The organism is Pedobacter ginsengisoli, from assembly GCF_002736205.1.
Taxonomy (GTDB): Bacteria; Bacteroidota; Bacteroidia; order Sphingobacteriales; family Sphingobacteriaceae; genus Pedobacter; species Pedobacter ginsengisoli_A.
The window spans coordinates 1,672,473-1,730,143 of the sequence record NZ_CP024091.1 but is presented as its reverse complement, the minus strand read 5'-3'; the positions used below and the strand labels follow the sequence as shown (position 1 = coordinate 1,730,143).

Annotated in this window: 49 protein-coding genes (2 of these 49 cut by a window edge); 22 read left to right on the top strand and 27 right to left on the bottom strand. The window is 35.1% G+C overall.

Going from position 1 to position 57,671, the window contains the following annotated elements:
* From CPT03_RS07065 to CPT03_RS07050, 4 genes are all read left to right on the top strand, one after another.
* Window positions 1–182, top strand: the 3' end of a protein-coding gene (locus tag CPT03_RS07065; protein WP_099438188.1) for a hypothetical protein. The gene continues 688 nt to the left of window position 1, outside the view; 182 of the gene's 870 nt are visible here — the last part of the coding sequence; its start codon lies off the left edge, out of view; its stop codon occupies window positions 180–182.
* A 141-nt stretch (window positions 183–323) separates the two neighbouring features.
* Window positions 324–1,208 (top strand): sce7726 family protein, encoded by an 885-nt coding sequence (locus CPT03_RS07060; RefSeq protein ID WP_099438187.1) that lies wholly within the window; start codon window positions 324–326, stop codon window positions 1,206–1,208.
* 8 nt (window positions 1,209–1,216) lie between these two features.
* Complete coding sequence (locus tag CPT03_RS07055; protein ID WP_099438186.1) at window positions 1,217–2,155, top strand: sce7725 family protein; 939 nt, start codon at window positions 1,217–1,219, stop codon at window positions 2,153–2,155.
* A gap of 42 nt (window positions 2,156–2,197) precedes the next feature.
* Window positions 2,198–3,238 (top strand): RES family NAD+ phosphorylase, encoded by a 1,041-nt coding sequence (locus tag CPT03_RS07050; RefSeq protein ID WP_157766371.1) that lies wholly within the window; start codon window positions 2,198–2,200, stop codon window positions 3,236–3,238.
* A 21-nt stretch (window positions 3,239–3,259) separates the two neighbouring features.
* On the opposite strand, the gene CPT03_RS07045 is transcribed toward CPT03_RS07050, so the two are convergent.
* Window positions 3,260–4,165: a hypothetical protein gene (locus CPT03_RS07045; protein ID WP_099438184.1), complete on the bottom strand. Its 906-nt coding sequence runs from the start codon at window positions 4,163–4,165 to the stop codon at window positions 3,260–3,262.
* 128 nt (window positions 4,166–4,293) lie between these two features.
* Here CPT03_RS07045 and CPT03_RS07040 point away from each other — a divergent pair, with 128 nt between their 5' ends.
* The 5 genes from CPT03_RS07040 (at window position 4,294) to CPT03_RS07020 (ending at window position 8,706) form a co-directional block, all read left to right on the top strand.
* Window positions 4,294–4,506: a hypothetical protein gene (locus CPT03_RS07040; protein WP_099438183.1), complete on the top strand. Its 213-nt coding sequence runs from the start codon at window positions 4,294–4,296 to the stop codon at window positions 4,504–4,506.
* Between the two features lie 181 nt (window positions 4,507–4,687).
* A complete protein-coding gene (locus CPT03_RS07035) occupies window positions 4,688–5,632 on the top strand; it encodes an abortive infection system antitoxin AbiGi family protein (RefSeq protein ID WP_099438182.1) in 945 nt (314 codons plus the stop codon).
* A gap of 297 nt (window positions 5,633–5,929) precedes the next feature.
* Window positions 5,930–6,340, top strand: a complete 411-nt coding sequence (locus CPT03_RS07030; protein ID WP_099438181.1) for a plasmid mobilization protein — start codon at window positions 5,930–5,932, stop codon at window positions 6,338–6,340.
* A gap of 169 nt (window positions 6,341–6,509) precedes the next feature.
* On the top strand, window positions 6,510–7,421 hold the full coding sequence (locus CPT03_RS07025) for an SIR2 family protein (RefSeq protein WP_099438180.1): 912 nt from the start codon (window positions 6,510–6,512) through the stop codon (window positions 7,419–7,421).
* 103 nt (window positions 7,422–7,524) lie between these two features.
* Window positions 7,525–8,706, top strand: coding sequence for a relaxase/mobilization nuclease domain-containing protein (locus tag CPT03_RS07020; protein ID WP_099438179.1), 1,182 nt, complete (start codon window positions 7,525–7,527; stop codon window positions 8,704–8,706).
* Window positions 8,707–8,846: 140 nt separating this feature from the next.
* On the opposite strand, the gene CPT03_RS07015 is transcribed toward CPT03_RS07020, so the two are convergent.
* Window positions 8,847–9,566 carry a carboxypeptidase-like regulatory domain-containing protein gene (locus CPT03_RS07015; protein WP_099438178.1) on the bottom strand — a complete coding sequence of 240 codons (720 nt, stop codon included), beginning with the start codon at window positions 9,564–9,566 and terminating at the stop codon, window positions 8,847–8,849.
* 36 nt (window positions 9,567–9,602) lie between these two features.
* Between CPT03_RS07015 and CPT03_RS23055 the strand changes: the two genes are divergently transcribed.
* Window positions 9,603–9,746, top strand: coding sequence for a hypothetical protein (locus CPT03_RS23055; RefSeq protein WP_245869996.1), 144 nt, complete (start codon window positions 9,603–9,605; stop codon window positions 9,744–9,746).
* A gap of 63 nt (window positions 9,747–9,809) precedes the next feature.
* Here the strand turns inward: CPT03_RS23055 and CPT03_RS07010 are convergent, their stop codons facing one another.
* The 5 genes from CPT03_RS07010 to CPT03_RS06990 form a co-directional block, all read right to left on the bottom strand.
* Window positions 9,810–10,172, bottom strand: coding sequence for a hypothetical protein (locus CPT03_RS07010; protein WP_099438177.1), 363 nt, complete (start codon window positions 10,170–10,172; stop codon window positions 9,810–9,812).
* Between the two features lie 27 nt (window positions 10,173–10,199).
* The gene (locus CPT03_RS07005) at window positions 10,200–12,020 is read right to left on the bottom strand and encodes a UvrD-helicase domain-containing protein (protein ID WP_099438176.1); all 1,821 of its coding nucleotides are present in this window, start codon (window positions 12,018–12,020) and stop codon (window positions 10,200–10,202) included.
* Window position 12,021: 1 nt separating this feature from the next.
* Window positions 12,022–14,103: an ATP-dependent nuclease gene (locus CPT03_RS07000; RefSeq protein WP_099438175.1), complete on the bottom strand. Its 2,082-nt coding sequence runs from the start codon at window positions 14,101–14,103 to the stop codon at window positions 12,022–12,024.
* Window positions 14,104–14,153: 50 nt separating this feature from the next.
* A complete protein-coding gene (locus CPT03_RS06995; protein ID WP_099438174.1) occupies window positions 14,154–15,275 on the bottom strand; it encodes a DUF4268 domain-containing protein in 1,122 nt (373 codons plus the stop codon).
* A 62-nt stretch (window positions 15,276–15,337) separates the two neighbouring features.
* Complete coding sequence (locus CPT03_RS06990; RefSeq protein WP_099438173.1) at window positions 15,338–18,421, bottom strand: Eco57I restriction-modification methylase domain-containing protein; 3,084 nt, start codon at window positions 18,419–18,421, stop codon at window positions 15,338–15,340.
* Window positions 18,422–18,967: 546 nt separating this feature from the next.
* Between CPT03_RS06990 and CPT03_RS06985 the strand changes: the two genes are divergently transcribed.
* Window positions 18,968–19,714, top strand: a complete 747-nt coding sequence (locus tag CPT03_RS06985) for an NERD domain-containing protein (protein WP_099441036.1) — start codon at window positions 18,968–18,970, stop codon at window positions 19,712–19,714.
* A 65-nt stretch (window positions 19,715–19,779) separates the two neighbouring features.
* Here the strand turns inward: CPT03_RS06985 and CPT03_RS06980 are convergent, their stop codons facing one another.
* Window positions 19,780–19,995, bottom strand: a complete 216-nt coding sequence (locus CPT03_RS06980) for a hypothetical protein (RefSeq protein WP_099438172.1) — start codon at window positions 19,993–19,995, stop codon at window positions 19,780–19,782.
* Window positions 19,996–20,309: 314 nt separating this feature from the next.
* Here CPT03_RS06980 and CPT03_RS06970 point away from each other — a divergent pair, with 314 nt between their 5' ends.
* Entirely contained in the window at window positions 20,310–20,552 is a 243-nt protein-coding gene (locus tag CPT03_RS06970; RefSeq protein ID WP_099438170.1) for a helix-turn-helix transcriptional regulator, read from the top strand.
* Here the strand turns inward: CPT03_RS06970 and CPT03_RS06965 are convergent.
* The 7 genes from CPT03_RS06965 to mnmE form a co-directional block, all read right to left on the bottom strand.
* Complete coding sequence (locus CPT03_RS06965) at window positions 20,521–20,958, bottom strand: plasmid mobilization protein (protein WP_099438169.1); 438 nt, start codon at window positions 20,956–20,958, stop codon at window positions 20,521–20,523. The two genes, CPT03_RS06970 and CPT03_RS06965, sit on opposite strands and share 32 nt — an antisense overlap.
* A gap of 497 nt (window positions 20,959–21,455) precedes the next feature.
* A complete protein-coding gene (locus tag CPT03_RS06960; RefSeq protein ID WP_216641617.1) occupies window positions 21,456–22,580 on the bottom strand; it encodes a primase-helicase family protein in 1,125 nt (374 codons plus the stop codon).
* Window positions 22,581–22,725: 145 nt separating this feature from the next.
* Window positions 22,726–23,070, bottom strand: a complete 345-nt coding sequence (locus CPT03_RS06955) for a helix-turn-helix domain-containing protein (protein WP_216641616.1) — start codon at window positions 23,068–23,070, stop codon at window positions 22,726–22,728.
* A gap of 94 nt (window positions 23,071–23,164) precedes the next feature.
* Window positions 23,165–24,019, bottom strand: coding sequence for a hypothetical protein (locus CPT03_RS06950; protein WP_099438167.1), 855 nt, complete (start codon window positions 24,017–24,019; stop codon window positions 23,165–23,167).
* A 2-nt stretch (window positions 24,020–24,021) separates the two neighbouring features.
* On the bottom strand, window positions 24,022–25,149 hold the full coding sequence (locus CPT03_RS06945; RefSeq protein WP_099438166.1) for a site-specific integrase: 1,128 nt from the start codon (window positions 25,147–25,149) through the stop codon (window positions 24,022–24,024).
* Window positions 25,146–25,304, bottom strand: coding sequence for a helix-turn-helix domain-containing protein (locus CPT03_RS23355; protein ID WP_410522628.1), 159 nt, complete (start codon window positions 25,302–25,304; stop codon window positions 25,146–25,148). Before CPT03_RS23355 ends, CPT03_RS06945 begins: the two co-directional genes overlap by 4 nt.
* Window positions 25,305–25,747: 443 nt before the next feature.
* Entirely contained in the window at window positions 25,748–27,118 is a 1,371-nt protein-coding gene (mnmE, locus tag CPT03_RS06935; RefSeq protein WP_099438164.1) for a tRNA uridine-5-carboxymethylaminomethyl(34) synthesis GTPase MnmE, read from the bottom strand.
* Window positions 27,119–27,201: 83 nt separating this feature from the next.
* Here mnmE and CPT03_RS06930 point away from each other — a divergent pair, with 83 nt between their 5' ends.
* Both CPT03_RS06930 and CPT03_RS06925 read left to right on the top strand, forming a co-directional pair.
* Window positions 27,202–28,344: an AI-2E family transporter gene (locus CPT03_RS06930; RefSeq protein ID WP_317044340.1), complete on the top strand. Its 1,143-nt coding sequence runs from the start codon at window positions 27,202–27,204 to the stop codon at window positions 28,342–28,344.
* A gap of 63 nt (window positions 28,345–28,407) precedes the next feature.
* Window positions 28,408–30,177, top strand: a complete 1,770-nt coding sequence (locus CPT03_RS06925; RefSeq protein WP_099438162.1) for a CotH kinase family protein — start codon at window positions 28,408–28,410, stop codon at window positions 30,175–30,177.
* A 49-nt stretch (window positions 30,178–30,226) separates the two neighbouring features.
* On the opposite strand, the gene argS is transcribed toward CPT03_RS06925, so the two are convergent.
* Both argS and rocF read right to left on the bottom strand, forming a co-directional pair.
* Entirely contained in the window at window positions 30,227–32,002 is a 1,776-nt protein-coding gene (argS, locus tag CPT03_RS06920; protein ID WP_099438161.1) for an arginine--tRNA ligase, read from the bottom strand.
* 24 nt (window positions 32,003–32,026) lie between these two features.
* Entirely contained in the window at window positions 32,027–32,977 is a 951-nt protein-coding gene (gene rocF, locus CPT03_RS06915; protein ID WP_099438160.1) for an arginase, read from the bottom strand.
* 103 nt (window positions 32,978–33,080) lie between these two features.
* Between rocF and CPT03_RS06910 the strand changes: the two genes are divergently transcribed.
* Window positions 33,081–34,472: an arginine decarboxylase gene (locus CPT03_RS06910; RefSeq protein ID WP_099438159.1), complete on the top strand. Its 1,392-nt coding sequence runs from the start codon at window positions 33,081–33,083 to the stop codon at window positions 34,470–34,472.
* A gap of 258 nt (window positions 34,473–34,730) precedes the next feature.
* On the opposite strand, the gene CPT03_RS06905 is transcribed toward CPT03_RS06910, so the two are convergent.
* Window positions 34,731–35,162 carry an Hsp20/alpha crystallin family protein gene (locus CPT03_RS06905; RefSeq protein WP_099438158.1) on the bottom strand — a complete coding sequence of 144 codons (432 nt, stop codon included), beginning with the start codon at window positions 35,160–35,162 and terminating at the stop codon, window positions 34,731–34,733.
* Between the two features lie 76 nt (window positions 35,163–35,238).
* Between CPT03_RS06905 and CPT03_RS06900 the strand changes: the two genes are divergently transcribed.
* Window positions 35,239–35,730 carry an acyl-CoA thioesterase gene (locus tag CPT03_RS06900; protein ID WP_099438157.1) on the top strand — a complete coding sequence of 164 codons (492 nt, stop codon included), beginning with the start codon at window positions 35,239–35,241 and terminating at the stop codon, window positions 35,728–35,730.
* Between the two features lie 17 nt (window positions 35,731–35,747).
* Here the strand turns inward: CPT03_RS06900 and CPT03_RS06895 are convergent, their stop codons facing one another.
* Together CPT03_RS06895 and CPT03_RS06890 are read right to left on the bottom strand one after the other, a co-directional pair.
* Window positions 35,748–37,145: an FAD-binding oxidoreductase gene (locus tag CPT03_RS06895; protein WP_099438156.1), complete on the bottom strand. Its 1,398-nt coding sequence runs from the start codon at window positions 37,143–37,145 to the stop codon at window positions 35,748–35,750.
* A 35-nt stretch (window positions 37,146–37,180) separates the two neighbouring features.
* On the bottom strand, window positions 37,181–37,561 hold the full coding sequence (locus CPT03_RS06890; RefSeq protein WP_099438155.1) for a dihydroneopterin aldolase: 381 nt from the start codon (window positions 37,559–37,561) through the stop codon (window positions 37,181–37,183).
* Window positions 37,562–37,660: 99 nt separating this feature from the next.
* Here CPT03_RS06890 and CPT03_RS06885 point away from each other — a divergent pair, with 99 nt between their 5' ends.
* From CPT03_RS06885 to CPT03_RS06875, 3 genes are read left to right on the top strand one after another with little or no spacing between them, the layout of a single operon-like run.
* The gene (locus CPT03_RS06885) at window positions 37,661–38,851 is read left to right on the top strand and encodes an acyl-CoA dehydrogenase family protein (RefSeq protein WP_099438154.1); all 1,191 of its coding nucleotides are present in this window, start codon (window positions 37,661–37,663) and stop codon (window positions 38,849–38,851) included.
* Window positions 38,852–38,891: 40 nt separating this feature from the next.
* Window positions 38,892–41,606: a DUF3857 domain-containing protein gene (locus CPT03_RS06880; RefSeq protein ID WP_099438153.1), complete on the top strand. Its 2,715-nt coding sequence runs from the start codon at window positions 38,892–38,894 to the stop codon at window positions 41,604–41,606.
* Between the two features lie 2 nt (window positions 41,607–41,608).
* Complete coding sequence (locus CPT03_RS06875; RefSeq protein ID WP_099438152.1) at window positions 41,609–41,989, top strand: SRPBCC domain-containing protein; 381 nt, start codon at window positions 41,609–41,611, stop codon at window positions 41,987–41,989.
* Window positions 41,990–42,053: 64 nt separating this feature from the next.
* Here CPT03_RS06875 and lysA read toward each other — a convergent pair whose 3' ends face one another.
* A complete protein-coding gene (gene lysA, locus CPT03_RS06870) occupies window positions 42,054–43,211 on the bottom strand; it encodes a diaminopimelate decarboxylase (protein ID WP_099438151.1) in 1,158 nt (385 codons plus the stop codon).
* Between the two features lie 178 nt (window positions 43,212–43,389).
* Entirely contained in the window at window positions 43,390–44,703 is a 1,314-nt protein-coding gene (locus CPT03_RS06865) for an aspartate kinase (RefSeq protein WP_099438150.1), read from the bottom strand.
* A 268-nt stretch (window positions 44,704–44,971) separates the two neighbouring features.
* On the opposite strand from CPT03_RS06865, the gene CPT03_RS06860 reads away from it, so the two are divergent.
* Window positions 44,972–46,705, top strand: coding sequence for a phospho-sugar mutase (locus CPT03_RS06860; protein ID WP_099438149.1), 1,734 nt, complete (start codon window positions 44,972–44,974; stop codon window positions 46,703–46,705).
* Window positions 46,706–46,716: 11 nt separating this feature from the next.
* Here the strand turns inward: CPT03_RS06860 and CPT03_RS06855 are convergent, their stop codons facing one another.
* From CPT03_RS06855 to CPT03_RS06835, 5 genes are all read right to left on the bottom strand, one after another.
* Window positions 46,717–47,733, bottom strand: coding sequence for a LacI family DNA-binding transcriptional regulator (locus CPT03_RS06855; protein WP_099438148.1), 1,017 nt, complete (start codon window positions 47,731–47,733; stop codon window positions 46,717–46,719).
* Window positions 47,730–48,977 carry a glutamate-5-semialdehyde dehydrogenase gene (locus CPT03_RS06850; RefSeq protein WP_099441035.1) on the bottom strand — a complete coding sequence of 416 codons (1,248 nt, stop codon included), beginning with the start codon at window positions 48,975–48,977 and terminating at the stop codon, window positions 47,730–47,732. Before CPT03_RS06850 ends, CPT03_RS06855 begins: the two co-directional genes overlap by 4 nt.
* 7 nt (window positions 48,978–48,984) lie before the next feature.
* The gene (gene proB, locus CPT03_RS06845; RefSeq protein ID WP_099438147.1) at window positions 48,985–50,019 is read right to left on the bottom strand and encodes a glutamate 5-kinase; all 1,035 of its coding nucleotides are present in this window, start codon (window positions 50,017–50,019) and stop codon (window positions 48,985–48,987) included.
* Between the two features lie 142 nt (window positions 50,020–50,161).
* Window positions 50,162–50,572, bottom strand: a complete 411-nt coding sequence (locus CPT03_RS06840) for an OsmC family protein (RefSeq protein ID WP_099438146.1) — start codon at window positions 50,570–50,572, stop codon at window positions 50,162–50,164.
* Between the two features lie 31 nt (window positions 50,573–50,603).
* Entirely contained in the window at window positions 50,604–53,033 is a 2,430-nt protein-coding gene (locus CPT03_RS06835; RefSeq protein WP_099438145.1) for an AsmA-like C-terminal region-containing protein, read from the bottom strand.
* A 317-nt stretch (window positions 53,034–53,350) separates the two neighbouring features.
* Here CPT03_RS06835 and CPT03_RS06830 point away from each other — a divergent pair, with 317 nt between their 5' ends.
* On the top strand, window positions 53,351–54,538 hold the full coding sequence (locus tag CPT03_RS06830; protein WP_099438144.1) for an ROK family protein: 1,188 nt from the start codon (window positions 53,351–53,353) through the stop codon (window positions 54,536–54,538).
* Window positions 54,539–54,634: 96 nt separating this feature from the next.
* Window positions 54,635–57,671, top strand: the 5' portion of a protein-coding gene (locus tag CPT03_RS06825) for a SusC/RagA family TonB-linked outer membrane protein (RefSeq protein ID WP_099438143.1). 272 nt of this gene lie beyond the right edge of the window; only the first 3,037 of its 3,309 coding nucleotides appear in the window; it begins with the start codon at window positions 54,635–54,637; its stop codon lies beyond the right edge, outside the window.

Genomic DNA, 57,671 nt, shown 5'->3' with positions numbered 1-57,671 from the left:
TATATGAAAAATCTGTAACCTCACTTTGTACAGACTGCCAAAATGCGAACGAACAGTATCACGGACTTATCAATGGGAACAATAATCTGAGAGAAAGCGTGGAACAACTTAATATCACAATGCAGCATACCCTTACTGATTTTAAACAAAAGCTGAGCATGATGAAGGGAGCTCTTAAATAGTATCATAACATGTTTTGTTTGATAGAAAACATTCGATTAACGTTAGTTTTTGATACTGCTAAAGGGTTCATAGAAAATAATCATTTAAGATTTAGACAATACACTATTAACTTTATCTTTAATTCTTAGTATCTTTACACTATGTTATTAACTCACGTTAATTCCCAGGTGAATCTCAGTGCATTAGCGAAAATGGTGTCTAATGCGGGGCTACAACGCATGATGTTTGCTGATGATTTCAAAAAACAGGCGAAGCATCTCAAGCAGTTACTGCGTAAAAACGGTATCCAGGTTGAAAAGAAATCCTACGTTTCTGAGCTGATCGATATTTCCTATGATCATTTGTTGACTCATTACCGACATGAATATTTATATAAGGTTGCCTTGTTAAACAGCTATGTGTTTCATAACCATTGTCTTTCTGATACAATTTTACTAAACGAATTCAGGATAGGGAATTCCAAAGCGGACACTATAATAGTTAACGGAGCAAATAAGGTATTTGAAATTAAAACTGAATTGGATAGCCCTGAACGGCTTTGCACTCAGATTGATGACTATTACAAAGGTTTTTCAGAAGTGTATATTGTTATCCACCATTCTGAAATCGGCAAATACTTAAACTGTATTGACGAACATGTCGGCATCATGGTGTTTTCAAAAGACAATACTATTGAATTGTGTAAGGCTGCTCAAGTCTATAATGAGAAGTTGGACATTGTAGCAATGATAAAAGCTCTGCGAAAAGATGAATATTTGCAGTTGGTCTATAAAATGGCCGGAGAAATTCCAAAAGCAACTCCTGTACAGCTTTTTAAGGCCTGTATAAATATGCTCTCTAAATATCCAGTTCTGGAGGTACACGCTGAGTTTTTGAAAATCATCAAACAACGGATCAACCTGTGTACGAATGACTTGATACAGAAATCGGAATTACCGGCAGCACTTCGTTTATCCTGCTATTACTACAATCTGGATCAAAATGATTATATTAGCTTAGTGGATAAACTTAGTTACCAAATATAATTAACGCTATGTATTTACCGTATCTCAGAGGGAAGCAGTATGAACTGCTGGCTTTACGCGAGCTTTGTGCCTTACCGTTAGATAACACCAAAATTTTTCCGATTCTTGAGCCTATAAAAACGACTCTAAAAAGTATTGAGACAGCTTTAGTTGCCCTCAAACGAATCGGCATTCAAATGCAATTAATTGTCAACCCAGAGCACGGGGAGTTGAAAGGAAATGGGAATGTGGTTCTAGATTTTATCGATCATATACGATCTCTGGGCGTGGATAACGTGATCCCTACCTACATGATTTTAAGTGACCGGGACTTTGCTTATTTTGAATCCACAGCTACCGCCCGCGGCTATCTTGAATCTGGCTACTCTCTTGTGCATCTCAATCAGATCAGCAATGTAACTGCGCTTAAGGCATTGGTGAATAACAGTGCGATCAGATTTAATATCATTCATGTCACGCACCAAATGTCACTAAAACGTGGTTTTACAAATGGAGAACTGACACTGCTTAGCGACCCATTCAATAAACAGAAACGTAATTCTGATTATATCAGCGTTACTGATGAGTTTTTCTCCAACGACTACTTGTATTATGCTGATGAAAAATTTGCTGCCTTTTCAGATTACCTGACAATTGGCTCCGAATTTATTGAGGGTGGAATGCTTCCATATGCGGTGGCTATCCACCTTACTTATGTTCACAAAGACTCCGGAGAAATTTGGATCAGACATTTTATATCAGACAGCAACGAGGACTATAGTGATACTCCCGGCAAATTCGGTGAGGCTTTGGATAAACTCATTGAGTTTATCGATGCTGAAGGTTTACATACCATGGCCTGCGAGCAATTCCGAGATTATCATTCCCGTGGGGCCTTTCCAGGCCTCGGAGTAGTGAAAAAGCTCTCCATTATGCACCACATTCAGCTCATTCAGGAACTCATCTAATTTAGGATGGTTTGCTGTACGAACTGCTTTTCCGATCAAGGATTGAAAAAGCGAATTGAGGCATTGTCCACTAAAAAAGGCAATTGCAATTTCTGTGACTCCAAAGGAGTTATTGTGATTACCTGCGCCGAACTCAACACGGAGTTTGAACAACTGTTTGATATGTATATGCCTAACCCAAATGCTGAGAAATCACTGGGTCATGATAAGCCTGTATTGATTCATGAACATCTGGTAGAATACTGGCCAAGATTATTTAATGCAGCTAATCTGTCAACAAAAGATGTGTTGCACCTTGTAAATCAAATTGGACGTGGCTGGGATAATTATAGTGATGAGTTCTTCGAGACACCAATAGAATTCGGGACGCTCCTTGATTCTGCTGTAGGGGTTGGTGAAGATCTCCAGTTACAATGGGATATGTTTTCTGATGAAATTAAAACCCGTAATCGCTTTTTTATAGGTGAAAAGATTGATACTGATCGACTGGAAAGCGTTTTTGAACGCTTGGCCATCTACTATCCAGCCGACACTTATTTTTATAGGGCGCGGATTTCTGATCATCAATTACCTCCTTCTGAACTTGGTAAACCACCGCAAAACCATACCACCCCTGGCAGGGCAAATCCTATTGGAATACCTTATCTCTATATATCAGAAAGTAAAGAGACGACTCTTTATGAAACCCGGGTGGCTCTTCATGAGGGTATAACAGTAGGCAAATTCGTCACAACAGAAACCATAAATGTGGTCTCATTGAAAAACATAGCAGATTACGGCCCTTTTGAAATACTGGATCGTGGCTTTGACCTCGAAGAATTTATTCTTGTCAGGCCATATTTGATGCGATTGGAACATGAACTTTCCAAGCCTGTCAGAAAATTGGATGTACATTTGGACTATCTTCCGACACAATATCTCTGTGAATTTATCAAATCGCTAGGTTTTGACGGTGTGGAGTATAAAAGTGCGATGAACTCCCAAGGTTATAACCTAGCAATTTTTAAAGATAGGAAACTAGAGTGCATCGAATCAGCTTATCATCGTGTGACTAACTTAACTTACGACTGGGACCCTAAATAGGTGCATAGTAGTTTGTGATATTTACTGAATCCATGTGCGTTTCATAGAAAGCAGCTTCCAGGCATTATTCTCTAACTTCAGAAAGGCCTCACCTCCTTCATAGATCATGCCGTAATAGACTTTGACATACTTCAAGTCTTTATCAAAAACGATACTGCTAATGGTCGGATAAGAGGGGTATTGCCAGTAGCCTCCCCAATGCCCGTAAAAGATCTTAATATAATTTTGCAGGAACTTTTGCCTATCCGCACTTTCGTCTTTGGCTTGGGCAGTATTCATAATTCCTCCAGTGGCAAAAGGCACATGTTTATTACCTAGGAAATTATCCAGAAGTGCCTTATATTTATCACTGAGGTATAAGGGGGTACCTTTGGTACCAACGATATTAGGCCGAAAATCTGTTACCGAATCTATTAACGTTCTACCCTTATCGTCCCACTCCGGCCTGTTATTAGGCCCATATGCATTTACAAAATATTTATCACCGGATTCAATAGAAGCGATCCATTTTTCATGATATTTCCGTTCAACATTTTTCTTAATGCTATCAATCGCATATGCTTTGGCTTCTTCATCTGTATAAAACACCTTTTCTTTCTGGTAGATCTTAAATTTGTCCTGGATGATCAGATAATTAAACCCTTCATAGATCTTATTGCCAAATTCCGATCCTCCCCGACCGCCTAAGTCATGAGGGTTATAAAAAGCTTCAAAAACCTGGTAGGCCTGCTGAACCGGATTACTCATCTTCGATCGCTGTTCCGGAGTCGCTGGAGGAAGATCCTTAGCCCAGTCATCAAAAAATGCTTTGAGCTTTACAGTTGATTTTTTCTGATAGGCCTTTTCAAGCTGCTTAGCCGTCTGTGCCTTGGTTTGCCCAAGAAAAATTAAAAGCAATAGTGAGACAAGAGCGTATATCTTTTTCATGTATGTTATAATTTGGTCAGCAACAAATTACGAACTTAATCTCAAAACGCCTTAATACCACGTGGTACTATTTCACCACAATTCATTAATTTTGCTTAAATTCATACACGAATTAATCTTAATGCGCCATGCAAGAAATTCCTTTAGAAGAGTTAATTACAAAGGGTGAGATGTCTAAATTGCCCTTTGACATGACTTTAGCGGAGCGCATCAGATGGCAGTTAGAGTTGCAGGAGGACGCAAAAGAATACCTTTTCTCTATTGGCCAGCCTCTTGTTTATAAAAAAAACGGGCAGATGATTGCTGAACATGCAGACGGTCGCATCATAGTCATTCGCTAGTATCTTCCATATACAGGATTCCAAGGCTAGGTAACCGGTATCTCGTTTATAATAAGAATTCTGCATGAAGAGTATATATAATGGGACTATATATTATTGTCTTTGAAGTTTGTTTTTCAAATTATTCTTTCATTAATTTATGTAAGAATAACTGTAGCAGCTCTCCATTTATAATTTAAAAATGCAAACCTCAGAAAAATTTCTATATCACTCTTTCCCTCGGCCCCAAAATGGTCATTCTGATGATCAAAAGGCTTTGAAAATTCTTGAATCCATTTTCCAGTCGGGATTACTCTTAACACCAGAAATCTATAAATTCAGTGAAGAACTCAATGATGGCAGTGGTGGACCTGAAAAAATAGTAGTTCAAAATCGTTTATGCTTCACGCAGATTGGAGAAGATGAATTAAGTAATCATGCAAAATTTTTTGGTAATGTCTCTCTAGAATTTGAGGTGAGTCAATTACAACAAGCGCACGTTTGTCCCGTTTTCTATTTGCCTCAAGATTCAAAAGACCTAATTTGGAGGGGAGCGTTTGGATCGCTGCTTTCCAGACTTGCCGAGACACATCAACTTTTGGAAAGGCTTCAGAAGTTTTTCGAATACTCCAGTAATCACAGTAATTCTGAGGAATTTCTCATTCTTACTAATAAGGGAGACTCGTTTCCTACAGATATTAAAATAAAAGATCTACACTTCCTTCTCTCAATGTTAAATGATGGTAGCCAGCCATTCAGTGAACAGCTTGGAGCTATTAAGGGACTTTCAAATTTATTCTATCCTATTGAAAACACTAAATACACAGATAAGCTAGGATATTATATGCAGAGAGAATGGCGGATGATAAGTAATATAAAATACAGAAATAAGTCATTGGTTAATGACCTTACAACTGAAGAGAAAGATAGGCTACTTGAATTGGACAAGAAATACTTCGATAAAGAAGTTATTATTCCTACGGGAACATTCAAGAGAATCGATCTTTGCAGATTTCTACGAACGATCAACGGTAAACCAATAACAGAATTGATCAAACGGATCTTTGTACCTAATTCCATTCTTTCAGAAACTAGAGACCTGCTAAAAAAATACGATTTAGAAATAGAGCTTTGTACTTCTCATTAGCCTAACAGACCTAAATTATTAAGTAACCTAAATATATTTGAGATTAGTAACCGGAATTGGAAATTCATTTCATGAATTTATTCCAGCTGCGTCCCTTTGGAACCGTGCTGCAAAGTAAAAACAAACCGTTTGCTTATCAGCACGCTGCTTTGAATTTTACTTTGCAAGATGTCTTTTTGTCCGACAGAAATCCCTTCGGAATACTTGCCAGTCAAAAGTGATCTTGCCTTAAACAACTACCTCCTTGCAGTCGTCCCTGATTAAGGAGTTAAGTCTACTCGCAACTCCCAGACTTTTATGAAAGAGAAATATAAACTGCTCAAAGGTAGGCCGTCAATGAAAGTTGGTAAACGTACCCGAAAGATCGATGTGCGTTTTACGGAAGAAGAATTTGCGCTTATCCTGGAAATGGAAAAGATTTTAGGCCTTAAGCGTACTGATTTGATACGGACGCGGGTCTTGCAGTCCTCAAAGGTCATAATCAATGCAAGAGAATTCATTGTTCAACTCGATCAGCTCGGCACTGAGCTGGGGCGCATCGGAAACAACATCAACCAGCTTGCGCGATATGCCAATACTCTAAATAAACGGTCTTTGCTCTCTCCACAAATTATTGAGCGTTACAATGTGCTTCTGGCAGAGTTTATCAAGATTGAGCATCAATTAGAAATAACCTTACGCAAGGTCATTAGGTCAATGACTAAATAATTCATGAACTCAACTGTTCGTAAATTCAAGGAATCAATATTTCCTTCGCGAATTTATGTGAACCGATAACCCCGTTACTTCAAAAGTAATTAAATATTGAATTTATAGTGAAACAACACTTGGTTTTATCCATAATACTAGTTTAACTTAGGCGAACAAATTTAAAATTGTGGAAAACACTATCTTTTTCGGAAACGGTATCAATAGACTTATTCAAAGTAATATCTCTTGGGCTGGATTACTTGATAAAATCAAGGCTGGCAAAAAATTTGAAGATAATAATCTGCCAAATACGATGATCTATGAAAGGATCGTATTACAAAAGATTAACAAGCATGATAATATTCTTGATGATGAATATGAAGTTAAAGTTGAAATAGCCAATCTGTTGGAAAATATTGAAGCTAATGATATTTATAGAGACCTTTTTCTCCTCAATGTAGAGAATTATATCACCACTAATTATGACTATGGCTTTATAACTAGTATCAAGTCCCTTCCAGAGGTAACCCTTCCAATTGCTGAATACAGCACCGAAGATGTTTATAGCATAAGGCGTTTGAAAAAAATATCTAATACCATGGAGAAAAAAAAGCATTTTTGGCAAATCCACGGTGAAATCAGAAGGCCTGCTACCATTATGCTCGGATTGGATCAATATTGTGGAGCATTGGGTAAAACAGAATCATATGTAAAAGGCACATACTCTTATCAGGTAGATGGTGAGCCAGTTAAAGAACTTACTATTGAGCAAAAATTCGAAACCGGTGGATTTAATGGCTCATCATGGATAGAACTGATCTTTACAGCAAACATCCACATTATGGGATTTACTTTTGACTTTAGTGAAGTAGATCTTTGGTGGATATTAACACGTAGAGCACGAATGAAGAAAAGTCCCCACAGCAAATCTCTTATTAAAAACCGGATAGATTATTACTGTGATAAGATAGATGATCAAAAAAAATCTCTGCTGGAAAGTTTATTTGTAAACGTCCATATCAATCCCTTATCTGGTAACTCAGATCAATATATCTCACATTATAGGGAATTGATACAAGTAATCAAAAGGAAACTTTAGTTCGCCGTTTCTCAAATTTTATTGTTCACTTTTACGTTCATTAATACGTGGTTCTTGAACTTCCTAGGGCAATAATTCCTTTAATCAAAGCAAACGCTTTCTGATGATTGTGAAATTCCTGGCTAAAAGCAAAACCTTTAAGGGAATCCGTTACAATACCAACAAGGTGGACAAAAATAAAGGGGAACTCATGAAAATCTCAGGCTTTGGGCCGCTGCAAGGCATATCCAATCTGAAACCGCAGGATTATGTTAACTACCTGGCCTTGATCTCGGCCAGAAATAAACGGGTTCAATATCCGCAGTTACACACCATTATTTCCGCAAAAGGAAAAAGTGCCGGCAAGGAAGAATTAACCGCAATAGCTTCCGCCTGGCTCGAAAAAATGGGTTACGGCAAACAGCCTTACCTCATTGTTTTTCATGGCGACACCAATAACCACCATGTGCACATTGTCTCTACACGGATAGATAAGGCCTCAGGGAAAAAGATCAATAGTGCATTTGAGAAAATCAGAGCCATGACAGCAATCAGTCAGGTAATGCAACGGGACGAGAAACTGACTGCAAAAACTGATCTGGAGAAAGCATTGGCATTTAACTTTTCAACCAAACCTCAGTTCATGATGATCCTGGAAAGCAAAGGCTATACCCTTATCGAAGAGAAGGGTAAATTTGAGCTAATCAAATTCGGCCGGAAGCTACTCGAAATCGATGTATCGGAAATAAGGGAACGGATATCGAATTACCAATCTCCTGAAAAGCGGGCAAAACAGATCACGGCATTGCTGTATGAATACCGCTCAACTTATTCGGGTGTCCTACGGGCAGAATCATTACCCTTGCCTGGTGGCGGATTTAAAGAGAAGCCTGGCTATACCTCCGATCTCGCCATATTCATGAAACAAAAATTTGGGATCCAGCTGATATTTCATGGTGTGCAGGGCATGCCTGCTTATGGATACACTGTACTGGATTATTCGCAGGGTAATGCGTTTAAAGGTAGTGAACTGATGGACTTAGATGTGCTCACTCAAGACCTGAATTTAGCGCTCCAACAGCCATTACCACAAAGGTCAGATCTAACCAAAAACATACCTTTTAAGCCGCACGAGCAGATAGATGAATTCATGCCGCTTGCCTTCAATGGCTCATTCAGTCCACAGGAAACTTTCATTCCCTATGAAGCTCCTATTGATATAAATATATCAGACGACATTGACGATGAAGCAATCCACGGCCGGAATCGTCACCGTAAGCGACAGGCAAGAACAAATACGCGATGAGAATTACTGATTTTGCTACCTCGAGAGAAACACAAGCTGGGAAACTGAAAATATACATACGGAATTGAATATGATTTTCTCAGAGACTACCCATCGAATCAGGATGACCCTGTACTGGAAGAAATAATTAGCTAGAAGTATTAGAGGCTTTTTTTGATAGGTCGGAATATCCGTTTCAGTAGACTAGGCTTTTTGATGCAGACCTCACCCATTGGCGCTTCAACGAGCATTATTGCAATGAACTTGTCAGACACGATACGGACTTCCTGTTCAAAGTTCATATACCCAACATATGAGACCATCAACACAGGACTAACACCCTTATCCAAATTGATTTGGAAATTGCCTTTACTATCGGAGTACGATTTTATCTCGGTGCCCTTTATTCTTACTTCCGCTCCCGGTATTACTTCCTTTGTAGTCTTATCCAAAACAATACCGTTTATTGTTCGTATACTATCCACTAGCAGTCTTTGCTTTTCAAAGGCTTTAGTGGGTGATGTGCGCTTACTTACCGGGGCTGCTTCTATTGTTTGCTTTTGCGTTACAGAACTGGAGGAGGCTTTCAGCGTGAAAGGGAACAACAGAACTGAGGCGGTAAGGATCTTGATTCTCACCATATCCCATACGCTCACTTTCGGTTCCGCCTGTACAACCAGCTGACTCTTGAGAAACCTTCCGCATACTTTTTCATTCTGGTGCAGCAGAAACCACTCTTGTATCGCTTTCTCATTGAAATCAGTAAAATCAGTGACCTTTTTTTGGCAGGATGTACAGTATTTTCCTCCTGCTACTTGCGTCATGCCGGCCCAGTTCTCTGAGCAGCTTTTGGGTATACTGATTTCTAAGCGCTTATTCATCAAATGAATTTAAACTAATATTTCGACATTTTCACTATGATCATCTTAATCGGAAACCAGAAAGGTGGTGCAGGTAAAAGCACACTTAGCCTCTTACTGGCAAACTATTTACTTGTCATTAGTTGTCGTAATTATGCGGTAGTTTTCAGTGATTACTTCCCGATGCAGAAAGTAAATTGATACTGATTAATAGACAGTTAAGATGATTTAGGTACAAAAAAGGTACAAAACACATTAATGATATTACTTCATTCTATTAAAGTAATCGTTAAATGTTTCCATTGGCAGATTATTTATAGACTCATTTACGAATTCGAGTCCAACATGACTTAATTCTCCAATCTTTTTAAATGGCCCCCATTCTTCGGGTTTGATAAATCTTCCTAAAACAAGATAGCTGTTTTCAAATTTAAAATCGAATGTGGACTTAAAATGAGATTCGTCCATTAAAACATTAACATTATTGTAATCGCTATGGGTTATCATTGCACCGATGAAATCTTTATCAGAATTCCCATCAATAAATATAATTGGGTGAAACCCATTATTTCTATCGCAAATGTTAGCTTTTAATATATCTCCTGACTGAAATTGGCTTGAGTTCATAGGTTAATTGTCTTAAAAATTAATCGTTTAAAATTGTTCTATATCAACAACATTCTTATTCCCAAACCAACTTCTAACATTTGCTAAAGCATCATCTTCAATTTTAGATAACATTAAAACAACTAAATTTTCTTTGGCTCTTGAACACTCAACGTAAAAAAGATTACGAGTTCTTAACGACCTTTCAGGCTTTTCGTCACAATTATTAAAGAAATTATTAAAATTATATTCTTGCTTCCATTCAGTGTCATCAATCACAGTTAATACATTTCTATATTCATCTCCTTTTGTTCCATGTTTAGTTGAGAAAACTGTTTCATTTTGAATATGTTTCCAAAAGTTCATAATTTCACTATATGAAAGATTTATAAACGACTCATAAAAGGATTTGTCCTTTTCAATTTTTTCTTTGATTTCTGGATCAAAGCCTTCCAAATCTTGATAAATACGAGAAATAAATTCTTCATAATTTTTAGAATAAACAATCCCTTTTTGCAAAACAACATCCAATACTTCTTTCACTGTTTTATTGTTTCTATTATTGGATAAATCATCTAATATATCAGATATTTCTTTTTTCTTTGGATGCTGAAATTCATGTAAAGCAGTTCCATTTCTTCTTAAAAATCTAATCGCTTTATTATGATTATTTTCCAACCAGTAAGTCATCAGATGTTCTAAACCAATCTCCCTTTCTTGAGAAGTCTTTTTATCAATATATCCTGTAAACAACTTAATTAGAAAATGATTTCTATCTAAAAGTCGTTCTTTCGTTGATTGACCATATCGTTCAGAATAAATTTTATATAATTTCAAAAATCCAGCCCTATCTGCAATTCTACTGTTAGCTAACACTAAAATCTTATCTAAATTATTGCTACTGAAATCCCAGCCCAACCCAATCAATTTATGATTGACTTCCTCATAAAAATCATTTTTAAACTTTTTTAAGGAATCTTCAAACTCTCTAACCTTTTGTTTGGGTTCTTTTTCAGGATGATTTCCCCAATAAATAAATTTTATAGATCCGTCTACATCCCTTTTGGGTTCTTGTTTAATATTTGTTCTAAAGTTATTAAGTAGATCAACCACAGCTCTTGACGATCTATAATTTTCTTCTTTTTTGATTAACCTAAGTACTTTATTTTCTCCTTCATAATAATTTTCAAGACTTCCGATTCCAGTATCGTAAATTTTTTGATGAGAGTCGCCATAAAATCCAAGGATTATCTTGTCTTTATTACGCATTAATAAACAATCTATTAAAGCTTCAATTGTTTCTATTGAAGTATCCTGATACTCATCAATTAAAATATATGGAAATTTCTGAGCGATAATAGAGGTTAATAATGGATATTCTTTAAAAAGCATTTTTGACAACTCAATCACGTCGTCATGATGAAGTTCACCTTTTTCAAAATCACGAAAAGAAGAATCGTTGTAAAAAACTTCACTAACTAAATTAATCCGCTCATTCAGATTTTTAATGTATTTTGTTTCCTTACCTTTAGTTTCATCAATTTTTAATCTTATTTCATTAAGTTTACAAAGTTGAATTTTCAATTGCTTCTGAAACTGTTTGATAGACTGCCATAAGAACTCATGAATTGTAGAAACCTCAACTAAGTCATTATATTCAATCCGTTTAATGATTTCGTTTTTAGCAACATTCGTGTAAGTAATGCAAACTATATTTTGTTTTTTAGTATGTAATACCTCTCCTTTAGTTTCTATTAAATAATTCAGGGTTTGAATTAATGCATAAGTTTTTCCAGAACCTGCACCAGCCTCCACCACAAAGCTTGAATTAACTTCAATACATTGCTTTATTTGCTCAAATGCCTCCATCTTAATCAACTTTTACTGTTAATAAATGTTCGTTTTTTGACAACCATTCTAAACCTTCTTTTATGTACTTTGGCACTTTCCATTCAAGATTAGTTCCCTTTTCATCAAAAGTCATTAAATCAAATGTAAAATCTGTCTTTTGTTTTGAAGAAGGGTCTACATCAGATTGATCTCTACTTGTATCCATATAGATCAATTCATCTATGTTCTTCAACTTTTGAAAAGAAAAAGATTTATAAACCTCTTTTTCTATTTCATCTTCGAGTAAATATTTACTTTTAAAAAATGTTTGATTACAATTAATTATGGCATTCTCTAGACTTCTTGGCACAAAATCTCCATCATCTTCTTTAATTTGAAAAGCTACTCTAATAATTTTAGATTCATCTAGTTTTTCATCAAAAGTCAAGGCCAATAATTCAGAAATTTTTGTTTTTTGAGGTAACCAGGTTGACAATGTTGAATTACTTGTGTTTGCCATCTCTTTTAGTACGTGACAAGATTTATTCGTCATTGCGTCCACAGAATCAATGTCAGTTATTACCAAAACCTTTGTATTTAAAAACTTAAAAAATTCTTTAAATTTATGGGTATATGCTCCTCCAACTTCAATTATGGATACATATTCATTTTCAAGTTGTTTAGCTACTTTTCTAATAAATAATGGCATTAATATTTTTTCTGTGATTCCCTCAACCATAATAACTTTATCTGCAAAAAACAAATCGCATTTATGCAGATTTAAATATTGTTTTAAAAATCGAAAAGTATCTTTATCTGTTTCCTTATGCTTAAATTCATTAAAATCTTTTACCTCAACAATTGTTCTATCTTCTTTTTTATATTTATTGAAATATCGTATTCTTTCAAAGCTTCGTTTGACATTTAAACCTGCTTCGGCAATCATATGAGATGAATGAGTGCTAATAATTAATTGTACTTGAATACTATCCTCAATTAAAGCCTTAGAAATTGTTTCTCTTATTTGCTCTACAAAAACTTGTTGCATTTGGGGATGTAAATGCGCTTCAGGCTCTTCTATTAAAATTGTCAGAATTTCAGTTGCATTTTTTTCTTTGTTTTTTTTGAAATTTTCAATAAAGGCTACAATTTTTAAAACAAGAAATATTAGGTTGCTATAACCTAATCCATTGTAATTTTCTGGCAGTTCTATATCACCACTTTTGTAATAGTACTTTATGTTATTTCGAATAATTGATTCAGGATCAAATTTTGATTTCAGTATGATCTCAGGAATATTAATATCCTTATCAATACCAAAAGACTTCAATTTCTCAAGAATTTTTTCAAGAACCTTTTCATACTTGCCATCTAAAACAGTAGAAACACTTTTCAGCGTATCTTTCAAACTTTCTACATCTGCATTATTATCTCCATGAATGTTTTGATAGTAGTCAGAAAATCCAAGTGCCAAAGATCTGTTTTTATCCATTTTTGTATCATCAAGTTTTCTTGATGCTTGGATTGTCTCAAAATTTATTACAGAAAGTATTTTCGTTAAAACATGATCTTCTATTAAGTTTTCACCACCAAAAACATGGAGTGTGTAGAAAGATGATATATTCTCATTTAACCACTCTATTAGTTCAACGTCCTTATTGGGTCTATTATGGAATGACCTAAACAAATTAATTGTTTCTTTAGGTTCGTATTTAAAAAGAATTGTAGCATCTGATTTCGTATCATCTAAATCGGAAATAAAATCACTTATATTAATTAAAGAATCTTTCACCTTATCATATTCAACTTGAATACTTAAAGTGATCTTAGGTATATCATTAATCAAAGACTTTTCAATTTCATCTTTTTTATCATCCTCAATTTCAACTAACAATTCATTTTGAAATTTTGCATCGCATAATTTAAAAACATCATGACTATTTAAAGAGAAATCATGAAATGATATCCTATTCTTGGTGTCAAAAAATAGATTTATAACTTCAAATAATGACGTTTTACCTGTGTTATTTTTTCCTACTATTAAGGTTATGTCATCTTCTATGTTGATTGTAATATTTTCCAGCAATCTAAAATTGGTGACAGTGAGTTGCGTTATTTTCATATTCCTATTTAGTTAGGTTTTTGTTGAATTTATATAATATTAAAGCCAGTTTATTGATTTTTCAAAAAACTAGACAGTTTTGAAGAATACGGTCTAAAAATCTTTTCTAGTTTTTCGATATTTATAGACATATAGGTTATCATTTCATGCCAATTATCTTTTTCAAAAATACTTACCCCATTCAACTGACATTTAATTCTTGCCGAAACCCGATCATCCATTCTCTCCCAAATCAATTCCTGCCCAAAAAGACTTTCAATTTCTATCTTGTGTTTAAAATAGAAATCAAATACTTTCTTGTTTTCGTCCTTCTCTCCTCTATTTATATAAATTTCAACTCTTGCATAGTTTTTCGAGATTACACTATTTATTCCAACCCCAGTGATGCCTATGCCAATTCCTATCCAGTTATCCTTGCTTGGTGACGAGTTTTTAAATAATAAATTCCGTTCGTTATTATATTTTATATACTCACTCCAAAAATCTAGGCGTATATGATGCCTTGACTTTAAAACTTCTTGTGAACTAATATCCTCCTGGGTTTTTTCTGCCATTCCAATAGTAAAATCTTCCGTTCCTTGGATTGGAAGTATTTGTTCTACAGTTAAAAACCAGTGTTCGCCTAATACAAAAGGAGTTGCCTTAAAGCATTGAATTCTAATTTTATAGTTCATCAACCATAACACCGTTGATGTGACTTCTTTCCTGAATTTGCCTGCAACCATAATGATGCGCTGACCTGCACCCATATTTAAGCTAATTTCTTCGTATTCTTTTTCAAAAAATTCAGCTAGTTTTTCTTCGGCACTATCGGTACTCAATGACTTTTTCAAATATTCTTGAAAGATGTTCCTAATTTGTTCTTTTGTCAAGCTAGAACAATATGATGCGTACTTTAATGCTTGCCATGTAACATCTCTTCCACTATCATCTAGTTTATTTTCTATAACTACAATTATACCCTGTTTATCTAAAGCTAATAAATCAAGTCTTTCGTTAGTATCATTAAAACCATTGAATTCTTTTTGAATGATTAATAAATCTTCTCCCAGTGCTTGAGGATTAGAGGCTATCCATTCTTGTAAATGATTACGTTCTTTAACTCCTAATTGGCTTAGTTTCTTCTCTTCTAATTTTTTTATACTGGTTTTATCGGGATTTATTAGATACATTTTATGAGCGTATTTAAATATTATTTTCTAGGACAATTAACTTTTATATCAGCGTTTGAGGTTTAGTTATTCATACTATTCTCTACTATACCTATTTCTTCATCAGTTAAATCGTATAGTTTATAGACCATGGCATCTATTTCCTTGTCAGTTTGATTAATTTCGGCTTTAGTTGCTACCAATTTGTGAGCTTCTTTGGTAAAATAATCTTCCCACTCAGCTTCTTGTGAAAGTGTAAGTTTTATCTTTTGTTTGCCTAATTCCTTTATAAAATCAGCATAAGGTAACAAATACCAATCTTGTAATTTTTTAGGTAAAGCTTCTAGGTCAAACTTTCGTTGCAATATTCTTTGAAACTTTTGTGATTGTTCTTGTAGCTCTCTATTTAATAATAACATCAAATCAGCTTTTTCTGCTAAAGGAATATTATAAGATATTACATTTTTAGCAATAGGAAGATTACGAACATCACCCACCAATATTTTAGGTATAGATGTTTCCGCATTTGCTTTGGGATTCACTTTTAAATGAAACCAAGTCATTAGCCTCGAATTTATTAATGGTAGGATTGATTTTAAATCAAGAGAATTATCTCTACTAATAATATTGATAATTGAAGGTGTATTATAAAATTCTTTTTCCAAATAAACAGATGATAATTTGTACTTATTTCCTCTCGTAATCTCCATAATAATAATTCTAGAACTATTAAAAAATTTTGGATTTACATAAGACGCAATATGACTACCATATTTTACATATTGAAATGATTCTTTATATGTATATCTTCCAATATCTTGCCCTTGAATTTCTTGTTTCCATTCATCGCCTTTTTTTTCAAATGAGTGCCAAAGTCTACCATCTACAATTCTATTGCCCTCAAATTCTCCGAAATTCTTAATTAAATCACTTCTTCTATAAGGAATATAGCCTTGTGATATTTCACAAAAATCATTTAATGTGAAAGACAAATCCTTAATTTTATTTATTAGTGTAATATCAACAGATGAATTATTAAGATTAATTTGTAAATCTTGATTGTTTAAAATATCCGTCAAACCTATTTCATTAGAAATAACAACTTCCTGATTTTGTATTTTACCGCTTTTTATAATTTGAGTAGGTATGTTTTTTGTCATTAACAAAATTACAGTATCTAAGTCCGCTGATTCAAAAACCTTTGTTGGCAAATCAACCAATGTTTCAATATTAAAACCAAGTATGAATTCTCTTAATTTTCGATGTTGTTGGATGCTTAAAAAAGTATAAGGAATTATATAACCTAACTTACCATTCAATTTTGTTATACCAATTCCTTTTTCTATAAAAATCGCATAAGTATCTAATTTGTATGATGCTGTATTATAGTTTTTAGTGTAAAAATTTTGTTCTTTTTTAGTTATAAATGCGCCATAAGGCGGATTCCCAATAATAACATCAAAACCACCATTCGCGAATATTTTAGGAAAAGCAGTTTGCCAGTTAAATGCTTTTTCTCCAGCAATTGCAACATCATCAATTAAAGAGTTTCCACATTTAATATTATTGTTAAGATCATTTAATTTTCGATTAGGCTTTGCGGTGCGCAACCATAATGACAGTTTAGCAATTTCAACACTTTCTTCATTCAAATCAACGCCAAAAAGATTATTTTCCAAAATGCTTTTCTCTATATCACTTAAGACCAATGCCTCGCCAAGAAGTTTGGCTTGAAGTTCGTCTATGTAGCGGTGTTCCGCAATTAAAAAGTCTAAAGCTTCATTCAAAAAAGCCCCGCTACCACATGCTGGATCGCAAATAGTAACTTGAAGAAGCCAATTTCGGTAATTGGTTAGTTTTTCAAATAAAGGTTTTTTCGTTATTATGTTTCTTTTTTTGTCAGTAAAATAATCTTCTTCAATTATTTTAAATTCAGCTTTTTTACTAGTACACATTTTACCAATAGTATTGTCAACTATGTATTTGGTTATGTATTTAGGTGTGTAAAAAATACCGTCTTTTTTTCTTTTGGTGCTTGCTTTTTCAATTAATGTTCCTTCTAGCTGTGCTTTTATTTCATCTAATTCATTTAATGAATTTTCGAAAATGTGACCTAAAATATTTACATCTATTTCACTTGCAAAATCGTACTTTGATAGTTTTTGGGTATGACTAAATAGTAATTCATCATCAATATTAATTGCATCTAGTATATCATCAGGATGAAATAATCCACCATTATAGGCAAATATTTGATGTTCTTCTTTCTCATGAGCTGCTGTTTGTGAAAAAGCTGGAAGTACAACTTTGGCTCCCTGATTTAAGTCATGAAAATATGTTTTGTAGCGATCATAAAGCGAAATGTTCACTCGCATTTCTTGGAGTTGTCGCCATTCTTTATTAATTCTAAAGATTAAGTTTGTCGGCAATAAATTTCGGTCTTCTGCAAAGAAGATAAATAGAAATCTATCAAGTAGCTTTTGTGATTTTTGAAATAATTCTAAGGCATCAAAACTAGGATTCAAAGCCACTAGATTTTGATGTAATTCTCTTTTAAAAAGGGAATAATCCGTATATAAATATTTTGTAATATTTTTCTCTTCAGTAGCTGATTGTTCTTTTAGTTTCTTTGGGATATCTTTATTAATATTATCGTAGGCCAAACACAGATAGAGTAATTCAAATTCTTTCTCTGTAAGCCGAAATAAGTTGAACTCTAGGAATTCAGTTGCATTGTCTATATAAAATCTTAACTTTTCAAAGTTAGAGGTTATCACATAAACGCAGTCGGGCTGATTATTTTTATAGCCGAATGCTTGCACTTCTATTTTTCCTAAATCGGTGGTGTTAGTTCCTTTTAACTCGATAACAGCCCTTACTTTATCATTTACCAGTATAGCTCCATCTGCTTTTTTACTGTCTTTTACATTCTTATGCTCTGTTGTTAAAGTATAATTGGGATTAGGATTCTTTATATAGCCAAAAACATTTACAAATAAGTCGATTAGAAATTCTCCCTGGTATTGCTCTTCTTTACTATTACGGATATTGTTTTGGATATCAAGATTTTGAAAGTGGTTTTTAAACACTTTCCATTGCAAATTTAGTTTCGTTTTATCTTGATCTTGTAATTGTTTTCTAATTACCGAATTTTGAAATAATGGCATAAAGCGTTGCTACGGGATATTTTAGTTTTAACCTTTTAAAGTTAGATTAGTTGAATATGCTAAAAATAAGTATATAATACTTGATTTGGGCAATGATTTACTTAACTATTTGACTTAAGAAGCAATCATATGTAAAAAAAACAAATCTATATAGTTACCATAATAACATACCGACCGACACAAGTATAGTTAACGACCATTAGCTATCGTTAATCGCTATTTTGTAAAACCATAATAGTATTTCGACCGATACAGGTATAAGTGATAGCCTAAGAATGACATAAAACTCAATTTAGCAAAGAGTATTATAACGCATAGCTATATTTTTATAGCAAAGTGAAATTAAAATATAGCAAAACTATATTTAGAGAATACAGTGTAAATTCAAGTAGATATTTATCTACTGTTTTTACGGTACATCATTAGACATCTCCACTACAGTCAGTTCAAAAAGTCTTATTTAATTATACTCCAAAGCAATTAATTCTAAAATTGGACACAATTAAGCTAATTTTGCCAATCCTTTGAACTATTACATAAAAGTGAATGAATAACAAGTTAATAGAGTTTTGGCCACTTTGGTTGTTATTGTTTTTGGCTATAATAATCAAAATTATTCGTCCGCTAATTAAAGGTATCGTTGGTGAAATAACTGTTGCCTTCTTTCTAAAATTTCTTAGCAAGAAAGATTATAGAGTGATGCACAATGTTACACTATATGGCAATGGCTACAAATCCCAAATTGATCATATCATCGTTTCAAAATTTGGTGTATTTGTTATTGAAACAAAGAATTACAAAGGTTGGATAATGGGTAGTGAACACGCACAATATTGGACACAGGTTATTTATAAAAGTAAGAAAAGGCTATACAACCCTATCTTACAAAATCACGGCCATGTTAAAGCTTTAAAAAATACTTTATCAAACCACCCAAATATTAAATACATTCCTATTGTGGTGTTTACTTGGAAGTCGACACTTAAAATAAGTACATCTTCAGAAGTTATCAAAATTTTTAGCCTACTTAAAACCATAAAACGGCATAAGCAGCATATCCTAACCGATTTATTAAAAGATGAAATATTCGAAATCATAAAATCGAACAACCGAAGAAAACCAAAACAACAAAATCAACAGTATAAAGTCTATGAAAATGGTCACAACAACATACTAAATTCAGAGAGATGCCCCTATTGTTCAGGAACACTTGTGATAAAGAACGGTAGGTACGGTGAGTTTAAAGGTTGTAGCGAATACCCCAGATGTAGGTACACCAAAGCTACTTTATAGCAAAACTTTATTTTTTAAAAAAAATGATGTTGCTTTTTAAATTACAGCAAAAAGAAAAAATCAACTTAAAGCAAATGAGTAGCATTTGGATTTGATTTCCATAACTCATAATCCCAAGGATAGGCACAATCCAGCGGATCAGTTTCTTCCTCTATGACAGGGCGTGTTTGCCCATCGGCTAGAAGCCACTTTCTAAATAGTTCTTGTTCGTGTTGTGATAGTTCGCTTATACGAATGTAGGCAACAGAACCATTGTTCTTGATGTTTAGTGTTTCAGGCATACTCAAAAATAAGAATTAATAACCTCTTTTTTTAAACTTCATAAACTCGTCAAAATCTTTTTTATTTTGCTGTTTGCGTTTACTGCCTGAAGAAACAGACCATGCAAATATAATCCAACAAAGCATAGCCAATGCAATTAGGAAAACAGGATGCCTACTCCCTAATGCTCCAACCATGCAAAAGAAACTGATGACCGATGCTAATATAAATTTACCGAAAACCGTCATAAATACGTATTGAATAGTAAATATACAAATTTTACTTATACCTGCATAGGTGTTTAAAAAAATTGCTTTTCCGTTCTTGCACGGCAATGAGCAAGGCACTTTTAAAATCAGAAATTGATATTTATGTAATTAACAAGGTGCGTGAATTAAGAATCGCTGCTGGTATTTCACAAGCAGACCTGGCTTTAGCTCTTGATCTATCAGTAGGATTTATTGGTCATATCGAAAGTCCAAAATACCGAGCAAAGTATAACCTAAGTCATTTAAATAGATTAGCGACGATTTTAAACTGCTCTATCAAGGATTTCTTTCCTGAATTACCGCTTTAGTACCTTTCGGTTTTGCCATTGTTCTGTACATCTGACGAAATAGTTTATTTATCTCTTTCTCTTCGCTCAAAAATTCCTGCATTAATTTATTAAACTCTTCGGTAATTTTAGGGTTTAAGCTTTGGCTCTTGATAACTGTATTACAGTGTTTAGCCATTTGATTTATGTTTACACCAATTCGACCAATTTCTTGCCCTACGGATGCCAGCTCTTTTAGAACATCGGTAGTCACAAAAAAATCTTGCTGGTACAAGATTCTTTTAATAAACAAACAAGAGCGGGAAATATGAGTTTCATTTTCTAATCTTTGAAGAATGATCAATTCTTGTTCCGTCAACCTTATTTCAATTCTTCTATCTCTTTTACCAGTTAACACCTTTGGTCTTCCACCAATGTTTCTTGCCATACCATTTAAATATTAATATTAAAAAACGAGTTGCGAGTTTTTCTTATCCTGAAACTTGAATTTCAAGTTTTAGGCAAGTATGTTTTTGGGAGGTTTTCCACCGTACAAAAACACATCTTGCAATGTGAAAAACAACAATAGAAAACAAGCCTATTTCCGCCTGTAAGAATCCTTACGTATATACATCTATACGTATATATCTATATACACATATTCAGATAGCTATATATGCGTATATTGTTATAAAACAACAGGCCACTGCATTCTATTTTTCTTTTTGTTGTACCTATGCGTACAAATCCCTTTATTTTTGTTGATTTGTTTACTAATCCATTTAAATAATTACTAATCAATAAGTTAAATAGTAAACATTCAGTAAACTTTTGGTCAACATTTGATTATTCACGAATTTATATTGTCAACCTTTTTTTATTTGTTTACCAATTGTTGATTAAATGTTGACTTCATAATAAATTAAAAATCAATCATTTGACCCACTAAGTCAACATATCTACAAAAATTTGCTCCAGTTGCTCTTTAGTAATTTTATAATATCTGCCTTTATCTTGGTACTCTAATAAGAAACCCGATGTGTCATACTGGTAGGAGGTATAATTTGAAGCATTGGGGTATTGGTTTAATTTCCACTTGGTTTCTATTATTTTCCTAACTCCAGTTCTACCCACACGGAAATTGGCTCTTTGGAGCAGAGATTGAATATTAGAATTAGTAAAGCACATTTCGTTCAATTCTTTGTTTTCCATTATTCCTTTTATGATCTCCAGTAGCTCTATTTCAACTTTATCAACGAACTGCGATTTAATTTTCCGCAACGCTGAGGTATTTATCTGTTCCGCTGTAAACCACATTCTGCCTGTATTTGAAGTGCTAAGCTTACGTTCATTTAGAAAATTTAAAAACTGTGGGATTTCATCTTGCAATTCTTTTAGCAAATTTGGTCTTTTTTGCTTTATAGGACTTATTTTCCTTACCCAATAACGAATTTCTAAAGGATCTATAATGATAAAATTTTCTTCATTGTTACTGCACAAAATAAACTTGCCAAAAAATTCAACCTCAAACTTATCTTGCCCCTTTGCTTCTGCTTTAAATGATTTAGCAGTACTTAGATTTTTAATACGTTCTGCATCTTCCTTTCTATCCAAAAGCACTTCATCTACAGCAATTATTAATTTATTTAGCCAATCGATATTAAAATTTGACCTAAAGTCGCTGTTCGAATTATAAGTCATGTTACCTGCAAATATCTTCTTCAAAAAATTTAAGAATGTAGTTTTACCAGTTTCTCTTTCCTCTGATACCAAACATAGCACTGGCAAAGTTTGATTAGGTTTTTGATAAAGCAATTGGATGTAATCTAAGCCTAATTCATATTGCTCTTGAAAAATGTGTTCTATGAATTCTAATATTTTAACACAATCTCCTTGTTTTGGTAAATGTGGTATTTCCTCGTATCGGTTTAAATACCCTTTAATTTCCTTCTGATAATGTAAATGTTCTGGCACAATGCACCATCCATCATATTTTGGAATTTCGGCAACAATATCTTTGCCGTGATCACGAATAATGGTTTCGATATTCCACGGAATTAAAACTTTCATGGTATCTCCTGTTGAAAGCGGTTTATGAGAAATTTTTAGATACGAAGTACCTACTCGAACGTAATTCGAATGTTCCATATTGATAAATAAAAATATTTGAAATTGAGTTGGAGCTGTGATTACAGCAAAAAGAAAATATGTATTCCTACCTTGAAGTATATTTATTTTTTAAAACATACTGGGTCGCTTCTTCTTCAATCTCTTCAATTGTTTTTTTACGACCTTTTTTCAACCAGTCCATTAATTCCTGTTTAGTAAAATATAGTCTTTTACCTTTCTTAATGACTGGTATTTTCCCTGCGGAGGTTAATGTATAAACCGTTGCTTTAGCAAGATTAAGGAATTTGGATGCTTCTTCGATACTTAAAAAATCTTGTGGCTTTTCTTCAGAATTCGAGGATGGGGTTTCTGAAAGAACTTTTCTTACACTGTTTTCTATCATTGCCGATAGTTCTTCCTTTCTTATGGATGTTAACATTAAATCGTTCATAAGGCTTCATTTATGTGATGAATAATAAGTATTTATTAATATCACAAAGTAAGCCTCAGAACTTACGTGCATCGCCATAACACGTAAGTTTTAATTATTTTTTGAAATGGATATTCAATTCTTTTATTTTTTCTTTTGCTGTCAATTTAACGTTCAACTTATCAAGCGTTGTCCTTTGAGACTGTCCAATGAGGTAATCCCCGTTTTTAAAATACCTGAATTTTCTGTGTAGCCACTTAGATAAATCCTTATTGGTAATTTTGGATAAGATCTGCCTGTATTGCATAATTTTAAAAAATAGGATCATATCGTCAGGAGTAACATTTTTTAAGTTATAAAATTCTGGATGCGATTTAGTATTATTTGAAAGTTCATTTTCAAGTGCTAAAAAATCCGCTTCCTTTGCGCACTTTAGCTTGAGAAATGCCAAAATTCCTTTAATTTCTACATCATTAACACCTGTTGTAAACGCCACTACACCTTTATCTATCAGATTTTTTCTAACAAAACTTTTGTGATTCTTGATTTTCAGTTCTTCATCAATCCGCTCAATGTGATTATTTACCAACGGGATTAACTCGTTACCCATAAAATCAATGTGGTGGTTAAGTATATCAAAAACGGGTTTAGTTGCCAATTGCTTTATGAGTTCATATTCGGCAATAAAACCTTTGAGCAATTCGTACCGTTCGTAGACCTCTATGCTTTCATTTATATATTTAAGAATATCAAGCAACATTTCTATTTGTGCGCCAAACAGTTCGTAAATGTTTTCTGCATTTATTTCTCTGTTTACACTAAATAGTACATCATTAATATACTGTACTTGAAAAACATAAAGCTTAGAATGTCCAGCCTCTAATTCCTCATTAACTGCTTTAATGTTATTATTAAAAGCCAATGGAAGATATTTAAGGTTTTTATTTTGCTTTAGAATAATTTGCCTCATAACTACAATACAATACGTTTTGAGGCATCTACTTTCTTTTTATCTATCACTTTTGCATATACTTCTGTCGTTTTTAAATGCCTATGTCCTAACAGCTTTGATACCGTATAAATATCTGTACCCATTGTTAATTGTAAAGTAGCGTAAGTATGCCTGAAACAATGGAAAGTGATCTTTTTGGTTATTCCAGCACTCATAACCCACCGAGATAATTGCACATTCGTATAAGCCGAATATTTCAAGCCTTTAAAAATTCTATCTTCTAAATTACCTCGTTCTCCTAATTGCTCATAAGCTTGTTCGGCAATGGGCAAAGTTTCATTAGAACTGGTTTTTTGTTGAGTAAAACGAATAAAATATCCGTCTTGCTCGGAATGTTGTACTTCTTTCCAAGTAAGTTTAATCATATCTGACCATCTTAAACCTGTCAAAGCACAAAATATAGATGCTCTTTTTAAAACATTTGGTTCACAATCTGTTTCAAAAAGTGCTTTCAGCTCTTCAAAAGTTAAATATTCTCTTTCACTTTCGCCCTGGGGAATTCCTTTTACCCTAAGAATGGGGTTGATAGAAAATAGACGTTCTTCAAAAGCTTCTTTAACACAAGCCCTGAACTTGTTAAAATAGCTATACTGGGAGTTTTGAGCCAAACCTGCCGTTTCAGATTTAAGTGATTTTACATTTTTTAAAAATTCTTTAAAACCCTCGCAAAATCTTTCATCTACATCACCAAATGTGCATTTGCCACCAGTATAAAGCTTCAAATATTTAAATGAGCCAAACCAGTTATCAGCATTTCCTTTTGAAGAATTACGTTTCTTAACCTTTTGCTCGAAATAGGCAAGAAAATCCATTTTAGAAGATAAACGGTCGGTAAAATCAAAGCTTTTATTGATGAACTGCAAACTTCTTTCAGCACGAATGCTTTCTGCCTTTGTTTTACATACATGATTATGCTCTTTTTGAATGGCATTTATCGGTTTCTCAAACAGGTAAATTTTTAAAAACTCTCTTCGGGTTTCTTTTCCAGTCTCAGGAATGTAAACGGGAGGATAAAAATCTAAATAAAGGCTCAATCGACCATCATTTAATTTTTTCTCTCTTAATTTAACTGTGCGGTTCTGTTTCATAGGTTGACAAATAATTTATCGATTTCTTCTCGTTTAATAATTTTACGGCCACCCAATTTGTAGGCTTTAATAACTTCTTGGTTAAGCAATCTCCAAAGGGTAGTTCTGCTTATATTTAATAACGTACAGGTGTCTTGAATACTCAAATATGCCATTCCATTAAGTTCATTTTTTGGTTGTTCTCTAGTTTTCTTAGTTTCCTGATTACTGTTTTCAATCTTTAACCGTTTTATCTTGTTCTTAAGATTTTTACCATTACAAGACCTGCTACAAAATCGTGTCACTGTAGTCTTAGCGACAAATAATGCATTACACTCCTCGCAGAATCTATTCAATCTGATATTTGAACTCATACAAAATTGTTTCAGGATGTTTCTACCTGTTTCCAGATGTTTCAAAGTGTTTCATCATTTCTCCGATACACTAAAAATACTGTATTTATTTGTACCTTTTTAAAAACATCCTAATAAAGGTACAAATATTAACGAAAGGTACAAAAAAATCAAAAAACATCGATAAACAAAAAACCCTTATAATTGTTGATTATAAGGGTTTTAATACTATTTATTAATTGTTATTTCTCGGTATTTATCGTTTGTTACTTTCCGATACAAAACTTGCTAAATATATTCTCAAGCAAATCATCTGTAGTAACCTGTCCGGTAATTTCTCCAAGGTAATGTAAAGCTTGCTTAATATCCATTGCTAAAAAGTCTGAAGTAACCGGATTATCCAAGCCATTAGCTACATTGCTTAAAGCTGCCTGTGTTTTTTGCAATGCCTCTACGTGCCTAATATTTGTTACCATGGTATGATTATCCGATAGCTTATCTCCCACTGCCGTATCATAAAGCAATTGTTTCAACTCTTCAATATGCTGATTCTCTTTTGCTGATATAGAGATAAATGCAATATCTGAGGGAAGTTTAAGCTCCTTTAAACGATCACTGTAAGAGAGGTCCATTTTATTAGCCACAGCTAAAAACGGAATACCAGGTTTATACAAACGTGCAATATCATCATGAACCTCAGTTGCCGATGTATTCACAACATCAAACAGATATACCAACAGTGCCGACTGATTAATTTTTTGCATTGTTTTTTCAACTCCAATAGCTTCAATAGTATCGGTAGCTTCACGAATACCAGCAGTATCAATAAGCCTAAAATTAATACCATTTATGTTTAAAAGCTCTTCAATAGTATCACGTGTTGTGCCGGCAATCTCACTAACAATCGCTCTATCTTCATTTAAAAGGGCGTTTAACAATGTCGATTTTCCTGCATTTGGCCTGCCAGCAATCACAGTATTAATACCTTGTTTAATCACATTTCCAAGCTCAAAAGAGCGAATCAACTTATTTAATACAAGAGTGATTTTTGTAATCAATTCCTGCAGCTGATCTCTGTTGGCAAATTCTACGTCCTCCTCAGCAAAGTCCAGTTCTAACTCTATCATCGAAGCAAAGTGAATCAATTGCTCGCGTAATACGTTAAGTTCTGTACTAAAACCACCCCTTAGCTGATTCATGGCTACCTGATGAGCAGCAGAAGAATCTGAAGAAATCAAATCAGCAACAGCCTCAGCCTGAGATAAATCTAATCCCCCATTTAAAAATGCCCTTAAGGTAAACTCTCCTGGTTTTGCAGCACTTGCTCCTTTTTTTATTAAAAGCGTTATAATCTGCTGAATGATATAGTTGGAACCATGACAAGAAATTTCGACAACGTTTTCTTTTGTATATGATTTTGGGGCAACAAACAAACTCACAAGAACCTCATCTATAACAGCATTACCATCTTTAATTAATCCAAAATGTATGGTATGAGATTCCTGAGCCAGTAAATCCTTGCCACTAAAAACCGAGTTTGTAATAGCTATTGCATCTTTTCCTGAAAGGCGTATAACACCTATTGCACCCACTCCGGGTGGTGTAGATAAAGCAACAATGGTTTCGTTTGTGATCATTTCTTTTATATGGATATAGATTTACTAAAAGGGTATTTTCTTGCAAAACTAGCCAAACATTTCATACCTTTCAGTGTTACTCAATGAAAAATCTAAATACTTTACCTATGACAGACATGCCTCTTACCGTAAAACGATCAATCGAATTATTGGGTCTGGTTTTATTAGTAGCTATCTTAGTAGTCGGCAACAACATCATTATGCCAGTTATTATGGCATTTTTCATCAGTATTGTAGTATTGCCGGTTTATCGCTTTTTAATTAGAAAAAAACTACCCGAAGCAATTGCAATTATACTCCCAATTTTACTGCTGGTTATATTGATAGGATTGCTGGTCTGGTTTTTTTCAGCACAGGTAGGAATTTTAGTATCCGATTTTCCCCAAATAAAAAACAATGTAAATATACACCTAAAGGCATTAAGTAATTGGGTAAATAGCGTTAGTCATATTTCAACAACAGAGCAACTTAAGTTTATCACCGAAAAAAGTGACGATTTATTAGGTATGGCTGGTAAAGCAGCAAGCGGAGCTGCTGTTACCCTAACTTCAGTATTTGTATTTGTTGGTTTGCTGCCTATCTACATCTATCTTATGTTGTTCTATAAAGACATTTTGCTGCGCTTTATTTTTATGTGGTTTAAACCAGAGCATCACCCAAAGGTAAAAGAAGCAATCTATGAAACTGAAGCAATTATAAAAAGTTACCTGGTTGGTTTATTAATTCAGGTGAGCTACATGACTATACTATTGGGCGGAATCTTGTTCCTGGTTGGAATTAAGCACGCCCTGCTAATTGGTGTTATATTCGCTATTCTAAATCTTATTCCCTATGTGGGGGCACTTATTGGTAATATTATTGGGGTCTTGCTAACCCTTACCTCTTCTACAGAGCTTTGGCCAGTTATTACGGTATTAATTGTAATAGCTGTAGTTCAGTTTCTAGATAATAACATACTGATGCCAAGGATTGTAGGCTCAAAAGTGAAAATCAATGCTTTATTTGCAATTTTAGGAGTAATAATTGGCGGGAGCATTGCCGGAGTATCGGGAATGTTTCTTTCCCTTCCGGTAATTGCTGTTTTAAAGGTTATTTTTGATAGAACAGTGATGTTTAAACAATGGGGAGTATTATTGGGAGATGAACGTCCTGCTAAAAGTCCGATGAGCTTCGCAACCTTCAGAAAAAAGAAACCAGTTACTCTAAAGGCAGGTACAGAAAAATAAGATGTTACGGTGTGATATTTTTAAGTTATTATTGTGTAATACTTTTAAGATATCACTAACCAAATGAACCACTTAACCAAAAAAATCGCATTACTTTTTCTAGTGGTGGGTATTGCCACCGGCTGTAAGAAAAAGGACATCCCCTTAAGCAGCGCTAAAGAAATCACTGCTTTTAAAATTGAAGCGGCCCACAACACCGAATCTATTAAAATTGATATCAACGGAGAAATCAGCGGGAACAGTATAGTGCTTCCGGTTAGTAAGGGTTTAAATGTGAGCAGCCTTAAAGCAACATTTACTATTACCGGAAAAAGTGTAACCGTAAAAGGAAGTACTCAGCAATCTACCCTTTCTGTTCAGGACTTTTCATTGCCTGTCAAATACGTTATTACTGCCGAAGATGGCTCAGAGCAAACCTACACCGTAACTATTAGGCAGGTTGATGATCCAGGGCTAATTTTGAATGCCTTTTCCATTTTAAAAACAAATAATCCCGATCTGCCAGCTGACCTTAATTTTACGATTAATGGCAATAAGGCAACTGCGAAACTAAAATATTTCAAACAGAAGCTAATTGCTACATTTTCAACCCAAGCCACTTCAGTCACTATAGATGGTATTGTGCAAGAAAGTGGTAAAACAGTCGTTGATTTCAGCCAGCCTGTAAAATATACGCTGACATCCCGATATGGCACCAAAGCAGAGTACCTGATCAGTATTGATTGGGAAGCATCTGTTCCACGAATTAGTATAACAACCGCAGGAAATGCCCCAATTGTATCAAAAGACGATTATTTACAGGCTACAATAAAAATTGAGGGCCTGGGCGGATTCCAGGACTATTCTGGCACAACCAGAATAAAAGGTAGAGGGAATTCAACCTGGGGATATCCTAAAAAGCCATACCGCTTAAAGTTGGACAAGAAAGCAGCACTGCTGGGACTTGCAGAAGAAAAAGATTGGGTACTACTGGCAAACTATCTGGATCCCACTTTGATGTTCAACGCGGTGGCCATGAAAGCAGGTCAGCTACTGCAGATGCCATACACCAATCACATTATTCCCGTTGAGTTAACCATAAACGATACCTACATGGGTAGCTATGTTTTTACCGAACAAGTTGCCGTAGCTACAAACCGCGTAAACATTGAAGATGGCGGTACCCTGTTAGAACTGGATGCCTATTTTGACGAGCCCTGGAAGTTTAAATCCACTAATTATAACCTGCCGGTAATGGTTAAATATCCCGACATCAGTTCTGAGGCAGGGTTAAATGCATTACAAAATGAATTTCAGGTTATGGAGAATGCCATCGCTTCTTCTGCTTTTCCGGGCAACAATTATTCAGATTATCTGGATATCAACTCACTCGTAGATTTATTTATTGTATGTAACCTAACAGACAATGAGGAGCTTAACCATCCAAAAAGTCTTTATGTATACAAGCCGAAAAATGGAAAATACAGCTTTGGACCTTTATGGGACTTTGACTGGGCTTTTGGCTTTGAAGGCACAGGTACTCATTTTGTAAAATACAATAACGATTTACTGTGGAATTCTTCTTCTGCAGGCACTGTATTCTTTAAGCGACTACTAAGTGATCCGAAAGTAAAAACATTATTTAAACAAAAATGGGCCTCTTTTAAGTCGACAAAAGTACCTGAGCTAATGTTATACCTCGATAAATACGCAAGTACTATTGAAGCTTCAAGGAAAAGAGATTATACCAAATGGGGTACTGGCAGTGGGGATTTTATGGCCGATTATCAGAACATGCGGACCTGGATGAACAAGCGTGTAGGGTATATAGACCAATATGTAGCTGGCTTTTAACAAAACAGGCCCGGCGTTTAAGTTGCCGGGCCTGTCTATTTATATAAAATTACATTCTTTCTGGTACAGTAATACCAAGTATGTTCATTCCTTTTTTAAGGATTTCGGCAGTTACCGCACTTAAATTCAGGCGATGCTGCTTAAGTGCAGCATTTTCCTCTTTAACAATAGGTGGAACTTCATGATAGAACTTGTTAAACATTTTGGCTACCTCATAAAGGTAATTTGCTAACGTTGCAGGACTATAAGCTTTAGCTGCTGCAGATATTTCTGATGGGTATTTTGCCAACAGCATGATCATCTCCAGTTCTGTAGCAGTAATAGCTACATCAGGAGCTTGGGTAGCAATATATGATCCCTTGGTTAGCAAAGATTTGATACGCGCATGGGTGTATTGAATAAACGGACCAGTGTTACCTTGAAAATCTATTGATTCAGAAGGGTCAAAAAGTAAACGCTTTTTAGGTTCAACCTTTAAAAGGAAATACTTTAAAGCACCCAATCCAATTTGGCTATACAAAGCTTCCTTTTCCTCTTCAGAAAAGTTGTTCACCTTACCTAATACCTCGGTTTTTTGCTTAGCTGTAGTCACCATTTCAGCAATCAGATCATCAGCATCAACCACAGTTCCCTCTCTCGATTTCATTTTACCGCTAGGCAAATCAACCATCCCATACGATAAATGATGCATGCCTTTAGCCCACGATTTCCCAAGTTTCTCTAGTATTAAAAACAACACCTTAAAGTGGTAGTCTTGTTCATTACCAACCACATATAGCGATTGATCCATTTTAAAGTCATCATGTTTCATTTGGGCGGTACCCAAATCCTGAGTAATATAAACCGAAGTTCCGTCAGCACGTAAAACCAATTTCTGGTCTAAGCCATCAGCAGTTAAATCAATCCATACAGAACCATCTGGTTTTTTAAAGAAAACGCCCTTTTCAAGTCCCTCATCCACAGTTCCTTTTCCTAATAAATAGGTGTTACTTTCATAATAGTATTTATCAAAATCAACACCCAGATTTTTGTAGGTTACAGCAAATCCATCGTAAACCCAGCCATTCATCTTTTTCCAAAGATCAATAACCTCCGCATCACCAGCCTCCCAATCCTGAAGCATTTTTTGCGCCTCAATAATTAACGGGGCATTCTTTTTGGCTTCTTCTTCCGTTTGTCCTTCAGCTTTTAATGCCTCTATTTCCTTCTTGTACTCCTTATCAAAAATCACATAGTATTTACCTACAAGGTGATCTCCTTTTAAGAAAGCACTTTCAGGAGTTTCGCCGTTGCCCCATTTTTGCCATGCCAACATCGACTTGCAAATATGGATACCCCTATCATTCACTAAATTCACCTTAATCACCTCATAACCATCAGCCTTAAGCAATTCAGCTACAGAATAACCTAACAGGTTATTTCTCACGTGGCCCAGGTGTAAAGGTTTATTAGTGTTGGGAGAAGAATATTCAACCATCACTTTCTGGCCATTTGGTTTTATAGATCCAAATGAAGGATTAAGCAACTCATTATTAAATAAATTTATCCAATATGAGTCAGCAACAGTTAAGTTCAAAAATCCCTTAATCACATTAAATGCAGTAATGTCTGGTACGTTAGCTACTAAATATTCGCCAAGATCATTTGCTGTTACCTCCGGTGATTTTTTAGAAAACCTAACCACAGGAAACACAACGATTGTTATTTGTCCTTCAAATTCAGTTCTTGTATCCTGTAGGTTAATCTGATTTTCAGGGATATCCTGATCGTATAATTGCTTTACTGCTGCTATAGTTGCAGTTACTATATGTTGTTCAATATTCATGTTCTTATCTTATTTGGAGCGTTTTTATTCGTTTCTAAAAGCATTAGTAGCTTTAATTAAAATCTCAAAAGCATGTTCAGCCATTTGATTTTCCTTATCAAGTGTTGGGTTTACTTCAACAATTTCGAAGCAGCAAACCTTTTGATTGGTAATTAGCCGCGACATTAAATTGCCAGCTTCCCGTTCTGTTAATCCCTGAGCAACAGGAGTTCCGGTTCCTCTGGATGCAGTAGGATCAAGTGAATCAACATCAAAGGATACATAAATCATATCACAGTGATCCAGATACTTAAGAGTTTCAATAACCGTACGCTCTACTCCTCTTTTTCTTAACTCGGCAGTAGTAAATATTTTAACTTTATTTTTTTTAAGCAGGTACTCCTCTGGCTTTTCCATATCCCTGGCCGATATTAATACCAAATCCCTATAGTTAATTTTCGGAGCAATATTACCTACATTTTTTAGTTGATACCAATAATTAATGGTTTCCTGATCAAGTATATTAACTTTTGATTCTGTATTGTCTTCATCAAGAGCCATTGCTAAAGGCATTCCGTGCATATTTCCCGAGGGTGTTGTATAAGGCGAGTGAATATCAGCATGGGCATCAATCCATATAACTCCTAACTTAGCCTTCGGAAAAGCCGTCTTAATACCTGCAATTGTTCCTGCAGCAGTACTATGATCGCCGGCAAGTACAATAGGAAACTCATTTTTATTTAAAGTTGAATTTACCTCATCACTTACCCGTTCTACCATTGTAAGTATTCCGGATATACGCTTTGCAAACGGACTGCCAGTAGTTTCTAGCAGCAAGTGGTTCTCATTTGGAACCTCTACAGTTTTATGTTTTTTAAAGAAACGACTGCCAAAATCAAGCGCAGCAATCTTAATTGCATCCACCCCTAAACTGGCTCCCCGTGTACCGGCACCGATCTCTGATTTTACCTCAATAATTTTTAAAGTCTTAGTCATAAAAAAAATACGGGTGTATTTTATAAAGTGTTTATCTTTGGCAACAAAATTAACTCATTTTAATTTGCCAAACCCTATAAATAATAGTTCAAAAATATAAAAAATGCAGAGTTACTCCGAATTTCTTGATCTAAGTGTTGGTTTTCCTCAGGAAGGTTTCAGCGTTATAGACGACGAATTATATTTTCAAGATCTAAATCTAATGGAAATGATTGAAACCTATGGCACGCCATTGCGTTTTACCTACCTTCCTTTAATTAGTAAAAAGATCCAGCAAGCCAAGTTGTTGTTCCAAACGGCTATCATCAAGAACAACTATCGCGGAGACTATAAGTATTGTTATTGTACCAAAAGTTCCCACTTCCGTCATATTGTAGAAGAGGCGCTTAAAAATGGTATTCACTTAGAAACTTCATCTGCTTTTGATATGCCTATGATTGAGGCATTAGAAAAGAAAGGTGCTTTAACAAAAGACATAACCGTAATATGTAACGGTTTTAAAACGTATCAATACAAGCAATATATTATAGATATGTTGCACGATGGATATAAAAACATCATCCCTGTTTTAGATAATAAAGAAGAGTTTAACCTTTTTGATGATGAAGTTGAAATGGATACTCCTTGTAATCTTGGTATCCGTATCGCGGCTGAGGAACAACCGGATTCCCAATTTTATACTTCAAGATTAGGTGTTCGTTTAGAGGATGTAATTGAGTTTTACAACAATAAAATCTCGGCTAACCCAAATTTCAGGGTTAAGCTTTTGCATTTCTTCATTAATTCGGGTATTACTGATTCGCCTTATTATTGGAACGAATTAGAGAAATACGTTACGCTTTACTGTAAATTTAAGAAAATTAACCCTGAATTGGATACATTGGATATTGGTGGTGGTATGCCATTTAAAGATTCATTAGTGTTCGATTTTGATTATGAATACATGGTTAATGAGATCGTAAAAAGGATTAAAGAGATCTGTGCAGAGCATGATGTTGTTGAGCCTGATATTATTACTGAATTCGGAAAATACACTGTTGCAGAGGCCTCAGGTATTTTATATAAAGTATTAGGCCGTAAACAACAGAACGACAGAGAGAAGTGGCTAATGCTTGATGGATCATTTATCACCAATCTTCCGGATGTTTGGGCGTTAAACCAAAAGTATATTTTACTTCCGGTGAATAACTGGGATGCCGAATACGAAAGGGTAAACTTAGGCGGTATTACCTGCGATGGACAAGATTACTACAATCAGGAAGCGCACATGAATAGTGTGTTTATGCCAAAAACACGTAAAGTACAATACCTTGGCTTCTTTAATACCGGGGCATACCAGGAAGTACTAAGTGGTTATGGTGGTATACATCACTGCTTATTGCCTAGTCCTAAGCATGTTATTATCCGCAGAAACAGAGATGAAACATTCAACTTTGAAGTATTTGGTGAAGAGCAAAACAGTAAACAGGTGCTTAAAATTCTAGGCTACACCTAGATCTTTTAATAAATTAATTTCATAATAACATTGAGCCTGTACACTAATTTGTGCAGGCTTTTTTTTAGTAATTTCAGCATGCGGATTATATACGGGCTAAACAGGGACTTAATAGGGAGTTGATAGGGATAAATCCATATGTAAACCGTAGAACTTCCCTTGCATCACTTTATTTATATTTAAAAATTAAGATAAAAAAAGAAAGGGTGCACCTTGCGGCACACCCTTATCATCCTAAAAAACCAAACTCTAACCTTATTATGAAACTTTAATTTCTTTATTTTGAGATTTTACTTCATCTTTTCCAATCGTGATGTTTAAAATCCCGTTAACATATTCAGCAGTAATATTATCTGCGTTTACGCTTTCAGGCAAAACAAATGACCTTGCAAACGAGAAGTAATCAAATTCTCTGCGTGTATAATCTTTTTTCTCTTCTGTTTCGCTTACTTTTTTCTCAGCCCAAACAGAAAGTGTATCTTTTTTTAAGTTGATTTGAAAATCTTCTTTAGTTAAACCCGGAGCAGCAATTTCAATCTTGTATTCAGCTTCCGTTTCTAAAATATTTACTCCCGGTACTTTGTTAACGGTTAAGTTTTTATTTATGGCTTCGCTAAACAAAGAGTCAAATACATTGTTAAAGTAAGGTGCGGTGTTCCTGGTTCTGTTGTTAAATTTTACTAGTGTCATCGTTTATGTCTCCTATTTTTTTGTTTTAAATTTTATATAAACTCTATAATCAACTCCTATACCAACCCAATTATTTATGATTTTAAAGACATTTTGGCGCAACAAAACAACAAAGCAAGACAAAACGGCAGATATCGTGAATCAAATAGACAGTTTTAAGTATAAAACCAATATCGAAACACGATTTGCAGATTTTGATATGATGGGGCATGTAAACAATGCAACCTACTTTACCTATATGGAAATTGCACGGGCCAAATATTGGAAACAAGCTGTACAATGGGATTGGAAAAAAACAGGTGTTGTTATTGCTCACGCCTCTTTAGAATACATTGTTCCCATTTTTCTGGAAGATAAGATTAGTATTTATGTGAGAACTTCCAGGATAGGAAAAAGCAGTTTTGATCTGGAATACTTATTAATAAAAATGGAAAATGGCCAGGAAGTAGTTTGCAGTAAAGGGAAAACAGTGTGCGTAGCTTTTGATTATGAAGCTAAAACATCAGCACCAATACCTGAAGAAGAAAAAAACAAGATGATGATTTTTGAGCAGCTCGATAACAATTAACCGGGCTGCTCCTGTTTCTAAAAGATTTTACCAGGGTTTAGGATGCCATTGGGGTCAAATACGCCTTTAATTCCCCTCATCAAGTTAAGGTTAATCTGACTGTATTTTATAGGCATAAATTCTTTCTGAACCAATCCAATACCGTGTTCTCCGGAAATTGTACCTCCCAAAGCACTGGTTAATTCAAATATTTCTACAATACCATCTTTAAGTTTATTTTTCCAATCCTCATCACTCATTCCTGCTTTAATGATGTTGATATGAAGGTTGCCATCTCCTGCATGGCCATAACAAACACTCTCAAATCCATATCTGGATCCTATTTCTTTTATTCCATTAATCAACTTTGGCAAGGCAGCCCTGGGCACAACAGTATCTTCTTCTTTATAAACTGAATTTGATTTGACAGATTCAGCCATAGTACGGCGCATACGCCATAAATCCTCTTTTTGTTGAGCCGTATCAGCAAAAAGAACCTCACTGCACTCAAACTGCTCAAGAACGAGGTTTACTTTTTCGCAATCTTTAAAAATCGAATCCATATCGTCGCCATCAAACTCAATTAAAAGGAAAGCGTTTACATCGTCTTTTAAATCAAACTTAATATCGTCAAATTTAATAACCCACTCCACTCCTTTTCTTTCCATAAATTCTAAGGCTGATGGAACAATGCCGGCTCTAAATATTGCCGAAACAGCAGCGCATGCCTTTTCATTTTCTCCAAAAGAAGCAAGCATTAAAACACTTTGTTGCGGTTTAGGAACCAGCTTTGTTACTATTTTAGTAACAACAGCTAAGGTACCTTCAGAGCCAATCATCATTTGAGTAAGATTGTAACCAGATGCATACTTTAATGTATTGGCACCCGTCCAAATAATTTCGCCTGTTGGCAATACAACCTCCAGATTTAAAATATACTCCCTTATTGTTCCATATTTAACAACTCTGGGGCCGCCAGAGCCATGGGCAACATTGCCACCAATAAAGCAAGAACCCTTGCTCGATGGATCTACAGGATATAGCAATCCATGTTCCCCAACCGCATTTATAAAGTCTTCAGTTATAACTCCAGGTTCAACCGTTGCCTGCAGGTTTTCAGTATCTATCTCAATTATAGCCTTAAACTTTTCCATCGATAAAAGCACACCACCATAAACAGGTAGCGCAGCGCCACTAAGTCCGGTACCTCCACCACGCGGAGTAACAGGGATATGATGTTCATTGCATAGCTTTAATAAAGCAGAAATTGCAGCTGCGTCAGTTGGTTTTACTACAACTTCCGGATAGTATTTTAGATCTTCTGTTTCATCATGACTATAGGTATTTAGGGATTCCTCATCTGTAAATACATTAGGTGCGCCAATAATTATTTTTATCTGATCTAATAGGTCGGTTGTAATTTTATTAAATGCCATCAGTTTTTTCAGCTATTAAAATTTAGAATGGTTGTTTATGAATTAGCAGAGCGATAACTTAATTGCACAAATGAGTGCCCAATTTCACCTGGCATTGGCGGATTTAGTTTTCTAATACCAACCTCGGCAGTGTGTACAAACGGATAATTTTTAACCACTCTGTCTAAAATACTTTTAACAACTGTTTCGAGCATTTTGCGGGTGTTTTTCATTTCATCCAAAATAATGTTGTTCAAAATCTCATAGTTTACAGTTCTTTCCAGATTTTCTGTATCCGTATTCGGTGTAAATGTAACCACTACATCAACCATAAAATAGATACCTGTAAGTTGTTCTTCAGGGTAATAGCCATGAAATGCATAACATTTAACATCTCTTAGTGCAACAGTCTGTATATAGTTTTGAACACCGGTCATTTGACGAAATTAAATTTTTTATCTGTTATAACCAGCCCTTGCCCGAAATTATTACCTTTGGAATAATAGCTGATTGTGCAACCAAATATAGTGGAAACAATGAATAAATCTGCCAAGAAAGACCTTTACGAAGCTCCCGACTATTATTTACTTGACGAATTACTTTCTGAAGAACATAAATTGATCCGGTCTACTGTTAGAGATTGGGTTAAAAAGGAATTAAGCCCAATAATTGAAGATTATGCGCAAAGAGCGGAATTCCCGAAACAGGTTATTAAAGGGCTAGGAGAAATAGGAGCTTTTGGCCCTACCATCCCAGTTGAATATGGAGGCGCTGGCCTTGATTATACTGCATATGGGATTATTATGCAGGAAATAGAGCGGGGCGATTCTGGTATTAGGTCTACCGCTTCTGTACAAGGCTCGTTGGTTATGTATCCTATTTTTGCTTACGGCACAGAAGAACAACGCAAAAAATACCTGCCTAAACTTGCCACCGGAGAGCTGATGGGTTGTTTTGGATTAACAGAGCCAGATCATGGTTCTAATCCGGGTGGCATGGTAACCAACATTAAAGATAATGGAAGCCACTATTTATTAAATGGTGCAAAAATGTGGATTTCTAATGCTCCATTTGCTGACATAGCAGTTGTCTGGGCTAAAGATGAATCAGGAAAAATAAGAGGAATGGTTGTGGAACGGGGCATGGAAGGCTTTACAACCCCTGAAACGCACGGGAAATGGAGCTTAAGGGCTTCTGCAACAGGTGAATTGGTATTTGATAACGTTAAGGTTCCTAAAGAAAATATTTTTCCTGAAATAAGTGGATTAAAAGGTCCATTAGGTTGCCTAAATCAGGCACGTTATGGTATTGCATGGGGTGCTTTGGGTGCTGCTATGGATTGCTATGATACTGCCTTACGCTATTCTAAAGAACGTGTTCAGTTTGGCAAACCGATTGGCGGATTTCAGCTACAGCAAAAAAAACTAGCCGAAATGATTACCGAAATAACTAAAGGTCAATTATTAGTTTGGCGCTTAGGTACATTAAAAAGTGAAAACAGGGCTACATCTGAACAGATTTCTATGGCAAAAAGAAACAGTGTAGAAATTGCTTTAGATATTGCACGTAATGCCCGACAAATGCTTGGCGGTATGGGAATTACAGGTGAATATTCAATTATGAGACACATGATGAATCTGGAATCTGTAGTAACTTACGAGGGAACCCATGATATTCATTTATTAATTACAGGAATGGATGTAACGGGCATAAATGCATTTAAATAATTATGTAAATTAGCGCTTCTCAACTCTTTATATTTTAATTATGCCGCTCTTAACACTTCGTAAATCTTTAAGGATACTTTTACCTTTATTGTTTGTTTTATTGGTTATTTCAGTAAATAGCTATGGACAAGGGAAAGGCTTTTCTGTAAATAAAACTGAACCTTCATGGTTAGTAAAAATTGTAGAAAAAAAGGTTAAAACTCCATTAAAAGATGTTTCTGATGGGTACTATTTGTCGCTCTATGAAAACCAAAATCATGTAGAACGCAAAGAGGAATTTGTTCATATAATAAGAGAGATTGTTTCTGATGCCGGAGTTCAAAATGGTTCTCAAATCTCCATTAGCTATGCTCCTGATTATCAAAAACTCATTTTTCATAAGGTAGTTGTCTGGCGAAATAATATCCCTCAGGACCAATTATCTGCAAGTAAATTTAAAATCCTGCAATCCGAAAAAGAGCTTTCAAGATTTATTTACAATGGAACTTATGAAGCCTTTTTACTACTGGATGATGTAAGAAAAGGTGATAGAATTGAGTTTTCTTATTCGTTACAAGGTGATAATCCAATATTCGGCAAAAAGTTTTCGTCAACAGTTTATTTAGAAGGCCAAACCAGCATAAGCCATGTTTATACCAATATAATTTTTGATAAAAACAGATCGCTCAATACAAAGAATTTTGCCGGGGCCGATGCACCAAAGGTTACTGTAAAAGACAATCTTAAGTTTTATGAATGGGAAAGTACACTAACTAAAACTCATCGTGGAGTTGATTTTGAGCCGTCATGGTATAATCCTTTAAAAAGATCTCAGGTAAGCGAATATAAAAACTGGAATGAGGTAGTTGAATGGGGCTTGGCTATAAATGATTACTCTGATTTAAAAACTCCGCTTGTTGACAAAAAGGTAGCAGAATTAAAATCAAAAGCCGGTAACGATAAAAAGAAATACATTGAATTGGCCACCAGGTTTGTTCAGGATGAAATCAGATACATGGGAATTGAAATAGGCCCTTACTCCCATCGCCCCAATTCTCCTGAAAACATATTAAAACAAAGGTATGGCGACTGCAAGGATAAATCGTTACTGCTTGTTCATTTGTTAAAAGCAATGGACATTAAAGGGTATATGGCCTATGTGGATACTTATTTAAGGGATAAAACCACTGATTTTTTACCTAGTCCTTTTATTTTTAACCACGTAATTGTAATGGTTGAATACGACTATTTTAAAACCTGGATTGACCCAACCATCTCTTATCAACGTGGATCATTTGATAATTTCTATTCTCCTGATTACGGCAATGCACTTGTACTTAAAAAGAATGTAAATAGCCTGGAGAAAATAGAAAGCAATCCGGCAGGTAAAATAATTTCTGATCTTGATTTTATTTTAGCTGATACTACAGAAAACGCTATAACACAACTGCTGATAAAAACCACTTATACAGATAATTATGCAGATAACATCAGAGCGGAAATAGCTGCGTCTGGCACTGATGGTGCAGAAAAGAATTACCTTGAATACTATACTAAGTTGTATCCTGAAATTGAATTGAAGGATGCGCTTAAATATGTAGATGATGAAGAGAACAATACCGTAGAAATTACTGAAAGTTATCAGATTAATAATGCCTGGGCAGACAGTAACGATGGAAATGATAAGCAATTCTATTTTTATGGCGACTTGATACAGCATGAACTTAGAAGTATTAAAGGGAGTAAAAGAATTGCCCCGTTGGCAATGTCAAATCATGTAAATATTCAGCAAAGGATATCTATTACAATGCCTTATGACGCAGACCTCGGAACAGAGTCTTTTAAAATCGAAAATGATAAGTATTATTTTGAGCTTTACCGGTTTCAGCGAGGTCGTAAGGCAACATTCGATTACACTTTTCGTACAATGACCGGCGTTATTGAACCCGATGAGGTTAAAAACTACATAAAGGAAAGTAAAAAAATTACTGAATATTTAACTTATCATGTTAACCGTAAGGCATCTGCCCTCTCTGCAGGTGGTTCTGGTGTAAACGCTATTGCTGTTATTCCTTTTATTATAGCTACTATAATTACGGGGTTCTTTGCCTTGCGCTTTTATCGTAAAAGTTCAGACTTTGATATTGAAAAAATCGCATATGCCAGTAATATTAATGGCTGGCTGGTATTTCTGGGAATGAGAGTTGTTTACTTACCATTCATGATGTTATTAAGTCCGATAATTTTAGGTCTTTTTGGTAATGATTTTTGGATCAGAATGGGCGCCTTCGGTTCATCACAATGGATTGTAAGAGGCTTATTCCTTATTGAAGGAGTTTTTTACGGCTTTATGTTTGCATATAGTATTTATTGTGCGCTGCTATTCTTTAACAGACGATCCAGTTTTCCTAAACAATTCATTATCCTTTCTATTTCACATACGGGATTTCTTATCTTTGACCTTGCCATTGGTTTTTACGTGGAGTATATATCAGGAACAGCTTCAGCAAGCATCAAAGAAGTTCCGCGCGTAATTTGGGCCTTGGTAATTATAACTGCCTGGATCTGGTACTTATTGAAGTCTGAAAAGGTAAAAGAAACTTTTGTATTTACTTACCCTAAGACCAAATGGGAATGGGCATTGGCAGAATATTACAGTGAACAATATAAGCCAAAAACAACTGTTTTACAGGAACCTGAATATAATGCTAATCAGGAAGTAATAACAGAAACAAATGAGCCGGCAAGTGTTGAATCTGAAAAACCGCGAGAATAATTATGAAGACATATAAAAAATACACTTACCTGCCTGCCCCGCCTGAAGAGGTTTATTGGGCATTAACAAAGGCGCAAAGCATACAATTGTGGACCGGTGCTGAGGTTGAATTTACAGAAGAAGCCAATACTGAATTTTCTTTTTGGGAAGGTGATATTACCGGCAAAAACATTGAATTTGACTATGGTAAAAAAATAGTTCAGCAATGGTATTTTGGCGAAGATAATGAGCCATCAATAGTAACTATTAAACTACACGAAGATAAAAAGGGAACTTCGCTGGAATTTGTTCAAACGAATATTCCCGATGAGGACTTTAAGGATTTTACCGAAGGTATTGAAGAGTACTATTTAGGTGGTCTGATTGACTTTTTTGAGGAATAAAATTTCTAAAACAAAAAGCCCATATTACTACATATGGGCTTTTTAAGTATTGTTACACTGAATTTTAAATATCCGTATTATAAACAGACACAATATTTTCTCTTAAATTGTAATGCGAAGCCATTACCTCACCGTAAGCACCAGTGCTATTTAAAGCAATAAGATCTCCACGAAGTGTTGTTGGCAATTCTACCTCTTTACCAAAACAATCTGTGCTTTCACAAATAGGGCCAACAACATCATACTTTACAGCATCTGCTTCAGCTAATTTTGAAATATTAGATATTTTATGATATGCCTGGTAAAGTGCCGGTCTCATCAACTCTGTCATTCCTGCATCAAGAATAATAAAGTTCTTTTTCTTCCCATTCTTTACATACAATACTTTACTTATCAAAGATGAAGATTGCCCTACCAAGGCACGGCCCAATTCAAAATGAACTTCCTGATTTGATCTGACATTTAGAAACTCCGAGAATATTTTGAAGTAGGCACCGAAGTCAGGAATCTGTTGTTCCGGATTATGATAATCAATACCCAAACCACCACCAACGTTTAATACTTTTACGGTAAATCCTCTTTCTTCAAACCATGCTGCAAATTCATTTACACGTACACAAAGATTTTTATATACATCAAGATTAGTTATCTGAGAACCAATATGGAAATGAATGCCAAGAAACTCCAGGTTAGCTGATTTCTTTAAAGTCTCGGCACACAATGGCAAATCCCATGAGTTTATACCAAACTTATTCTCATCCAAACCTGTGGTAATGTTATGATGCGTGTGTGCATCTACGTTAGGATTAATCCGAATAGCTACCCTGGCCTTTTTGTTTTTCTTACCGGCTAATTCATTTATAACTTCAAGCTCCTGAATAGATTCTACATTAAAACAGAAGATATCGTTATCCAAAGCCCCATTAATTTCTTTATCAGATTTACCAACACCGGCAAAAACTACCTGATTCTTTTTAAAACCAACTTCTATCGCTTTGCTTACTTCACCTCCACTAACACAATCAGCTCCAAAGCCTGTATCCTTAATTTTTTCTAAAACCCGCTCATTGAAGTTTGCCTTCATGGCATAGTGCACATGAAAATTATATAACTTAGCGGCATCAGCACAAGTACTAAGCGTTTTTTGCAGCAAAGTAAGATCGTAGAAATAGAAAGGTGTTTCTAAATTTGCGAAGTGCGATATATCTTTATCAGAAAACATAATGTTTAAATATCTTTTTATAATTGTAATTATTGTTTTGAGCCTGATCTACTTAGGCAATCATTTTGACTATAAAAAGCAGAAGATCAGTAGAAAAGAGTACGAAAGAAGAAATCGTCTCTTCATCGCACTCGTTTTCATTATAGCTGGTATTATCTTTTGGCTTAGAAGAAGATAATTATTCAAATAAGCGGTTATGTAAGCTTTTTAAAGCTTCAGTTTTATCATCAGTGTTAATCAACAACGAAATGTTATAGTTGCTACCACCATACGATATCATGCGTACGGGAATGTGTTTAATTGAATCTAGCACACGAGCCGCATACCCATGTTTCTCTGCACTAAAATCGCCCACTACACAAACTATCGATTGATTGTTATCCACTTCAACACTTCCAAAATCATGTAGCTCTTCAATAATTTTATCAAGATTGTCTGTGAAATCAACAGTTACTGAAACAGCTACTTCAGAAGTAGTGATCATATCTATTGGTGTTTTATAACGCTCAAAGATCTCAAAAACACGACGTAAGAAACCATAAGCCAATAACATTCTGCTCGATTGGATCTTAATTGCAGTGATGCCATCTTTAGCGGCAATAGATTTTATCTTGCCCTTTTCACTGTCATTAGTAATCAAAGTACCAGAAGCCGATGGCTCCATTGTGTTCAATAGCCTTACCGGAATTTTATATTTTTGAGCAGGAAAAACAGATTGTGGGTGTAATATCTTAGCACCAAAGTAAGCCAACTCAGCAGCCTCATCAAATGAAAGCTGAGAAATAGGTTTAGTTCCTTTAACTATTCTTGGATCATTATTGTGCATACCATCAATATCGGTCCATATCTGAACTTCTTCAGCTAAAATGGCCGCACCAATCAGCGATGCAGTATAATCACTTCCGCCACGTCTAAGGTTATCTACTTCGCCAAAGCTGTTTCTGCAAATAAACCCTTGTGTAATAAACAGTTTATTTCCTTTATTTTGATCTAATATTGGTTGTAAGTGCTTGGTTGTAAAAGGAACATCAGGTTCATTGTCCTCATCAGTTTTCATAAAATCCAAAGCAGGAAGCAATACAGATGGAACGCCTATCGATTTAAGATAGATATGATATAATGTGGTTGATAATAACTCGCCTTGTGCAAGTACTACTTTTTCCTCAATCGGTGTAAAAAGATCGTTTACCAATGTTTCAAGGAAGTTAAAGTGATAATTTACCACTTCCTGGCCTTGTTCGCGAAAATCACCTTCTACTAAAAGCTCGGCTACAAATTCATTATATTTTTGATGTAATGCGTTAATAAGACTTAACGCAGCCTGTTTATCTTCCTTTAAAAGTTTGGCTGAAATTTCCACTAAACTGTTCGTTGTGCCAGACACTGCTGAAAGCACTACAATTTGTTCTTCTGCCGGATTAATGATATCCAGCAATTTTTTCATCCGCTCAGGGCTTCCTACAGAAGTTCCTCCAAACTTTAATATTCTCATAATTTTATAAATTGTTTTTTGGTAATAACCCCATCAGTAAAATTCTGATGGTTTCATTATTAGTTATTTAGATTTTAAAGGTTAATATTATTTCAATCAAATTGGTTATATACTTATATTAGGGCGTGAAATTAAAGAAAAGGGAGCTAATAATCATGATATTGACAAAATAAAATTTGGAATATTATAAGAATTACATTTCTCAAGTAAAACTTAACGAGTATATTACTGTTTTTCATTACGATATCTAAAAAACACATCATAAACTATGCAATTAGAAGCAGCTACATTAAATACCATAAACGAATGGCTTAATGGCAATTACGACGAAAAAACTAAGCTGGAAATACAGCAGTTGCTAGATAAAGAAGCTTTTACTGAGCTTACTGATTCATTTTACAGAAGCCTGGAATTTGGTACAGGCGGTTTACGCGGAATAATGGGCGCAGGATCTAACAGGATCAATAAATACACAATTGGAACTGCAACACAAGGTTTAGCTAACTATCTTCAAAAAAAATATCCGGGAGAAAAGGTAAAAGTTGCCATTGCTCACGATAGTAGGAATAATTCTGATTATTTTGCAAAGATCACTGCTGATGTGTTTTCGGCAAATGGAATACATGTTTATTTCTTTAAAGCACTGAGACCTACGCCAGAATTATCTTTCGCTATCCGCGAATTGGGCTGCCGAAGCGGTGTAATGCTTACTGCTTCTCATAATCCAAAAGAGTATAACGGTTATAAGGCATATGGTGCAGATGGCGGACAATTTACCGCACCTGATGATACCCTTGTAATGGACGAAGTTGCCAATATTAAAAGTATTGATGAGGTTAAATTTGATCGTATTGACAGTAATATAGAACTTATTGGAGAAGATATTGATCAGCTTTATCTGGATAAAATCACTGAACTTTCAGTATCACCTGAAGCTATTGCCCGCCAAAAAGATCTTAAAATTGTATACTCTCCTATTCATGGTACAGGAATTACTTTGGTTCCTAAAGCACTTGAACAATTCGGTTTTACAAATTTAACGCTGGTTGAAGAGCAAAGTACTCCTGATGGTAACTTCCCAACCGTTGTATATCCAAACCCGGAAGAAAAAGAGGCCTTAACACTAGCACTTAAAAAAGCTCAGGAAATAGATGCTGATCTTGTTCTGGCAACAGATCCTGATGCCGATCGTGTTGGTATTGCGGTTAAAAACAATGATGGTGAATTTGTGCTCCTAAACGGAAACCAAACAGGTAGCTTATTGATCAATTATCTGTTAAGTGCCTGGGAAGAAAAAGGTAAACTTACCGGAGAGCAGTATATTGTTAAAACTATTGTAACATCAAATTTAATAGAAACAATAGCTAAGGCTAAGAATGTTACTTATTACAATACCTTAACAGGTTTTAAATGGATTGGTCAATTAATGACAAATCTTGAAGGAAAGAAAACGTTTATAGGTGGTGGCGAAGAGAGCTACGGTTACCTTATAGGGGAACTAGTAAGAGATAAAGATGCTGTTGTATCATGTGCTTTTATTGCAGAAATGACTGCTTTTTACAAAGATAAAGGCAGTAGTTTATATAACGCTATGCTTGATATGTATGTGCAGTATGGTTTGTATAAAGAAGAATTGGTATCTATAACCAAAAAAGGAAAAACAGGTGCTGAAGAAATTAAAGCAATGATGGAGAAATTCAGAAACAATCCTCCTGTTACACTTGGTGGTTCTAAAGTTGCAACCTTAAAAGACTATGAATTGGGTGTAGAAACAGATCTTATCGCAAATCAAAAGAAACAATTGGAGCTACCTAAATCAGATGTACTTCAATTTATTACTGAAGATGGAAGTATTATCTCGGCCAGACCATCAGGTACCGAGCCTAAAATTAAATTCTACTGCAGTGTAAATGCACCACTTAAAGATAAGGCTAGTTTTAAAGCAGCTGATGCTGAGTTAAGTGCCAAAGTAAAAGCTATAATGAATGATTTAGAGGTTTGATAACCTCTAAATCATCTTTTTATAAATTTAGGTTGAAGTATAATTTTACTTACTTCTCTTTTTGTTAACGTATTATTGGCCGATGCAAGTTCATTTAAAAGTACATCAATGATCTTCTCGGCCATATCTTCAATAGGCTGATCTACAACACTAATAGGCGGTGTATGTAATTTAAATACATCGTGATCATCGTAAGCTACAATACTAAAATCATCATTGATTTCCTTGTTTATAGTTTTTAGAACCAACAAACCTTTAATTGCCAGGTAGTTGGTAGAGAATAACACCGCATCAATTTCAGGGTTCTTTTCAAATAACAACATTAACTGAGCATTGGTATTATCGTCAGTACTGTCAAATGGTATTTCTGTATAAATATCCTTATTAAACTTAATACCATTATCCTGAAGCGCTTTTTCGTACCCTAAAAAACGATTGTTTATCTGGTCTACGTGCAAATCTACAGTAACAAAGGCTATGTTCTTTTTACCGCTATCAATAAGATGTTTTGTGGCAATGTAAGTACCATTAAAGTTGTCTACAACCACACAATTAACATCTATGTCAGGCAAGTTCCTATCGAATATCACCAGAGGAATACGCTCTGTAAGCAATTGTTTAATCTCAGCTTCAATGCCAGGTACAGGAGCAATAATGTAAGCATCAACCTGCCTCGACTTAAACATTTCTATAAGCTCCTTAGCCTTAACCGGGTCATTCTCAGTACTGGAATAGCTAATTTTATATCCTCTTTTATAAGCCTTATCTTCAATTTTTCTGGCAATACTGGCAAAGAAAGGGTTCGAGATGTCCTCTACTATTAGTCCAATAGTTTGCGTATTTCCGGTTCTTAAACTTCTTGCTACCTGGTTTGGTTTAAAATCAAACTCTTTAATTATGGTGTTAACCTTTTCAATAACCCCTTTACTGATGCGCATTTGCTCAGCTTTGCCATTCAGAATAAAAGAAACAGTAGTGATAGATACATTAGCCTTACTGGCAATGTCTTTTATTGATGCTGGTTTCATCTTACCTGTCCCTCACCTTTAACAATCCATTTCTCGGTAACTAGTTTTTCAAGAGCAAAAGGCCCCCTTGCATGTAGTTTTTGAGTAGATATGCCAATTTCAGCACCTAAACCAAAAACTTGTCCGTCTGTAAATCTGGTCGAAGCATTTAAGTAAACCACAGCAGCGTCAACCTGGTTCAAAAACAACTCAGTTTTTACAGCATCCTGGGTAATAATGGCCTCAGAGTGTTTCGAAGAGAATTTTGCAATATGGTCTAAAGCTTCATCTGTACTATCTACAAGCTTTACAGAACATTTAAAATCAAGAAATTCCCTTCCAAAATCTTCAGGTTCAGCTTTATTAATTAGTGGATAGTTTTGCTCTTTTAATATTTCATAAGAATCCTCATCCGCAAATATCTCTACATTATATCCAGCTAATAAAGGAGCCAGTATTTTCAGAAAAGGCTTGGCAATTTTTCTATCAACCAATACAGTATCAAGCGCATTGCAAACAGATGGTCTGGATACCTTTGCATTTACAACTATTTTAGCAGCATCTTCAAGCCTGGCCGATTGCTCTACATAAGTATGGCAAACCCCTGCTCCTGTTTCTATTACAGGTACTAAAGCGTTTTTGCGAACAAATTCGATAAGCTGATTAGAGCCGCGAGGGATAATTACATCAATGTATTTTTCTGCAGTTAAAATATCTAATATGTACTTTCTTTCAGCCGGAAGCTGCTGTACAATATTTACATCGAGGTACTTTTCTGCAAGCACCTGCTGAATTAATGAAACAACAAACAGGTTTGTATGGTAAGCATCCTGCCCGCCTCTTAGCAAGCAAACATTTCCAGATCTGATGCATAAAGCAGCAACATCAAGCGTAACGTTTGGTCTCGATTCGTAAATAACACCTACAACGCCAAGTGGAACTGTTCTTTTTTGAATGAAAAGACCATTCTCAATCGTTTTTTCAGAAAGAATCTTATTGGTAGGATCTTCCAGATTGGAAACGTCAACCAGGCTTTTGCTAAGCTCAGTAATTCGGTTGGCATTTAATAGGAGACGATCTTTTTTGGGGTCAGCATCAGACATTCTCTCCAGATCTTTTAAATTCTCTGCAATGATATCCTCTTTTCTCTCAGAAATAATCTCTGCAATCCGGATGATTATATCTTGCCTGTCCTTATCACTGAGCGCTGCTATAGATTTCTTAGCATTTTGTGCACTGATTAACTGGTCTTCTATCGATTCCATTATCATATTATAATATTACAATATCACTGGCATTGGCTATCTCCAGGTTATGTTGTTTAGAGTTTTTGCTAATTGTATCAGACGAAACTTTTGCAAGGGCCACAGCTACAATGTTATTTGCTTCGTCACTAATTTCAAATATTTCACCGCTATCAAAGTTTACCTCAATAGATTTTACACCAACAGCAAGTAAGCTTTTTCTTTTCTTTATTGCTTCGCTGGCGCCGGCATCAACCATAAGTCGGCCAGTTACCAGGCTTCCGCTTGCAAGCCATTTATTTCTTGCAGAAATTGAGCAGTTTTTTGGCATACAAACAGTACCCGACTCTCCATTTGCTGCTTTTAATATACCATCTGGTGTTCTAACCCCAAAAATAACAACCTTAATCCCCATAGTAGAGGCAAGATTTGCAAAAGTTAGTTTAGAGATCATACCACCCAAACCAACGCCCGACGTATTTTTGTTTGCTAAAGAGAATACATCCTTGTTAATAGACTCAATTTTATCAACTACATTTCCTTCTTTATCCAAAACGCCTGGTACAGATGTGCCTAAAAGGATAAGTGAAGCACCAAAACCAACCCCTAATAAGGTAGCAAGTTCATCGTTGTCAGAGAATTTTAACTCCAGATTACTCACCACATCATTTTCATTAGCAATTGGTATCACACCGTTTTTCCATAGTTCCTCATAAGTCTCCTTTAATTGCAAAAACTGTGTACGATGAGAAAAATGCTGTCTTTCGCATAAACTTTGCGCAATAGAAATATTGTAGGGCTTAAAATGTTTTGAATATGTACTTAACAACAAAGGATTGCCTATTGATGCAGCGGCTTTTCGTTCGCTAATTTTGCCTTTATAGTTTTTTATATATTTTTTTCCGGCTGCAACAGCGCCCGATGAAACCAATATTAAGTGATGATTATGAGCAAGTTCTGCAACCTGCCGGGTTATATCTGCAATTATTGCCTCATCAATCTCACCTTTGGCAGTAGTAATAGAGGCAGAACCTAATTTCAAAACAAGTATAGACTTGGTCATTGTGGTTGTTAATAGTTTGTTTAGCTCGAAAAGTCGAAAATAGATAAATTACTGCGTATCTCGTAACTATAGAATAAAAAAATCCTCCAATTTATTAAATAAAGAGGAGGATTTCAGGAAATAAGTTTATCTAAAAGTTCATTTAGGCCAATGTGGCTTCCAGGCTAATCTCTACATTGTAAGCTTTACTTACCGGGCATGTAGCTTTTGAACCTGCAGCAATTTCCTGGAACTTAGCATCGTCAATTCCAGGGATTTCAGCTTTTAATACCAGATGAGAGGTGGTAATAACACCATTATCTAAAGTAACAGTAGCTTTAGTTTCAAGAGAAGTAGGATTATATCCTGCCTCAGTTAAGTCTAAGCTTAGCTTCATGGTAAAACATCCGGCATGCGCTGCAGCCATCAATTCCTCAGGATTGGTGCCAATACCATCGGCAAAGCGACTGTTAAATGAATATTGTGTTTTATCAAGTACTTTACTGTCAGTAGTTAAATGGCCAGAGCCTTCTTTAATAGTGCCATTCCAAACGGCAGTTGCATTACGTTTCATTTCAATTAATTAAGGTGATTAATAGATTTGTTTATTTTGTTTTATCGCGGTTCCTGTTCAATTTGATCTTAATCTTTCCGTCTTCACCATCCGTTGCAAGTAAATGTAACACAATTCCCTTCATTCTGCGTGCTCTTTTTTCATCTTTATCTGTTATGTCAGCATCCTTTTTAGGGTTTCTTAACGGTATATCTAATGTAATATTAGTTCCGGTAGACATGGAGTATATTCCTGCTATATCCATATTAAGCAGGCTAGAGTTAATTTGCATTGGGTTTATTGTAATTTTTTGCCCCCGTACATCAAACTTTCCGTTTAGGTTAGTAAATGTAATGTTATCCAGATCCCGGAACGGGAAAGCAAATTTACCCACGTTTTTTATAGGGTCAAAACTTAGCAGGGCTCCTTTTTTTAAATTAAAAGCGATGCTGCCATATAATGAATTCGGAAGCAGATTGCCTTTATCGCTAATAACGCCCGATATATTGGTAGTAGAAAAAAGATAGCCCTTTAAGTTTTTGGATGTTAGTGTTTTCATCCCAAAGTTATTAAAGGAGTAAAAGAAGTTCTTAATATCAACATTAGTAATCACGGTATTAAGTTTAAAATTGTTGGTACTTCCCTTTTGTGCTATGCTTCCATTTAAAGAAACCGACCCACCTGAATGTTTTACGCTCACGTTTTTAATGGCTATACCATTTTCTGTAAGCAGCAGATCTGCATTTGCATTTGTGGCCAGGAATTTACTGTAGTAAATTTTATCGACCTTAATGTTCATATTAACCTGACTCTTTTCGAAAAGTTCATTTAAATTTTCAGAAAAATTACTCTGCCTGGTTCTTTTTTTTGCCTTTGGCTTTCGGGTACCAAGGAAACCAATAAACTCGCCCAAATGGATTTCAGGACTTCTGATTTTCCAGTTTAAAAGTATTTTTTCAGGATCGGTATAATAAAGGTTTAAGAAATTCCCGACTGACCCTTCCATAAACACTACACTTTTACCACTTTGCAGTCGTATATTTTTAATGTAAAGATCGTGATCTGTAAAGTTTAATGAAATGGCTGTATTCTTAAAATTCACTTTACGCGGAACATAGCTTACATCGGCATTTTGAATATCTACCAAGCCTTTAACATAAGGCTTTGTAAGCTGAAAATCAACAATGTCTGCTCGATAGGCAAGTTTAACATTTGCAGTTCCTTTACCAAATTTAAGCATCTCCTCTCCTATAATGTTATTGAGTTTAGCAATTTCAAACTGGGATTTGAATATGCCGGTTGCAATTGGTTTATTCAGGTTATTGATAAAAGCAGTGTCTATAGAAAATGGTATCTGAGCGTAGCTTCCTTTAAAATTAAACAGTTTAATGGCCGAGTTTTCGTCGCTTATACCTTTGCCGCTGATGTAGCTATTGGTAAATTGGCCTGTAAAACTACAGTTGTCCACCACTCCTCCGGGCGTTGTTAGTGTATTGTCCTTTACCAGTGCTTTAACATTTATCGAGGGGTCGCCCCCTGGCCCCATATTACCTCCTAATGTACAATAAACATGTATTGGCTGCTTAAGATCGAACATGTTGAGCTTAGCGGTAATATTGGGTGCCAGCAAAGCTGATGCATCGCGCCACAGTATATTTTTTGTTTCTATGTTAATGGTAAATTCCGTGTTCTCTTTAGAGGTATCAAACTTAGCCCCGATTATAAAAGGATCATTGCCGATGTTTAATGTATTCGGAGCTACTTGTACAATCCCTGAATTGTCATTGTAGCTAACCTTAAAAGGGCCTTCCAAAAGCTTGTCTTTAATAAAGCTTCCTCTTCTGGTATTAAATGCAAGGCTTTTTGCCAGTGTTTTAAGTTTAAGTTCAGCATCCCAGCCACCTAATAGCGGACAATCTATATTACCTTTTAAATCATAAATTTCAAATTGGAATAGTTTGTGGCCTTTTTTGTTATCTACCACAAAACTGACGTTGTTTAATGTGAATTTTCGTATTTCAGGTGATGATGATTCGCTATCATCTTTCTTTTTGGTTTTGTCTTTTTTTCTGAATATAGCAGTATTACTATAGCCGTTACTATCTGTAAACAGATAAATGGCTGCATCATTAATACCTATCTTTTTAATTTCTACAGTTCCTTTTAATAGTGATAGGGTGTTTACAGAAACCTCGAGCTCTTTGGCATCTAAAAGCGTATGCTGATGGTTTTTCCATAAACTATCCCTCATAGTCACTTTTAGTAACTTAATAGAAACACCGGGAAAACCACGTAAAAAAGTTGGTTCCATGCTACCTATTGTAAGTGTTCCATTAAGGTTTTTATTAAGTTTTTGGGTAATAGTTTGCAATAGGCTCTCTTTATTTGAATTAACATATAAAGCAAGAGCAGAGAAGATTATAAGTATCAACCCTATAAGGATACCTATTACTTTGAGTGTTATTTTAGACCAGCGCGGCATTTTTCTGTTTATAGTCAAACGTATTAAATATAAAGATTGTTTTTATAAACTAGGCACTTTGGTTTGCATTGTATCTTCTTTAGCCATGGCTTTAACCTGCTTAGTAGTTGACCCATAAGCACCCAAAGGCAGAACAAAGGCTACCCCATGCAAAAAGTCAAATATTAATATTTAGCACTAATTAATTTTTAAGCTAAAAACTGCTTAATTATCAAATAAAAACAATTTAGTTATTAATGTTAATAAATATTTTAAAAAGAATTTCTTCTTTTTTAAGATAATTTCATAAGTTCGATTATTGTTTTGTAACAAAAAAGATGTCATTAATCATAAAAAAAACTAAACAACTCAAATCTGAGATTTTGAGGGGGCTCTATTATGGTCACCAACTCTCACTTTTGGAGCTGAGTAAACTCACAAAAAAAAGTCTGCCTCTGGTTACTGCGGTTGTTAATGAATTAATAGACGAACGCTTTGTTATTGAAGAAGGTTTAGCGCCTTCTACAGGTGGCAGAAGACCATCAATGTACCTGATAAATCCTGAGAAAAAGCAGTATATAGTGGCTGTGGCTGTTGACCAGTTGACTGCGAGGATGGTAATTTACGACTTTAACAAAAGTATTGTATTTCCTTTAGTATCAACAAGTATCAAATTATCAGAGGATAAGGAAGACATTGGTAATTTGATTGATTTTATTAAAAAGAATATTGAAAATTCTGGCCTGAATGCCAATCATATTATTGGTATCGGAATTGGAATGCCAGGTTTCATAAACGATGAGAAGAATATCTACCCTTCTGTTATCAGTAATAATTTAAACACCAACCTTAAAAAATACTTAACCCAACAATTTAAATTTCCGGTCTATATCGATAATGATTCAAGCTTAATTGCTTTTGCGGAGTTAAAATTTGGGAAAGGCAGAGATAAAAAAAACATACTTGTTCTCAATATTGGCTGGGGAACTGGGTTAGGAATGATCATAAATGGTGTTCCGTACAGGGGGAATAGTGGCTATGGTGGTGAGTTTAGCCACATCCCCCTTTCTCAAAGCAACGACTTGTGCTCGTGCGGTAAACGTGGCTGCATTGAAGTGGAAACTTCGTTGGTAGTTATGGCCAATAAAGCAAAAATAGCGCTTGATAGTGGCGCAAAATCAAGTTTAGAATGGCTGTTTAATGATACAAGTAAACAGCCTGGAGATCATTTTCTTGATGCGGCAAGCCAGGGAGATCCACTGGCTGTTTCCATCTTGTCTGACGCTGCTTTTCAGTTAGGCAAAGGTGTGGTTATGCTATTACATATTCTAAATCCCGAGAAACTAATTTTAAGCGGAAGGGGTGCAATTGCAGGGAAGATGTTCCTTCCTCCTATTCAACAAGCAATAAATGAATATTGCATACTTAAAATAGCCGAACAAACAACAATTGAAGTTTCAGATATAGCCAGTTATGCTGAACTGTTAGGAGCAGCAGCATTGGTTGTAGAGCATTACCATTTTTAGTAAGGAATGGTGATAATCACACATTGAACAATAACTGAAATCCCTAATTTTTTATAATATATAACTAACCTAAATGTTTAATCAAATCTTAAAAAAATGAAACAAATTTACTTAAGGTGTTTGACAGTGCTGTTATTTAGCCTAATAACAATTGCTGCCTATGCGCAAAAGAAAGTTACCGGAACGGTAACTGAAGATTCCGGATCTCCTATTCCAGGAGTAAGTGTCTTTGAAAAGGGGACGAACAACGGTATTACCACAGATGGTAGTGGAAAATTCTCCTTAAATGTATCTAACAATGCTGTGTTAGTAATAAGATACATCGGTTTCCTAACAAAAGAGGTAGAAGTAGGAACAAGTACTAATATGACTATTAAGCTTCAGGCTGATGACAAGGCACTTGAAGAAGTAGTAATTACTGGTCTTGGTGAAACTCGTGATAAAAGGAATCTTGGTTATGCAATGAATCAAATTGGTGGGGAACAAATCCGTGCGGCAAAAACCATAAATCCAATTTCTGCCTTGCAAGGATTGGTACCAGGACTTGTAGTTATGCCTGGTCAAGGTGGGCCTCAATCGACTCCTAAATTCCAAATTCGTGGTGCATCTAGTTTGTATAGTGGAGAAAACACTCCGCTTATAGTAATTGATGGAATTATGTTATCTGATGATGTTGTACTTCCAAGTAGAGGTGGTGAGCAAGACTTTGGTAACGTACTTAAAAATATCAATCCAGATGATATCGAAAGTATGTCTGTACTAAAGGGTGGATCTGTTACTGCATTATATGGTAGTAGAGCTAGTAATGGTGTTATTTTGATTACTACTAAAAAAGGTTATTCACAAAAGGGCTTAGGTTTTTCTTTTAGTCATGATGAAACATTCGATAAAGCTTATGCCCTTCCTGATATGCAGAAAGAATATGGTTCAGGTTTTACACCTACCGACTTTGTTAAAACGTCTAACGGTATGAACCAAATTAATCCAGCTTCATACGGTTTTAGCTTTGGTCCAAAGCTAGACGGTTCAACCGTTCTGGATGTTGATGGAGAACGACAAATTAAAAACAGTGTTTTAAATAATCCTTTATCACTTTATCAAACTGGTCGTTATATTAATAACAACATAGCTATGCAAGGTGGAAATGAAAAAACTACATTCCGTTTTTCTTATGCTAATAACTTCAGTAAAGGTATCAGCCCTAACAACAAACTTGACAGACATACATTTAATTTGAGGGGAACTCAAAGACTTGCTGATGCTATATTTGTTGATGGAACTGTGAGTTATTCTAATACCAGAGGGTTTAATCCTCAAAGATTATCTGGAGACAACAGTTTGATTTATGGTCTTACCTGGGGATATCCTACAAATTTCGATCTTGACTATTGGAGTAAGCAATATCTAGATCCAATTAACGGAGGAAGAAGTACTAATGACCCATTTGGTACTAACAATTTATTTTTCATGTTAAATGAGTTTAGTCAACTCCAAAGTGAAAATAACTTTAGAGGTGCATTAAATGCTAAGGTTAATTTTACTAAATGGTTGCAACTAGAAACAAATGCTGCCTTAAACTGGTATAATACAAATAGAGAAGTTAGGGAGTTGGGAACTGGTGTTGGTTTTGCCGGTGGTTACTATGGTTCAGAAATGAGGAACTTTTTTGATTCAAGATATCGTGCCAATTTAAATCTAAATCATACTGTAAATGATTTTGATTTATTCCTTCAGGGTGGTGCTGAGTTAACTCGTTCACAAGTAAAAAGTGCAAGCTTTAATAGTAGAGGTGGTTTAAGAATACCTCGTCAATTTAGGTTAAGCAATTCAATTCAAGATCCTCAGGTGTATGAAGGTGCACCAAATATAGCTCAGATATTTGCTACATATGGACAGGGAACTGTTACTTACAAGCAATGGCTTACGTTGAACTTGTATGCTAGAAATGAGTGGAATTCAACACTTGTTTATTCAAACGGGACTGGAAACTACAGTTATTTCTACCCGGGAGCTGATGCTGCATTTGTATTCACCGATGCATTTAAGTTACCAGAGTTTTTTAATTTTGGTAAACTTCGTGCCTCTTACTCAATCACTGGTGGAGGAACAGATGTTTATAGAGCTAATGCCGGATATTACGTTAGAAGCGGAAATTATGCTCCTATAACAGGAGGAGATGGTATTGAGCAATATGGATTCGAAAACTCAACTTTAGGAGAGCTTAACCTTAAACCGCTTAGAACTTTCAGTAAGGAAATTGGTTTTGAACTAAAAATGTTGCAGAAGAGATTGGGTATTGATTTCACTGTCTATAAAAAGAATACTAAAAATCAAATCATTGGTTTAGGAACTTCAATAGAGAGCGGTGTTTCAAGTCAATTAATTAATAGTGGAAATACACAGGATTGGGGTATAGAATTAAGCTTATCAGGTACTCCTATTAAAACAAAAACTGGTTTTTCATGGGATACCTATTTTAATTACACTTTAAACAGAACAAAAATTATTTCATTAGCACCAGGTGTTACTACGGTTCAGTTAAGTGGTGGCGATGGTATCAGAACAATAGCTCAAGTTGGCGGCGAGTATTCTACAATGGTTGCAGCCTATGGCTATGCTAAATATCAGGCAAGAGATGCAAGTGGTAAACCTATTGATGACCCTAATAACGGTAAAAAGGTCTTAACTACAGCCGGTTCGGGTGGAGCTGTCTATGTTAGAGCATCTAACTATGCAAATGGATTGAAAAATGAAAGTCAGATTGGGTCAACCCTTCCAAAGTTTTATGGAAGCGTTAGAAACATATTCAATTACAAAGACTTTTCATTGAGTACTCTTATTGATGCTAAATTTGGCGGATATGTATTCTCTGATACTTATTACTATGGAAGTCAGACAGGTAACTTGAAAAACACATTGTTAGGTCGTACTCCACAAACTGGTGGTACTGAATATACTGATGCTGATGGTGTTAAGCAAGTTGGGGTAGTATTGGATGGTGTTTTTGCTCAGGGAACTAAAATAAATGGTGTTGATGTTGGTGGAATGACTCATCAGGAAACCATTGATAAAGGAATGAGAATTCCTACAATTACCTGGAGATACTATAATAACTCTAATGGATGGAGTGCTG

What these genes read in the sequence shown, in the direction of transcription:
- CPT03_RS07060 (WP_099438187.1), top strand. Translation starts at nt 324, where the DNA reads ATGTTATTAACTCACGTTAATTCCCAGGTGAATCTCAGTGCATTAGCG.
- CPT03_RS07055 (WP_099438186.1), top strand. Translation starts at nt 1,217, where the DNA reads ATGTATTTACCGTATCTCAGAGGGAAGCAGTATGAACTGCTGGCTTTA.
- CPT03_RS07045 (WP_099438184.1), bottom strand. Translation starts at nt 4,165, where the DNA reads ATGAAAAAGATATACGCTCTTGTCTCACTATTGCTTTTAATTTTTCTT.
- CPT03_RS07040 (WP_099438183.1), top strand. Translation starts at nt 4,294, where the DNA reads ATGCAAGAAATTCCTTTAGAAGAGTTAATTACAAAGGGTGAGATGTCT.
- CPT03_RS07035 (WP_099438182.1), top strand. Translation starts at nt 4,688, where the DNA reads ATGCAAACCTCAGAAAAATTTCTATATCACTCTTTCCCTCGGCCCCAA.
- CPT03_RS07030 (WP_099438181.1), top strand. Translation starts at nt 5,930, where the DNA reads ATGAAAGAGAAATATAAACTGCTCAAAGGTAGGCCGTCAATGAAAGTT.
- CPT03_RS07020 (WP_099438179.1), top strand. Translation starts at nt 7,525, where the DNA reads ATGATTGTGAAATTCCTGGCTAAAAGCAAAACCTTTAAGGGAATCCGT.
- CPT03_RS07015 (WP_099438178.1), bottom strand. Translation starts at nt 9,566, where the DNA reads ATGAATAAGCGCTTAGAAATCAGTATACCCAAAAGCTGCTCAGAGAAC.
- CPT03_RS23055 (WP_245869996.1), top strand. Translation starts at nt 9,603, where the DNA reads ATGATCATCTTAATCGGAAACCAGAAAGGTGGTGCAGGTAAAAGCACA.
- CPT03_RS07010 (WP_099438177.1), bottom strand. Translation starts at nt 10,172, where the DNA reads ATGAACTCAAGCCAATTTCAGTCAGGAGATATATTAAAAGCTAACATT.
- CPT03_RS07005 (WP_099438176.1), bottom strand. Translation starts at nt 12,020, where the DNA reads ATGGAGGCATTTGAGCAAATAAAGCAATGTATTGAAGTTAATTCAAGC.
- CPT03_RS07000 (WP_099438175.1), bottom strand. Translation starts at nt 14,103, where the DNA reads ATGAAAATAACGCAACTCACTGTCACCAATTTTAGATTGCTGGAAAAT.
- CPT03_RS06995 (WP_099438174.1), bottom strand. Translation starts at nt 15,275, where the DNA reads ATGTATCTAATAAATCCCGATAAAACCAGTATAAAAAAATTAGAAGAG.
- CPT03_RS06990 (WP_099438173.1), bottom strand. Translation starts at nt 18,421, where the DNA reads ATGCCATTATTTCAAAATTCGGTAATTAGAAAACAATTACAAGATCAA.
- CPT03_RS06985 (WP_099441036.1), top strand. Translation starts at nt 18,968, where the DNA reads ATGAATAACAAGTTAATAGAGTTTTGGCCACTTTGGTTGTTATTGTTT.
- CPT03_RS06980 (WP_099438172.1), bottom strand. Translation starts at nt 19,995, where the DNA reads ATGCCTGAAACACTAAACATCAAGAACAATGGTTCTGTTGCCTACATT.
- CPT03_RS06970 (WP_099438170.1), top strand. Translation starts at nt 20,310, where the DNA reads ATGAGCAAGGCACTTTTAAAATCAGAAATTGATATTTATGTAATTAAC.
- CPT03_RS06965 (WP_099438169.1), bottom strand. Translation starts at nt 20,958, where the DNA reads ATGGCAAGAAACATTGGTGGAAGACCAAAGGTGTTAACTGGTAAAAGA.
- CPT03_RS06960 (WP_216641617.1), bottom strand. Translation starts at nt 22,580, where the DNA reads ATGAAAGTTTTAATTCCGTGGAATATCGAAACCATTATTCGTGATCAC.
- CPT03_RS06955 (WP_216641616.1), bottom strand. Translation starts at nt 23,070, where the DNA reads ATGAACGATTTAATGTTAACATCCATAAGAAAGGAAGAACTATCGGCA.
- CPT03_RS06950 (WP_099438167.1), bottom strand. Translation starts at nt 24,019, where the DNA reads ATGAGGCAAATTATTCTAAAGCAAAATAAAAACCTTAAATATCTTCCA.
- CPT03_RS06945 (WP_099438166.1), bottom strand. Translation starts at nt 25,149, where the DNA reads ATGAAACAGAACCGCACAGTTAAATTAAGAGAGAAAAAATTAAATGAT.
- CPT03_RS23355 (WP_410522628.1), bottom strand. Translation starts at nt 25,304, where the DNA reads ATGGCATATTTGAGTATTCAAGACACCTGTACGTTATTAAATATAAGC.
- mnmE (WP_099438164.1), bottom strand. Translation starts at nt 27,118, where the DNA reads ATGATCACAAACGAAACCATTGTTGCTTTATCTACACCACCCGGAGTG.
- CPT03_RS06930 (WP_317044340.1), top strand. Translation starts at nt 27,202, where the DNA reads ATGAAAAATCTAAATACTTTACCTATGACAGACATGCCTCTTACCGTA.
- CPT03_RS06925 (WP_099438162.1), top strand. Translation starts at nt 28,408, where the DNA reads ATGAACCACTTAACCAAAAAAATCGCATTACTTTTTCTAGTGGTGGGT.
- argS (WP_099438161.1), bottom strand. Translation starts at nt 32,002, where the DNA reads ATGAATATTGAACAACATATAGTAACTGCAACTATAGCAGCAGTAAAG.
- rocF (WP_099438160.1), bottom strand. Translation starts at nt 32,977, where the DNA reads ATGACTAAGACTTTAAAAATTATTGAGGTAAAATCAGAGATCGGTGCC.
- CPT03_RS06910 (WP_099438159.1), top strand. Translation starts at nt 33,081, where the DNA reads ATGCAGAGTTACTCCGAATTTCTTGATCTAAGTGTTGGTTTTCCTCAG.
- CPT03_RS06905 (WP_099438158.1), bottom strand. Translation starts at nt 35,162, where the DNA reads ATGACACTAGTAAAATTTAACAACAGAACCAGGAACACCGCACCTTAC.
- CPT03_RS06900 (WP_099438157.1), top strand. Translation starts at nt 35,239, where the DNA reads ATGATTTTAAAGACATTTTGGCGCAACAAAACAACAAAGCAAGACAAA.
- CPT03_RS06895 (WP_099438156.1), bottom strand. Translation starts at nt 37,145, where the DNA reads ATGGCATTTAATAAAATTACAACCGACCTATTAGATCAGATAAAAATA.
- CPT03_RS06890 (WP_099438155.1), bottom strand. Translation starts at nt 37,561, where the DNA reads ATGACCGGTGTTCAAAACTATATACAGACTGTTGCACTAAGAGATGTT.
- CPT03_RS06885 (WP_099438154.1), top strand. Translation starts at nt 37,661, where the DNA reads ATGAATAAATCTGCCAAGAAAGACCTTTACGAAGCTCCCGACTATTAT.
- CPT03_RS06880 (WP_099438153.1), top strand. Translation starts at nt 38,892, where the DNA reads ATGCCGCTCTTAACACTTCGTAAATCTTTAAGGATACTTTTACCTTTA.
- CPT03_RS06875 (WP_099438152.1), top strand. Translation starts at nt 41,609, where the DNA reads ATGAAGACATATAAAAAATACACTTACCTGCCTGCCCCGCCTGAAGAG.
- lysA (WP_099438151.1), bottom strand. Translation starts at nt 43,211, where the DNA reads ATGTTTTCTGATAAAGATATATCGCACTTCGCAAATTTAGAAACACCT.
- CPT03_RS06865 (WP_099438150.1), bottom strand. Translation starts at nt 44,703, where the DNA reads ATGAGAATATTAAAGTTTGGAGGAACTTCTGTAGGAAGCCCTGAGCGG.
- CPT03_RS06860 (WP_099438149.1), top strand. Translation starts at nt 44,972, where the DNA reads ATGCAATTAGAAGCAGCTACATTAAATACCATAAACGAATGGCTTAAT.
- CPT03_RS06855 (WP_099438148.1), bottom strand. Translation starts at nt 47,733, where the DNA reads ATGAAACCAGCATCAATAAAAGACATTGCCAGTAAGGCTAATGTATCT.
- CPT03_RS06850 (WP_099441035.1), bottom strand. Translation starts at nt 48,977, where the DNA reads ATGGAATCGATAGAAGACCAGTTAATCAGTGCACAAAATGCTAAGAAA.
- proB (WP_099438147.1), bottom strand. Translation starts at nt 50,019, where the DNA reads ATGACCAAGTCTATACTTGTTTTGAAATTAGGTTCTGCCTCTATTACT.
- CPT03_RS06840 (WP_099438146.1), bottom strand. Translation starts at nt 50,572, where the DNA reads ATGAAACGTAATGCAACTGCCGTTTGGAATGGCACTATTAAAGAAGGC.
- CPT03_RS06835 (WP_099438145.1), bottom strand. Translation starts at nt 53,033, where the DNA reads ATGCCGCGCTGGTCTAAAATAACACTCAAAGTAATAGGTATCCTTATA.
- CPT03_RS06830 (WP_099438144.1), top strand. Translation starts at nt 53,351, where the DNA reads ATGTCATTAATCATAAAAAAAACTAAACAACTCAAATCTGAGATTTTG.